The following is a 57,671-nucleotide window of genomic DNA, read 5'->3' on the forward strand; positions in this document are numbered from 1 at the left end:
CGCTTACACAACTTTTTTGTTACCTGAAATTCGTAGTCTCCCCCACGCCTTCTGTGTTCCCGTTGCCAGCGTCAACGACACCACGCAAGCTTGCAGGATGCAGGTTATTGCCCATAATTTTGCATGGGCAGACGGGTGATGGGATAGCGCAATGTTACTTGAAGGCAAAATTGCTGTCATTTTCGGTGGTAGCGGCGCAATTGGCAGCGCGGTTGCGCATGTTATGGCACGTGAAGGGGCACAGGTGTACCTTGGCGCACGCCACCAGGTTCGTCTGGAGAGGGTGGCAGGCGAAATCTGCGCCGCAGGTGGAACAGCCGGGACATTTACCATTGACGTGCTCGACGAACAGTCCACCCTCACGCGTACGGCGCAACTGGCCCAACAGCTCGGCGGCATTGACATCGTGGTAAACGCAACCGGCTTTATTCACAATCAGGGAAAAGGAATTGCAGAATTATCTCTGGCCGAATTTATGCAGGGTATAAGCCCATTTCTTTCTGCACAATTCACGATATCCAAAGCGGTTATTCCCCACATGGGGGGTGAACGAGCAGGAACAATCCTCACGGTCGTCGCCCCCGCAGGCTCTATGGCGGTGCCGGGCCACTCCGGTCACATTGTCGGCTGCGCAGGTACAGAAGCGTTCACCAGAGCGCTGGCCAGTGAAGTCAGCCCCAGAAATATTCGCGCCATCTGCGTGCGTTGCCATGCGATTGCCGACGCGGTGCAGGCAGGCTCTTATACCCGCGAAGTGTTTATGCCAAAGGCGCAAGCGATGGGATTATCCGTAGAGGAGTGGGTAGCGGGCGCGGCGCACAGCACGATGCTCAAACGGCTGCCAACGCTTTCACAAGTGGCTGAGACAATGGCATTTCTCGCATCGGATCACGCAAGCGCCATGACCGCAACGGTAGTCAACATGACAGCAGGCGCAACGCTCGACGGATGAGGCAACAGAAGTCGCTTCAGCTCTCCCCGGCGATTCGCTTTACCATCATCAAAATGTCTTCTCGCGCGAGCGGCGTTGCGTCGGTCACGAAATGCAGAGTCATCCCTTCTAAGAATGCGTCCAGCGCGCGGGCGGTGACCGGATCAAACCACTGCTCCAGCGTGCGTTGACTGCGCTGCATCCAGTTCTGCATCACCTGTTTTAAGGCTGGCTTACGGCTGGCAAACGCATACAACTGGTACATCAGCTCCATGTTGTCCGGCGTTGTGACCTGCGAGCCGTAAATCATGTCGGTAATCGCATTGCAGGCGCCCTGCGCATCATTAACGTCATCAAAAAAGGCCTGGTATTGCTGCGACATGCTTTCGGTGAAACCGCTAAATGCCTCCATGAGCAGTTCATCGATGCCTGAAAAATAGTAGGTCATTGATCCCAGCGGCACCTCCGCAAGGGTGGCGATTTTGCGATGCGTCACGGCATGAAGACCATGCGTCACTATCGCTTCCAGCGTGGCCTGAACGATTTTTTCTCGCCGGTTTGGATCGTTAGCACGTCGCACACTATTTCCTCTTATTCCATTTATGTACAAATGTACACAAAGTTGTTAGTGTTGTCTCCTCTCTTCTCTTTTTTGGTTTGAATTCATGACCGCCAGTTCATCACGCAGAGCATTAAAACACCGAACCTGGGCTCTGTTTATGTTCTTCTTCCTACCGGGATTACTGATGGCGTCCTGGGCGACGCGTACCCCCGCCATCCGGGACATCCTTTCTGTCTCAACGGCGGAAATGGGGGCGGTACTGTTTGGGCTTTCGATTGGATCGATGAGCGGTATTCTGTGTTCAGCCTGGCTGGTGAAGCGATTTGGTACCCGTAATGTTATTCAGATAACCATGTCATGCGCGGTCGTCGGCATGGCTATTCTCAGCATTGCATTGGGGTTGACCTCCCCGCTGCTCTTTGCGCTGGGTTTAGGTATCTTTGGCGCCAGTTTCGGTTCCGCAGAAGTCGCTATCAACGTCGAAGGCGCTGCGGTTGAACGCGAAATGAACAAGACCGTCCTGCCGATGATGCATGGCTTTTATAGCCTGGGCACACTGGCGGGAGCCGGTGTGGGTATGATGTTGACCGCATTTGGCGTACCGGCCACAACACATATTTTGCTGGCTGCCATGATAGCCATTGCGCCTATTTTTATCGCCATTCGGGAAATACCCGACGGCACCGGTAAAAACGCCGCAGATGGCGCCCACTCTGCTGATAAAGGAGTGCCCTTTTACCGGGATTTCCAGCTGTTGCTCATTGGCGTCGTGGTGCTGGCAATGGCATTTGCGGAAGGGTCCGCCAACGACTGGTTACCATTGCTGATGGTGGACGGGCACGGATTTAGCCCAACGTCCGGCTCTCTGATATACGCCGGTTTCACGTTAGGCATGACCGTGGGGCGTTTCACCGGCGGCTGGTTTATTGACAGATATAGCCGCGTGGCGGTGGTGCGCGCCAGCGCGCTAATGGGGGCGATCGGCATCGGTCTCATTATCTTTGTTGATAGCGCCTGGGTGGCTGGGGTCTCTGTGGTTCTCTGGGGGCTTGGCGCCTCGCTCGGCTTCCCATTGACGATCTCTGCTGCCAGCGATACCGGTCCCGATGCCCCGACGCGTGTCAGCGTGGTCGCCACAACAGGTTATCTCGCCTTCCTCGTTGGACCGCCCTTGCTGGGATATCTCGGCGAACATTATGGATTGCGTAGCGCCATGCTGGTCGTTCTGGCATTGGTGCTGCTGGCGGCGCTGGTTGCAAAAGCGGTCGCTAAACCAGAAACAAAAACGCACACTGCGATGGAGAATGGTTAATGGGTATCAAATTAATTGCAGTAGATATGGATGGCACTTTTCTGAGCGACCAAAAAACCTATAACCGTGAGCGGTTTATGGCGCAGTATCAGCAGATGAAAGAGAAAGGGATCCGTTTTGTGGTCGCCAGCGGCAACCAGTATTACCAGCTCATCTCTTTCTTTCCTGACATCGCCCATGAAATCGCCTTCGTTGCGGAAAACGGCGGCTGGGTGGTGAGCGAGGGAAATGACGTGTTTAACGGTGAGTTACCTCGCGCTGATTTTCATGCCGTGGTTGACCATTTACTGACGCGCCCGGAGGTGGAAATCATTGCCTGCGGTAAAAACAGTGCGTACACCCTGAAGCAGTACGACGATGCCTTAAAAGAGATGGCGGAGATGTACTACCATCGTCTCGAATTCGTCGATAACTTTAGCAATATCAACGATATTTTCTTTAAGTTCGGTCTTAACATTTCCGACGAGCGAATTCCTGAACTGCAGGCCGAACTTCACGAGGCCATCGGCGATATCATGGTGCCAGTGCATACCGGTTACGGCAGTATCGATTTGATAATCCCTGGCGTACATAAAGCCAACGGTTTGCGTTTGCTTCAACAACGTTGGGGTATCAACGATGATGAAGTCGCCGTCTTCGGCGATGGCGGTAACGATATCGAAATGCTGCGCCAGGCCGGTTTTAGCTTCGCAATGGAGAATGCCAGAGAGGCCGTCGTCTTTGCCGCTAAGTACCGCGCTGGCTCAAACAACGAAGAAGGCGTGCTCGACGTTATTGAAAAGATACTCCGAAACGAAGCACCGTTCTCGCACTGATCGGCAAGCTCCCTGCTTTGTATGACCGAAGTTTCCTAACCACCAGCCTGCCGGATCCCCCCGACAGGCTGCTGATTATCCTTCTCGTGAAGCGCCTGGCTGTTTATCTTTCAGGAAGATAAACATCAGGAGCAGCCAGAAAATCCCGTTTGCCAGATTAAACAGACTAAACAGACCGTTTCCACCGCCCAGATAAGCATATTTACTCACCTCGATACCGACGGTAAAAATCAGCATTTGCAACATGCCCATCGCGGCAGACACCGTGCCTTTGCTCATGTCGCTGGCAAACAGGGTCAAACGCACCAACCCCGCGTTTGCCACGCCAATACCAAAGGCATAGATACTGAGGCCTGCTGTCATCCACAGATACGCGTGGGATGAGACGACCGTCGCCGCAGCAGCGAGGAGCAGCCCCAGCATAATCGGCCAGCCGCCCATGATAATTAATGAACGTACCGTCCGCCGTGCCGTCAGACGTGCCAGCACCAGATTCCCGGCAATCAGCGCGCCAAAAATAGGGACCTGTAACAGACCATATTCATAACTGCTGAGCTGCTCGCCGCTAATGATGATAATGGGGGACTGCGCAATCCATGCCAGCAGAGGCAGACTGACAAACCCCAGCGCCAGTGCGCCAGCAACAAAGCGCACGTTCTTTAGCACCAGCTTGTAATCCCGCCACAGCTCTTTCAGCGATAACTTTTCGCCTATTCGGGTTGCCGTTTCCGGCATTGCGCGCTGTAAACCGACAAAGGCGAATGCCGCCAGTGCGGCAAACAGAACGAACATACCTTCCCACGGCAGCACATGCACCCACGCGGCCCCGACGAGCGGCCCCAGCAAGGGCGCAATCAGCGCCACGTTAGCCATCAGCGCGGTAATTTTAATGCACACCGCCTCTTCAAAAGATTCCTGAATCGCGGCATATCCCACAGCGCCGATAAAACACAGGCTTATCCCCTGCAAGAAGCGCAGAAAGGTAAATTGCTCAATGTTTTGCGCCAATAGCGTGGCAAGGCACGTGACGATGAACCACACCACGCCTGCGAGCATCACCGGGCGACGGCCAATACGATCCGACAGTGGCCCTAACAGCCACTGCAAAAACATGCCGCCCGCAAGGTAGGCAGTCATTGATGTCGGCACCCAGTCAATTCCGGCCTGGTATTGTTCCACTACCGCCAGCATTCCGGGCTGGATCATATCGTTAGCGATATAGGTGGAGAATTCGTAGAGCACCAGACAGAGAGGGAAAAGCAATGCCTGACGACCCAGTCGGGTGCCAGAAGATAAACGGTTTTGCATGCAATCTCTTCACAAATGAAAAATCGCGCAAAGTGTAATGAAAGCGCGTCTGCGGATATAGCAAATTATGTCTGTTGGCAGCAAATAGCGCACATTTTTACAGAATGTCTGTTTAGCGTCTGTTTCCTTTAAGGTTAATTTAAGTTGCTGCCGCTATGATGCTGTCGAATCCCTGCTAATTTCCCTGAGATTTCTCATTTAAGACAATACCGCTTTACGGTTTTTAGCAGGACTTTTATTCTCAGCCAGGCACGGGTCATTTACATGGCTGTCCTTTAATTCATCTCATTGCGCTAAGTCTGAATGTTATGCTGGAAAATATTAATACTTCGCTGTTCTCTTTCATCAACGCCACCCCTGATTCCGCGCAGTGGATAATTGATCTCGCCATTTTCATTGCCAAAGATATGATCACTGTTGTGCCGCTGCTGGTGATGATCCTCTGGCTGTGGGGTCCGCGAAACCAGGTCTGCGCCCAACGCCAGTTAATCATAAAGATGGCGATCGCACTGATCGTCAGTCTGGCCGTCTCCTGGATTATGGGGCATCTGTTCCCTCACGACCGTCCGTTTGTCGACCATGTTGGCTATAACTTCCTGCATCACGCCGCCGATGACTCGTTTCCCAGCGATCACGGCACGGTGATTTTCACCGTTGCGCTGGCATTTTTGTTCTGGCACCGGATCTGGTCAGGCGCCATTTTGATGGTGCTGGCAGTGACAATCGCCTGGTCGCGCGTTTACCTCGGCGTACACTGGCCGCTGGACATGGTCGGCGGTTTACTGGTGGCGATGATCGGATGTCTGAGCGCACAGATGGTTTGGCAAAAATATGGCGCGTCGCTCTATCGCACCCTGCAAACGTGCTATCGCATTTGCTTTGCGCTTCCCATCCGAAAAGGCTGGGTGCGTGACTAATCTGCTAAAAAAAGAGTAGTATTAATCGCCCTGCACCGTGCAGGGTGATGATTTTACTCTCCAGGGGAACTATGGAAACACGACGCGACGAGCGTATTGGTCAATTGCTGCAAGCCTTAAAGCGCAGCGATAAATTACACCTAAAAGAAGCCGCGACCCTTCTGGGCGTATCTGAGATGACCATCCGTCGCGATCTGAACAATAAGAGCGCGCCCGTCGTATTACTGGGCGGCTATATTGTTCTGGAACCCCGTAGCGCCAGTCACTATTTACTCAGCGATCAGAAATCCCGTCTGGTCGAAGAAAAACGACGTGCGGCACAGCTGGCGGCAAGCCTGATACAACCGCACCAGACGCTGTTTTTCGACTGTGGCACCACCACGCCGTGGATCATTGAAGCCATTGATAATGAACTCCCCTTCACCGCCGTTTGCTATTCGCTGAATACCTTTCTGGCGTTGCAGGAAAAACCGTTGTGTCGCGCGATCCTGTGTGGCGGAGAATTCCACGCCAGCAATGCCATTTTTAAGCCGCTCAATTTTCAGGAAACCCTGAACAACCTGTGCCCGGATATCGCCTTCTATTCTGCCGCGGGCGTGCATATCAGCAAAGGCGTAACCTGTTTTAATCTGGAAGAATTACCGGTGAAACAGTGGGCGATGTCGATGGCGCAATACCATGTTCTGGTCGTGGATCACAGCAAATTTGGCAAAGTGCGACCCGCGCGAATGGGTGAATTAACCTGCTTTAATTCCATTATCAGCGACTGCCGTCCGGATGATGAACTGGTCGATTACGCAAAAGCGCAGCGCATTAAACTCATGTATTGAGAGAGTCTGTACCGGGTGGCGGCGCAAACGCCGCCCTCCGGCATCACGGGATTAGGCGAACCAGCTACCAAACCATTGATGGAATTTCATCATCACAAAATCCCACATCCGGCTAAAGAATCCCCCCTCTTCCACCGCTTCCATCACCATTAACGGGCGCTGCTCAATGGATTTCCCGTTAAGCTGAAAGTCGATGGTGCCCACAACCTGACCTTTCTTCAGCGGTGCCGTTAACTGCGGCTCCGTCAGGGTAAAGCTCGCTTTCAGATTTTTAAGCTGCCCACGCGGGATCGTCACCGAGCCGCCTTCACCCGCCCCCAGGTTCACTTCGCTCTTATCGCCAAACCAGACACGCTGGGTGACAAACGTAGCATCCGGTTTGATTGGCGTCACCGTTTCAAAAAAGCGGAAGCCCCAGGTCAGTAATTTCTCCGATTCGTTAAAGCGAATACGGTCAGTTTTCGTCCCCAACACCACGGAGATCAGGCGCATATCGCCCTGCGTTGCGGAAGCAACCAAATTGTACCCAGCCCCTGCCGTTGTCCCGGTTTTCATGCCGTCGACATTCAGATTCGTACTCCACAACAGGCGGTTACGGTTTGGCTGGCGGATTTTGTTAAACGTAAACTCTTTTTCTTTATGAATGGCGTACTCTTCAGGCACATCGTGGATCAAGGCTTTTCCCAGCAGTGCCATATCTCTGGCGGTACTGAACTGCCCTGGCGCATCCAGACCATGCACCGTCTGGAAGGTCGTATTGGTCAGGCCAAGTTTTTGCGCATAACCGTTCATTAACCCAATAAATGATTCCTGGCTGCCGGCAACATAATCGGCGAGAGCAATACAGGCATCATTACCTGACTGAATGATAATGCCTTTGTTAAGGTCGGAAACCGCCACCTGATCGCCAGGTTTAAGGAACATCACCGATGAGCCGCGCAGTGCCGGGTTTCCCGTAGCCCAGGCATCTTTCCCCACTGTCACCATATCCGTCAGCTTGATTTTTCCGGCCTTCAGCGCCTGCCCGACCACATAGCTGGTCATAATTTTAGTCAGACTGGCAGGGTCGAGTTTCTCATCCGCATTCCCTTCCGCCAGCACTTTTCCGCTGGCGTAATCCATCAGGATCCATGCCCGCGCATCAACGCTCGGCGGCGCGGTCGTCTGTTCGGCCGCCTGTAAAGTTGGAGCAAAAAGGAATAATAGTGCTGAGCCCGCAGCAAGGCTGCGAAGAGAAAAGGAGTATTGCTTCATAAATGCCACCCGAGTATCCATTCCAAAAAAAATCACGTCACATCACCGTGTTACAAGTTTGGTGAGTAATAACGCACTAACGAGCTTAAATAAACCGTAACCAGGTAAAGTTTTTAAAGTTTATGCAATAACGCCCCGCTACGCTGCATTCCACACGATTTTTTTGCAGGCTGTTGCGTAAATATTAGCTTTATTTCACCATGTACCGGGTCAGATGCCGATCGCAGCCCTAAGGCTGCCCAATCAAATTAAGGGGTTACTATGATTACGCTGTGGGGCAGGAACAACTCGACTAACGTAAAAAAAGTGCTATGGACGCTTGAAGAGCTGGAATTACCCTTTCAACACATTCTCGCCGGAGGTCAATTTGGCCTCAATCATGACGCTGAATATCTGGCGATGAATCCCAACGGTCTGGTGCCATTACTGCGTGATGATGAAGCCGGTCTTGTGCTGTGGGAATCCAATACCATTGTGCGTTATCTGGCTGCGCAATATGGGCTAAACCGGTTGTGGGTAGACTCTCCGGCACGCCGCGCGGAAGGTGAAAAATGGATGGATTGGGCAAACCAGACGTTGAGTCCGGTGCACCGCGTTATCCTGTTTGGGTTAGTCAGAACGCCAGTGGAACAACGTGATACGGCAGCCATCGACGCCAGCGCCAAAGTCTGCGATGGTCTGTTTGGCATGCTTGACGACGCGCTGGCAAGGCATCGCTGGTTCTCCGGCAACGAATTCGGCATTGCCGATATCGCCGTCGCGCCATTCATCTATAACCTGTTCAATGTCGGCCTGACCTGGACTGCGCGCCCGAACCTTGAGCGCTGGTATCAGCAACTCAGCGAACGTCCGGCATTCCGTAAAATCGTGATGATCCCGGTCAGCTAAGCTGCATCTGTCTACGGGTTAGTCTGTGAGCCGCAGGCTAACCCGGCGTCTGAGGGCATTACACGCTACGATCGCGGACTCACTCTGAGTAATTCCCCGTCGGACTCATCGGTTAATACATATAAAAAGCCGTCTGGCCCAATGCGAACATCGCGGATGCGTTGTCTGCGCTCCCCCAGGATACGCCCGTCTTCCGTTACCGTATTCCCGTTGACCGTCATGACAATCACATTCTGCTCTTTTAACGCCCCAATGAAGAGTTTTTGCTGCCACTGCGGGAACCGGTCGCTGTTATAAAAAGCCATTCCGCTGACTGCGGGTGAGTGCTTCCAGTAAAAAATCGGCTGCTCTGTCCCCGCCACAATCTCCCCTTTCGCTTCCGGGATTTTAAAACCGCTGTAGTTGATTCCCCAGGTTGCCAGCGGCCAGCCGTAGTTTTTGCCCTTTTCCGGAATATTAATTTCGTCCCCGCCACGGGGACCATGTTCATTCAGCCAGAGCGTATCGCTCCACGGGTTCATTGCCATCCCCTGCGGATTACGAATGCCGTACGCCCAGATCTCAGGGCGCGCCCCATCTTTGCTGACAAACGGGTTATCTGGCGGGATTTTTCCCTGATCGGTCAGACGTACCACTTTGCCCTGCAATTTATCCAGATCCTGTGCGGTAGGACGCTGATTATTTTCCCCTAAGCCAATAAACAGATGCCCTTTGCCATCAAACACCAGGCGTCCACCAAAATGGTTTCCGGTAGAGAGTTTGGGCATTTGGCGAAACACGGTCTGGAAGTTCTCAAGACGTTTCAGATCTTCGCTGAGTCGCCCATACCCCACCGCCGTGCCCGCATTATCGTTCAGATCGCTTTCCGAAAAACTGAGCCAGACGCGGCGTGACTGTGCAAAATCCGGCGCCAGCACCACATCCAGCAATCCCCCCTGCCCATGCGCCCACACTTTTGGGACTCCCGTCAGCGGATCGGAAAGCCCTTTTCCGGCTTGCCAGTGCCGCAGTTGCCCCCCTTTAAGGGTAATCAGCATGCCGCGATTGTCGGGTAAAAAGGCCAGCGACCAGGGGTGATCAAGTTTGGTTTGCAGTACTTCGACTCTGACTGCGGATGGTTCGGCATTGGCAAGAGTGGAGAACAGCAATAATGGGAATAACACGCGATGAGATCGACGCATAACGCCTCCTGTATGGCTCTGCGTTAAAGCGTAGTCAGTGAGAAGGCATGCAGAATTATTTTTACAAAAACGGATGATAAGGGGGAGTTGCCTCCCCCCAGCTTAGACCTGTGCCAGCATGGAATGCGTTTTCAGGCACTGGATGCTGAGCGTCAAATTCGTCAGACAGTTTTCAAGTTTCTCTGCGTTGACGGAAATGAAAGTCGGACAATCATGATGTCCGCTCATAAGACAGACAGCAGCGGCAGCTAATGCACCTTCAGCAAGATGCAACGCCTGCCATTCTTTACTATCCAGATGAAGTTTCTGCAGTCGTGATTTATCGTGCAATTCGCGATTCAGTTCAAAAAAGTTATCACGCAGACGATCACTTTCGCTGACTGACATGTAGCCTTTCGCTTTCCTCAACTGTAGATACGCGGCGAGATCAATTCGCGCGTTGACCAGCTTGTTAAGTAGAGCGGTTCTCAGTCTGCCAACGACCATACCTTGTTCCTCCTCTTTCCAGTCATAGTGCAACTTAATAGTATGGTCATTTTTTGAACGCGATGATGCTTAAGATCAATAATTCACCATAAATTAACAAAATTTACATTGTATCTATAACCTTCATCTTGCCTGCGCGTAATGCCCGGTGAGATTGCGATACAATTTTTGCCCAGATCTCTGTAGAATCCCTGCCCTGACCATTCCAATAACTGAACAATTTTTAAGCTATGAGCAAAGTAACCCACCAGCCGAAAATCGGCTTCGTTTCCCTTGGCTGCCCGAAAAACCTCGTCGATTCGGAGCGAATCCTGACTGAACTGCGTACCGAAGGCTATGACGTGGTGCCAAGCTACGACGACGCCGATATGGTTATCGTCAATACCTGCGGCTTTATCGACAGCGCCGTGCAAGAATCACTGGAAGCGATTGGTGAAGCGCTGAACGAAAACGGCAAGGTGATTGTCACTGGCTGTCTGGGTGCGAAAGAAGATCAGATCCGCGAAGTACACCCGAAAGTACTGGAGATCACCGGACCTCATAGCTACGAGCAAGTGCTGGAACATGTTCACCACTATGTGCCCAAACCAAAACACAATCCGTTCCTGAGCCTTGTACCGGAACAGGGCGTCAAATTGACCCCGCGTCATTATGCTTATCTGAAAATTTCTGAAGGCTGCAACCATCGCTGCACGTTCTGCATCATTCCGTCTATGCGTGGCGATCTGGTAAGCCGCCCGATTGGCGAGGTGCTGAGCGAAGCGAAGCGTCTGGTCGATGCGGGCGTCAAAGAAATTTTGGTTATCTCCCAGGACACCTCCGCATACGGTGTAGATGTGAAGCACCGCACCGGTTTCCACAACGGCGCGCCGGTCAAAACCAGCATGGTTGATCTGTGTGAAGAGCTTTCAAAACTGGGGATCTGGACGCGTCTGCACTATGTCTACCCATACCCACACGTGGATGACGTTATCCCGCTGATGGCGGAAGGCAAAATCCTGCCTTACCTCGATATCCCGCTGCAGCACGCCAGTCCACGTATTCTCAAACTGATGAAGCGCCCGGGATCTGTGGACCGCCAGCTTGCACGCATCAAACAGTGGCGTGAGATCTGCCCGGAGCTGACCCTGCGTTCAACCTTTATCGTTGGCTTCCCTGGCGAAACGGAAGAAGACTTCCAGATGCTGCTCGACTTCCTGAAAGAAGCACGTCTGGACAGGGTGGGTTGCTTTAAATACAGCCCGGTTGAAGGTGCTGGTGCCAACGAACTGCCGGATCAGGTGCCGGAAGAGGTAAAAGAAGAGCGCTGGAACCGCTTTATGCAGCTGCAACAGCAAATTTCTGCTGAACGCTTGCAGGAAAAAGTGGGCCGCGAAATTATGGTCATCGTGGATGAAGTCGACGAAGAAGGCGCAATTGGCCGCAGCATGGCCGATGCCCCGGAAATCGACGGCGCGGTCTACCTGAACGGTGAAACAAACGTGAAACCAGGCGATATCGTGCGCGTGAAAGTAGAGAACGCCGACGAATACGATCTGTGGGGTAGCCGCGTTTAACTCTTTGCGCCGCCTTTAGTGCGGCGTGTATTGAGGATAAGCGGGTTCACCGTTCCCGGGAAAAGCCAGGTTTTTATGCCTGGCTTTTTCATACAGGGATGAAAAAGCCCGCACAGAGCAGGCTTCAGTCGTAAAGCAAGTACTATGTAATCACTGTTTGTCAGACAGAACCAGACCTAACTGATGTGACATGTGTAGCTCATTTCGCTCCACAATTTCTTCAACGACCTTCCCTTCATTGTTAAAGCGAAAGTACGTCAGGCTTGTCCAGGTCACATCCTTGCCCTCTACGTTAAACCCTTTCCAGGTGTTTGAACCTCTGGCTACATGTGTTAGCGCTACGACGACCTGGTCGCCATCAACAATCTCTTTCTGAAACGTCGTCACAATACTGTCGTACAGATCCGTGACATTTTCGCGTAGTCCCTTTTTAAAGACTTCCAGACCGACTAAAGGAGCAGGACAATCCGGGCGGTGGATCACCACATCTTCTGAGAAAAACTCACTGACACGCTCCACATCTTTCCCATCAACACAGTATTTAAAATACGCTTTCACTACTTCGATATTCGTCATCATTAACCTCCGTTATTTTAAGTAGCTATGGCAGGGAAACACGCTACGGCAGAATGTCTGGCAAAGGCAATTAATGAATGTTATTGAATATAAAACAAACTGCTTACCCCAGAATTATGCCCTTAAATCGCCACACCTTAGGCCGATATCTCAAAGACAATGATCGAGATAATTAGCTCGTCCGCTTCTCGCGGTGAGTTCAACGGGTCGATGCAACGCTATCCTTAATCAAGGGGGTCGTTGCCATGAAACGAAGAACCCGGAATAATTACACGCCAGAACAGAAAGTGATTATCTGGGACAGATATAAGCAACGCGCTTCGTGACAACATCGTCGTCGAACGGGTTCAGCACTGAGGATTCCGACATGACCACTTTTCATCAACTGACTGCCACCAGCCTGCGTGGCCAGATCATCTCTATGGCCGACTACGCGGGTAAACTGGTTCTGGTGGTGAATACCGCCAGCCATTGTGGCTTCACGCCACAATACGCGGGTCTTGAAGCGCTCTACAAGAAGTACGCTGACCAGGGGTTGGTCGTGCTTGGTTTCCCCTGCAACCAGTTCGGTAAACAGGAACCCGGTGGCGCCGACGAAATCGCTCAGACCTGTCACATCAACTACGGTGTGAGCTTCCCGATGTTCGAGAAAGTGGAGGTCAACGGCGTCGCTGCGCACCCGGTGTTTCGTTACCTGAAAGAAGAATTGCCCGGTGTGCTGGGTGGGCGGATCAAGTGGAACTTCACTAAGTTCCTGATCGGACGCGACGGCAAACCGATCAAGCGTTTTGCCCCGTTCACCACCCCGGAGAAAATGGAAGCCGCAATCCTTGCTGCGCTTAAAATTTAAGATTTCCGCAGCGGCCTCTATTGCTGAATATCATTGTATTCGGTTAATGCCTGGCCCCTGCCATATGCCGCCCCTCTATTTTCAACTGCTTGCGCCACACCCGATTATGTAACGTCAGGGCTATTGACCGGTAAAAAACTGACGAATTCATCCACATGACATTCAGACAGAAGAATGTCATCCCTAAAACAGAGGTTATCTGCGGGGTGTAATTATTAACAGCGACGAATAAGAATGAAAACCAGGCAGAGATAAAATAAACAATGGCTATGACTCCTGTCAGAGCAATAACGACAAGGTGTAATTTATATCCAGCCAAAGAACCGCGCGCAGTCAGTAACATAGTGGTCATAATAACCACACAATAAACGGCAGCCGCAAAGAAAACGCCCATCAACACTTTATATTCAGGGAGTCCTAACCAGCGAAACAGCAGCATACCGACAGAAACCTGTGACATGGCATAGCAAAAAATGGCAAGTATCATACTGATGGCTAAAGGAATGCCTGTCATATGAATTCCAACAGGCACGCCAAACCGGTTTTTTAACCGCTCCTTTAACAACTCCAGGCGTTGCGGATCGTTTACCATCATGTTCTTTGTAATGACAGTACTTAATGCAAGGCTCTTTTTAATATATTTCATCATTGCCGGATCAATAAATTCCTGTAATTGAGAACGACTGAATTATACCAAAAATATACTTTCCTGATTGCGCAACATTCTGAGGATTCCTGATGGTACCTGAGACGGCACTACCGACAAATGCAGAGGAGCTTGCAACAGCATTCATCAACTCACGTTGTAAAAGTAACTGCAATGCTTCCTGAACCGCCACAGATAATCCAGACTCTATTAATCCATTCCTACATCAAGTAGAACGCCCGTTTTCCCTCATAAAAGCCTATTCCTGGACTGCTGGCAGTTTAGTGCCTGACTCAAGAGTGCAAATTGTCAGCATGAACTGAAATCCGCGCTACACTCAAACGTTGAAATAAAATCCCGGCTATCTGACACGGAAAGGCATGAGATATGCCTGCTCATGATTTATCTAAAATAGACACGGCAAAAGTGACGCTTTCAGTTGATGAAGAGGGCCATCGTGTAATTGAAAATTGTCCTGCCAGCGATGTAGAGTTTGCTTTCTATCAATGCGTAGCCAATTCATTCGATAAGGTGAAGATTACCTCTTCGCGACAATTACCTGCCGACCTAAGCAGCAGAAATGAAGTCCCTTACTCAGTTGAGAGGGAGACCGTTGCTAATGATGACGCATTATCAATATTGGTACGCTTACATCGCTATTCCCCGACCCATGATAGATTTATCGTCCTCTCACAAGGTCAGAATCAGCGCTTGAATTAATATGGGGAGTTGACCAGAAAATGATTACTGTACGAAAGGCCCATCTGGATGATGCAGCATTATTAAGTCAAATGGGTTATTCCAGCTACACTCACCACTTTGCCCACCTGTGGCATGAGCACAATGAATTGCAGGATTTTCTCTTTCAGGAGTACTCTCTGCCCGCATTACAGGCGGAACTACAAAGTAATGTCAGTTGCTGGTTTATTGCAGAAGATACTGATCCGGTCGGATTCGCCAAAGTGTCCTGGCACTGCCCCGTGGATGAAAACGGCCCGGCAGGTACACTGCTGCATAAACTCTATTTGCTACCTGGTGAAACCGGTAAGGGCTACGGTGAGGCCCTGTTTGCGGAAATAGTGCGTATGGCGCAATGCCGTGGTGAAACGTTTTTCTGGCTGGAAGTTTTAGATGCTAACCCGCAGGCGTACCGCTTTTATAGCCGCCAGGGGTTAACACCTATCAAAGAGACGATTTTCAGCACCCCCTCTCAGCAAAGCACTTTGCATATACTGGGTAAACGCATTTAAGGAAATGACCTGTCGTTATCCGACAGACACGCCTACCCCTTAATCTTCGGATCCAACGCGTCGCGCAGGCCATCACCCAGCAGGTTAAACGCCAGCACCGTCAGGAAGATCGCCACGGCAGGGAAAATCGCCACGTGCGGCGCAATCACCATATCTGCCCGCGCTTCATTGAGCATTGCCCCCCATTCCGGCGTTGGCGGCTGCGCGCCCAGCCCGAGAAAAGACAAACTGGCCGCCGAGATAATCGAGGTGCCGATACGCATGGTAAAAAAGACCACAATCGACGAGACCGTTCCCGGCAGAATATGGTTGAAAAGAATAGTGGCATCACTGGCACCAATGCTGCGCGCCGACTCAATAAACGTTTGCTGTTTTAACACCAGGGTATTCGCCCGCACCAGACGGGCGAACGCAGGAATGGAGAAGATAGCCACAGCGATAATCACATTGGCAATGCCGCTGCCCAGCACCGCTACCACCGCAATCGCCAGCAGGATGCCCGGAAAAGCGAACAGCACATCGCAGATACGCATGATTATTCGGTCCCACCAGCCTTCATAGTAGCCCGCCAGTAAACCAAAGACCGTGCCTATCGCCGCGCCAATAAACACCGCAAAAACCCCTGCCGCCAGGGAGATTTGCGCCCCAACCAGCACGCGGCTGAAAATATCTCTGCCAAGCGAATCGACGCCAAACCAGTGCAGCATGGAAGGACCATCATTAAGGCGGTCGTAATCGAAGTAATTTTCCGCATCAAACGGCGTTAACCCACGGGCAAAGATTGCCACCAGGATCAGCAACAGCACGAAAATACCGGCGATCATGGCCAGATGCTGACGACGAAAGCGCCGCCAGAACTCATGCCACGGGGTGCGTACCCGATCCGGTTTCACCAGAGGCATGGCATTTAAAATCGCCTGACGGCGCCAGTTGAACAATCGCATCCTTACTTGTACCTGATAGCCGGATTAATGGCGGCGTAGAGAACATCCACCACTAAATTGATAAGAATAAATTCCAGAGAAAACAGCAGGATCTCAGCCTGAATCACCGGATAGTCGCGCATTTCCACCGAGTCCACCAGCAGGCGGCCAAGCCCCGGCCAGTTAAACACTTTCTCGACAACAATGGAGCCGCCGAGCAAAAAGCCAAACTGTAGCCCCATCATGGTGACGACCGGGATCATGGCGTTACGCAGACCGTGTTTTAACACAACCCAGGTTTCGCTCACCCCCTTCGCCCGGGCGGTACGCATGTAATCTTCACTGAGCACATCGACAAACGACGCGCGAGTGAAGCGAGCCATCACCGAGGCCACCGCAGCGCCCAGCGTGACAGACGGCAAAATATAGTGCAGCCAGGTGTCTGCGCCGACCGTTGGCAGCCAGCCCAATTTGACGGAAAAAATCTGTATTAGCAGCATACCAAGCGCAAACGCCGGAAAAGAGATCCCCATGACCGCCAACGTCATGCTCACTCGATCTGGCCAACGGTTACGCCAGACAGCAGCAATGATCCCGGCCGTCATCCCAAACATGACAGCCCAAACCATACTGGTGACAGTCAGCCAAAACGTCGGCATAAAGCGGCTGGCAATCTCTTCTGAGACCGGGCGGCGGGAAACCATCGACGTTCCAAAGTCACCCTGGATAACGTGGGTGATGTAATGCCAGAACTGAACATGCAGCGGTTGATCAAGACCAAGCTGCTGGCGCACCAGTTCAATCACCTGCGCATCGGCCTCCGGTCCGGCGATTAGCCGTGCCGGATCGCCGGGTAACAGATGGACAAATAAAAACACCAGCACTGCAACAATCAACAGGGTTGGAATTAACCCCAGCAGACGCTTGAGAACATAACTAAACATCAGACTCCCTGCGTCTGCCCCTGGACGTCAGGGGCAGAATAGATGGCTTACTTCAAATCCGCATCTTCAAAACTGAAACCCGTGTCCGGCATAATCCAGAATCCGGTCAAATTTTTACTGTGTGCCGAAACCAGTTTTTCGACGACCAGAGGCACCCACGGAGACTCTTTCCAGATGATATCCTGCGCCTCTTTGTACAGGCGCGCTTTCTCCGTCGGATCGTTGGTTTTCAACGCGTCCGCCAGAAAGCTATCCACCTGCTTGTTACTGTAGAACGCGGTATTAAACAGCGTTGGCGGCCAGTTTTGCGAAGCGAACAGCGGCGATAATGCCCAATCAGCTTCCCCCGTAGAAGCGCTCCAGCCGGTATAGAACAGTTTCACCCCGCTCTCTTTCTGCCCTTTGCCTTCCACTTCCGCCGCACGCTGCCCGGCATCCATCGCCGTCACCTGCGCTTTAATGCCGACCTGCGCCAGTTGTTGCTGAGTAAACTGCAGCACTTTTTGCGCGGTACTGTGATTATGCGACGACCACAGCGTGGTGCTAAAACCATTCGGATAACCCGCTTCTTTTAACAGCTCGCGCGCTTTTGCCGGATCGTACGGCCACGGCGTGTAGCTTTGCGCAAATGCAATCGCCGGTGGCAGTACGCCGGTGGCAGGCGTCGCATAACCGGCAAATGCCACTTTCACCAGCGCCTGGCGATTAATGGCATAGTTGAGCGCTTCACGCACTTTGACATTATCAAACGGTTTCTGGGTGACGTTTATGCTGATGTAACGCTGCATAATAGAGGGACTGGCGACCAACTCCAGGTTTTTGTTTTTTTCAAGCAATGCGGCTTGCTCGTAAGGAATTGGGAAGGCGAATTGTGCCTCGCCCGTTTGCAGCATGGCCGAGCGTGTATTGTTGTCCGCCACCGGTCGCCAGGTGATGCTGTCTAATTTCGGTAACCCTTGCTGCCAGTAACCGGCGAATTTCTTCACTTTGACGAAATCAGTCTGGTTCCAGGTATCAAACTCATACGGACCCGTCCCGACTGGATGAAATCCAATCTCTTTACCGTATTTTTCCAACGCCTTCGGGGAAATCATCGCCGTCGCCGGATGCGCCAGAATATTGATGAATGCAGAAAACGGTTGTTTCAGCGTGATGTTCACCGTTGTGGGATCTACCACGTCCGTTTTGGCGATGATCTTGTACAGGTTGTAACGTTTAAGACGGCTTTCCGGGTTACTTGCCCGGTCCAGATTGACCTTTACCGCCGTCGCAGTAAAGTCGGTGCCGTCCTGAAACTTGACCCCCTGACGCAGTTTCACGGTGTAGATCAAACCGTCGTCGGACACGGTATAGCTTTTTGCCAGCACGTTTTTAAGTTTCATATCCTTATCAAGGCCAAACAGTCCCTGATAAAACGACTTCGCCACCGCCTGCGATAAGGTGTCATTCGCGTCATACGGATCGAGTGTCGTAAAGTTGGAGCCTACCGCCACCACCACATCTTTCGCAGCAAATGCAGGCGATGCCGTCAACGCCGACGCAACGCCTGCTGCAACCAGCCAATTCCGGGCAACAAATTTAGTCATATTATTCTCCTGAAACCCTGTGTGTCCGAATGTTATAAACGCGAAAGCGCATTTTCCGGCTGCGGACGCGCAACGTAATGACCCGGCCCAACCAACTGCAATGACACGGGTGTAATGTGTTCCCCTCGCTTGCGAATATTGCTGGGAATATCATCGGATAACAGCACACGCTGCGGCCGATGCCGGGAAGGATCGGCCACCGGGACGGCCGCCATCAACTTACGGGTATACGGATGTTGCGGGTTTTCAAACAGGGCGCGGCGAGGACCGATTTCCACGATTTGCCCCTGGTACATCACCGCCACACGATGGCTGATTCGCTCAACCACCGCCATATCGTGGGAGATAAACAGCCAGGCAATCCCCATATCCCGCTGAAGATCAAGCAACAGATTGATTATCTGTCCACGAATAGACACATCCAGCGCGGAGACGGGTTCATCGGCAATGATCACCTTGGGATTGAGCGCCAGCGCGCGGGCAATGCAGATTCGCTGACGCTGACCACCGGAGAACTCGTGCGGATACCGCCAGGCATGCTCCGGGCGCAAACCGACACGTTCAAGCAGCCAGGCCACTCGTGACGCCGCCGCATCACCCTGTAGCACGCCATGAACGCTCAGCGGCTCCATAATGGAGTATCCCACCGTCTGGCGAGGATCAAGCGAGGCGTAAGGATCCTGAAAGATAAACTGAATATCCCGACGGAGCGCCTGCAATTTGCCCGCAGGAAGGATGTCAATACGCTGACCGTTGAAGGTAATCTCTCCGCGTTGCGATTCCACCAGTCGTAATAACGCGCGTCCGGTCGTGGATTTGCCGCAGCCGGATTCCCCCACCAGCGAAAGCGTTTCGCCCGGCCAGAGATCAAAACTGACGTTCTCTACGGCATGGACTTCCTGAGTCACCCGGTTAAAGATGCCGCTGCGCAATGGAAAACGCGTCACCAGATTACGCACCTGCAAAATAGGCTCACCGGCGACGACCGTATCCTGTTCTGTCTGCAGTTCACGCTGTTGTGGGTCGCCGGGTGAAATGAGCGGAAAACGACGCGGAAGCGCATGTCCGCTCATCGCCCCCAGTTGCGGTACTGCCGCCAGCAATGCCTGGGTATACGGGTGCTGCGGGGCATGAAAAATCTGCTCAACGCTGCCGGTTTCCACGGCCTCGCCCTGATACATCACCAGAACCCGATCGGCGACGTCAGCCACCACCCCCATATCATGGGTGATAAAAATCACCCCCATCGACATCTCCTGCTGTAACACTTTGATCAATTGCAGGATCTGCGCCTGAATTGTGACGTCCAGGGCCGTCGTCGGTTCATCCGCAATCAACACCGCCGGACGACACGACAGCGCCATTGCGATCATCACGCGCTGGCGCATACCACCGGAAAGCTGGTGCGGATAACGGGATAAAATGGCTTTTGCTTCGGGGATACGCACCTGATCGAGCATCCGCTTTGCTTCCGCCATCGCCTCTTCGCGACTGGCACCCTGATGCAAACGGATCGATTCGGCGATTTGCTCTCCCACGGTAAACACCGGGTTGAGCGAGGTCATCGGTTCCTGAAAAATCATGGCAATATCCGCGCCACGCACACGCTGCATCTGAGAAGCGTTTTGCTCGCCCAGCTCAATTACCTGACGATTACGCCGGCGCAGGAGCATTTCATCACACTGAATCTCTCCCCCGTCCTGCTCAATCAGACGCATCAACGACAGCGCAGTAACCGATTTTCCCGATCCCGACTCGCCGACAATCGCCAGCGTCTCTCCACGCTTGAGGCGAAACGAAAGATTGCTCACCGCGTTAACGCGTTGCTGCTCTTGTGAAAACGCAATATTCAGATTGCTGACGGCCAGTACATCGCTGGCGTCCAGTTCGTCACTGTGTGGCAACGGTATCCCCTTTTTCCCGGTAGATCCCCGTGGTTGGCGTATCCCCGGCATATCCCCAGGCACGATACATACCTTCGCAGTTAAACGGCAGGGCGACATTTCCTTCATGATCGATAGCGATTAATCCACCGCGACCACCCAGCGCCGGTAATTTTTCCATCACGACGCGCTCACAGGCGTCGGCAAGACTCAGCCCGCCGTAATCCATCAACGCGGCGATATCGTAGGCCGCCAGCGTGCGGATAAACACCTCGCCGGTTCCCGTACAAGAGACCGCGACGCTGGCATTATTGGCATAGCACCCTGCGCCCACCAATGGGCTATCGCCGACGCGGCCAGGCAGTTTATTGGTCATGCCGCCGGTTGAAGTCGCCGCCGCCAGATTGCCGTCTTGATCCAGTGCGACGGCACCGACAGTGCCCATTTTATTCATCTCATCCAACGGCGCGCCGCTGTGGTCGAGCGCGGTTTTACCTGCGGCGCGAGCCGCCAGCAACTGTTCGTGGCGCTCGGGAGTCGAAAAAATATCGGGTGAAACGCGCGCCATCCCCTGCGAAAAAGCAAAATTTTCTGCCCCCTCGCCCACCATCATGACGTGCGGGCTATGCTCCATCACCAATCTGGCGGCGAGCACCGGATTACGCAACTGGCTCACCCCGGCAACAGCACCGGCTTTCAGCGTGTTGCCATCCATGACACAGGCATCCAGTTCGTGGGTTTCATCGCGGGTAAACACCGCGCCAATACCGGCATTAAATAAGGGACACTCTTCCAGCAAACGCACTGCTTCTGTCACCACGTCGAGCGCGCTTTCCCCCGCTTCGAGCATCCTTTGCCCTGCTTCAACAATGTCCGACAACGCCCGGATGTAGCGCTGTTCTTGCTGTTGGCTCAATTGCGCGCGGGAGATGGCGCCTGCGCCGCCGTGTATCGCAATGACTGCTTTGCCCATTTTTGTCGTCCATTAACGGTGGCACATACTTTTGCTATAAATATCAGAATTATTACGAATTCTTCATTCAATTTTTGAATATAGAAAGATGCAAGCAGCATGTAAAGGTTACGACCGGGGTGGCATACAGTCTGCCTGCATTTTCTGACATAATAGCCGGATTCGAATTTGCCACGCAGGAGTATTTCCATGGAATTTACCGCAGGATTAATGCCGCTTGAATCGGCACTCACGCAAATGTTATCGCGCATTACCCCGCTTACCGCCGTCGAAACGCTACCGCTGGTGCAGTGTTTTGGTCGCATTTTGGCAAACGACGTTGTCTCTCCCCTGGATGTGCCGGGGTTTGATAACTCCGCGATGGACGGCTACGCGGTACGCTTAGGCGATCTGGCCTCCGGTAAACCGCTTCCTGTGGCCGGAAAAGCCTTTGCCGGGCAGCCTTTTCAGGGTGAATGGCCGACGGGGACGTGCATCCGCATTATGACTGGCGCCCCTGTCCCGGCAGGCTGTGAAGCGGTAGTGATGCAGGAACAAACGGAACAAACTGACGAAGGTGTCCGCTTTACTGCGGACGTTCGCGGCGGACAAAACATTCGCCATCGCGGAGAAGATATTAACGCGGGCGCCGTTGTGTTTGCAGCGGGAACACGCCTGACCACCGCAGAGCTGCCGGTGCTGGCTTCGCTGGGCATCCCCGATGTCCCGGTGGTCCGTAAAGTGCGTGTGGCGCTGTTCTCGACAGGCGATGAACTGCAACTGCCAGGCCAGCCGCTGGGCGACGGGCAAATTTATGATACTAACCGCTTAGCGGTACATCTGATGCTGGAACAGCTCGGTTGCGACGTTATCAACTTAGGCATTATCCGCGACGATCCGCATGCGTTACGCACCGCTTTTGTGGAAGCTGACAGCCAGGCGGATGTGGTGATTAGCTCCGGTGGCGTCTCTGTGGGCGAAGCGGACTACACCAAAACGATTCTGGAAGAGTTGGGCGAAATTACGTTCTGGAAGCTGGCCATTAAGCCCGGTAAACCCTTTGCGTTTGGCAAGCTCAACAACAGCTGGTTCTGCGGTCTGCCGGGCAACCCGGTCTCCGCCGCGCTGACGTTTTATCAGCTCGTTCAGCCACTGCTGGCCAAACTCAGCGGCAACACCGCCTGTGGACTGCCTGCACGCCAGCGGGTACGCACCGCTTCTCGCCTGAAGAAAACCCCAGGGCGTCTTGATTTTCAGCGTGGCGTACTACAGCGCACAGCCGACGGTGAACTGGAAGTCACTACCACCGGACATCAGGGCTCGCATATTTTCAGCTCATTTAGCCTGGGGAACTGCTTTATTGTGCTGGAGCGCGATCGTGGCAATGTGGAAGCGGGCGAATGGGTGGAAGTCGAGCCGTTTAACGCGCTGTTTGGAGGTCTGTAATGGCTGAGCTCAGCGACCAGGAGATGATGCGCTACAACCGGCAAATCATTCTGCGTGGCTTCGATTTTGACGGGCAAGAAGCCTTAAAAGCGGCACGCGTGCTGGTGGTAGGGCTGGGTGGACTGGGATGCGCGGCTACGCAATATCTGGCAAGCGCGGGGGTAGGTAATCTGACACTGCTCGATTTTGATACGGTGTCGGTTTCCAATTTGCAGCGTCAGACGCTGCACAGTGACGCGACGGTCGGGCAAGCCAAAGTTGAATCCGCCCGTGACGCGCTGATGCGTATCAATCCGCATATCATCATCTCCCCGATTAACGCTCTGCTGGAGGATGAAGCCCTTCATACGCTGATCGCTGAGCATGACCTGGTGCTGGATTGTACCGATAACGTAGCGGTGCGTAACCAGCTCAACGCAGGATGCTTCGCCGCAAAAGTGCCGCTGGTTTCCGGCGCGGCTATCCGCATGGAAGGCCAAATTACCGTCTTCACCTGGCAGGACGGTGAACCTTGCTATCGTTGCCTGAGTCGTTTGTTCGGCGAGAATGCGCTGACTTGCGTGGAGGCGGGCGTCATGGCGCCGCTGATCGGCGTGATTGGCTCGTTGCAGGCCATGGAGGCGATTAAATTACTGGCGCAGTACGGAAAACCCGCTTCCGGCAAAATCGTCATGTACGACGCCATGACCTGCCAGTTCCGCGAAATGAAGTTAATGCGTAATCCAGGCTGTGAGGTGTGCGGGAAGTAACCCCGTCAGGGTGGGCATGGAGCCCACCCGGTATCAGAACTTACAGAGATGTCCGCCCAAAGGCGCACTGCCAGTCGTGCTCAAATTTCTTCACCGCCGCATCCACTGCCGGAGAGCTGATCAACAGCTGGGCAACATCCAGTGGGAGCGTAATGGATTCACATCCTACCAGCAGGCAATCCAGCGCCTGACGCGGCGTTTTAAAGCTGGCCGCCAGAACTTTAGCGTGCGGCGCATGCATGTGCAGCAGTTGCTGGAGTTCATTGACCGTCTGAATGCCATCACCGCCCTGCGCATCGAGACGGTTCACGTACGGCGCAACGTAATCCGCCCCAGCCAGCGCCGCCAGCAGCCCTTGCGCAGCACTGTAAACCGCCGTACCCAGCGTTGGGATACCTTCAGATTTCAGCAATTTAATGGCGGCCAGACCTTCTGAGGTGACAGGGATCTTCACCACGATGTCAGGAATAATCGCCCGCAGTTGGCGCGCATCGCCGACCATTCCTTCTGCCGTGGTTGCCATCACCTGGGCAAACAAACGTCCTTTCCCGCCCATCGCTTCATACAGCTCAGGCAACAGCACATCCAGCGACTTTTTACCTGCGGCAACAATGCTGGGGTTAGTGGTTACACCCGCCAGCGGAAAAACGCGCGCCAGGGCTGCTACGGCATCGACATCAGAAGTGTCCAGATAGAGTTCCATAATCATTCCTCAAACTGTGAGATTTAGCATGGATTAACGATAGCACGGCAAAACCTCTCGGTTAGTTGACTTGCGTCAATATAACTTTCATTCGAAAGTAATTTAATCTTTATACGAAACAAGAGGGCCGATTTATGATTTTCAACATTCAGCGCTATTCCACTCACGATGGCCCAGGTATACGAACCGTGGTGTTCCTCAAAGGCTGCTCCCTGAGCTGTCGTTGGTGCCAGAACCCGGAGAGCCGCGCACGTACGCAGGATCTTTTATACGATGCGCGTTTGTGCCTGGAAGGCTGCGACCTCTGCGCTCAGGCCGCGCCAGGTGTGTGCGAACGTACGCTGAATGGCCTGCTGATCCACCGTGAGAAACTGACCGACGCTCATATGAATGCACTCACCCACTGCTGCCCGACGCAAGCGTTAACCGTGTGCGGCGAGATGAAAAGCGTGGAAGAGATCATGGCCACCGTGGTGCGCGATAAACCCTTTTACGATCGCAGCGGCGGTGGAATTACCCTCTCCGGCGGCGAACCGTTTATGCAGCCAGAACTGGCGGCCGCGCTCTTCAAAGCCAGCCACGACGCAGGCATTCATACTGCCGTTGAAACCTGCCTGCATGTGCCCTGGAAATACATCGAGCCCTCGTTACCGAATATCGACCTGTTTCTGGCAGACCTGAAGCATGTTGCCGACGCCCCGTTCAAACAATGGACCGATGGCAACGCCGCACGGGTGCTGGAAAATCTGAAAAAAGTAGCCGCCGCAGGGAAAAAAATCATTATTCGCGTGCCGCTGATTCAGGGTTTTAATGCCGATGAAGAAGCAATAAAAGCCATTACCGATTTTGCCGCCGACGAACTGCACGTCGGTGAAATCCATTTTCTGCCCTACCACACGCTGGGCATCAACAAATACAACTTACTCAGTCAACCCTACAACGCCCCAGACAAACCGCTTGATGCGCCTGCGCTGCTAGACTTTGCTCAACAGTACGCCTGCACGAAAGGTTTGACCGCGACTTTACGAGGATAATTCCCATGACCACACTGAAACTGGATACACTCAGCGACCGCATCAAGGCACACAAAACCGCGCTTATCCATATTGTGAAACCGCCGGTATGTACCGAGCGCGCCCAGCATTACACCGAGATGTACCAGCAGCATTTGAATAAACCTATTCCGGTCCGTCGTGCTCTGGCGTTGGCTCATCATCTGGCGAAACGTACCATCTGGATCAAACACGACGAGCTGATCATCGGCAACCAGGCAAGTGAAGTCCGCGCTGCGCCTATCTTCCCGGAATATACCGTCTCGTGGATTGAAAAAGAGATCGATGACCTCGCCGATCGTCCGGGCGCCGGTTTTGCGGTCAGCGAAGAGAACAAACGCGTGCTGCATGAAGTTTGCCCGTGGTGGCGTGGTCAGACTGTTCAGGAACGCTGCTACGGTATGTTTACCGATGAGCAAAAAGGTCTGCTGGAAACGGGGATCATCAAAGCGGAAGGCAACATGACCTCCGGCGATGCGCATCTGGCGGTCAACTTCCCGCTGGTGCTGGAAAAAGGTCTCGACGGTCTGCGTCACAAAGTCGACGAGCGTCGTTCCCGCATTAATCTCACCTGCCTGGAAGATCTCCACGGCGATCAGTTCCTGAAAGCGATTGATATCGTCCTCGATGCGGTGAGCCTGCACATCGAGCGTTTTGCCGACCTGGCACGCGAAATGGCGGCCACCGAAACGCGCGAAAGCCGCCGCGACGAACTGCTGGCCATGGCGGAAAACTGCGATGTGATCGCCCACGAACCGCCAAAAACCTTCTGGCAGGCGCTGCAACTGTGCTACTTCATCCAGCTTATTCTGCAAATTGAGTCTAACGGCCACTCCGTCTCGTTCGGTCGTATGGACCAATACCTCTACCCGTACTACCGTCGCGACGTCGAGCTGAACCAGACGCTGGATCGCGAACACGCCATTGAGCTGCTGCACAGCTGCTGGCTGAAACTGTTGGAAGTGAACAAAATCCGTTCCGGTTCCCACTCCAAAGCGTCTGCCGGTAGCCCGCTGTATCAAAACGTGACCATTGGCGGTCAGAATCTGGTTAACGACCAGCCGATGGATGCGGTTAACCCGCTCTCCTACGCCATTTTAGAATCCTGCGGTCGTCTGCGCTCAACACAGCCAAACCTCAGCGTGCGCTACCACGCAGGGATGAGCAATGACTTCCTCGACGCCTGCGTACAGGTGATTCGCTGCGGCTTTGGGATGCCGGCCTTTAACAACGACGAAATCGTCATTCCGGAATTTATTAAACTCGGCATCGACCCGCAGGATGCCTACGACTACGCGGCTATCGGCTGCATCGAAACCGCCGTTGGCGGCAAGTGGGGTTATCGCTGCACCGGGATGAGTTTTATTAACTTTGCGCGTGTGATGCTGGCGGCGCTGGAAGGCGGTCGTGACGCCACCAGCGGGAAAGTCTTCCTGCCGCAGGAAAAAGCGCTCTCTGCCGGTAACTTCAATAATTTCGACGAAGTGATGGAGGCCTGGGATACCCAGATTCGCTACTACACCCGTAAATCGATCGAAATTGAGTATGTGGTCGATACCATGCTGGAAGAGAACGTACATGACATTCTCTGCTCAGCGCTGGTCGATGACTGCATCGAACGCGCGAAAAGTATCAAGCAAGGCGGCGCGAAGTATGACTGGGTTTCAGGTCTGCAGGTGGGGATCGCCAACCTCGGCAACAGCCTGGCCGCCGTGAAAAAACTGGTCTTTGACCAGGGTGCGATTGGTCAGCAGCAGCTGGCGGCAGCACTGGCTGACGATTTTGAGGGATTAACTCACGAACAGTTGCGCCAGCGTCTGATCAACGGCGCGCCGAAGTACGGTAACGATGATGATAGTGTCGATACCCTGCTGGCCCGCGCTTACCAGACCTATATTGACGAACTGAAACAGTACCATAATCCGCGTTACGGTCGTGGCCCGACGGGTGGCAACTACTATGCCGGCACGTCGTCTATCTCCGCAAACGTCCCCTTTGGCGCTGCGACAATGGCAACACCGGATGGCCGCAAAGCCCATACGCCGCTGGCAGAAGGCGCGAGCCCATCTTCTGGTACTGACCACCTCGGCCCCACGGCGGTGATTGGCTCCGTCGGCAAACTGCCGACCGGCTCCATTCTCGGCGGTGTGCTGCTCAACCAGAAGTTGAATCCAGCCACCCTGGAAAATGAGTCCGACAAGCAGAAGCTGATGATCCTGCTGCGCACCTTCTTTGAAGAGCACAAAGGCTGGCATATTCAGTACAACATCGTGTCACGTGAAACCTTGCTGGAAGCGAAAAAGCACCCGGACCAGTATCGCGACCTGGTCGTGCGCGTCGCAGGCTATTCCGCCTTCTTCACCGCGCTCTCTCCGGATGCTCAGGACGATATCATCGCCCGTACCGAGCATATGCTGTAACCTTCATGCCCGGTGGCGCTACGCTTACCGGGCCTACCCGTTTCTCCCCCCTGGCCGGGTAAGGTGCAACCGCAACCCGGTGCTTTCACTTTCATTCGAAATTAAATTTGTGCTTCAGGTCACATTGTTATTAGAATGTTGCTGGTCGCAGTAATATTCTGGAGAGCAATGTATGACCGTAAAAGTTATCGTCACCGATATGGACGGGACTTTTCTCGACGACGCCAAGCAGTACGATCATGCGCGTTTTATGGCGCAGTATCAGGAACTGAAAAAACGCGATATTGAATTTGTCGTCGCCAGCGGCAATCAGTATTACCAGCTCATCTCCTTCTTCCCCGAACTCAAAGATGAAATCTCTTTTGTCGCCGAAAACGGCGCGCTGGTTTTTGAGCATGGCAGGCAACTGTTTCACGGCGAATTGACCCGACACGAATCGCGCATCGTGATCGGCGAATTATTAAAAGATAAGCAACTCAATTTCGTCGCCTGTGGTTTGCAAAGCGCTTACATCAGCGAAAATGCCCCTGACGCCTTTGTATCGCTGATGTCAAAGCACTATCACCGCCTGAAACCGGTGAAGGATTTTCACGACATCGACGACGTACTGTTTAAATTCTCATTGAACTTAGCGGATCAGCAGATCCCCCAGGTGATCGACTCACTGCATACCGCGCTGGATGGCATTATGAAACCGGTCACCAGCGGATTCGGTTTTATTGACCTGATCATTCCAGGCCTGCATAAAGCCAACGGCATTAGCCGCCTGTTAAAACGCTGGAATCTGTCACCGCAAAATGTGGTCGCCATCGGTGACAGCGGTAACGATGCGGAAATGTTGAAAATGGCGCGCTACTCGTTCGCCATGAAGAATGCCGCAGACAGCATCAAAGCCCTCTCCCGCTTTGCCACTGACGATAATAATCACCAGGGCGCGTTGAACGTCATTCAGGCCGTGCTGGATAACACCGCCCCATTCAATGAGTGAATCAGAAATCTGAAGCGGGTGCTTTAATGCCAATTCGTTGAGGAATGAGGGAGAACCTTTGACTCTGGTGAAGGGTTCTCCTTAATTCCTGAACGCCCCTTTAGAGCATTGCGCTCCAGTTTTTACTCCTCTCTTTGCATTCTTTTCACACTGTCGAAAATTTCAACTTGCATTAACTTATTTTTAACTTAAAGTATCACTTGTAAGTTATATTTCTTTCGAATGAAAGTTTATGTGAGGTGTTTATGGCTCTTACCTTTACAAGCGATACGTTACCCGCCGACCACAAATCCGCTATCCGGCAGATGAAGAAAGCGCTGCGAGCACAACTCGGTGATGTTCAGCAGATTTTTGACAAACTCAGTGATGTGATTGCATCCCGCGTGGCGGACATTAATGCGCGTAAAGCACGCGGCGAAACTGTCTGGCCTGAACTCACTTACGCTGACATTCAGGCAGGCCGCATCACAGAGGCGCAACGAGAAGAGATTAAACAACACGGCTGCGTGGTCATTAAGCGTCATTTCCCACGCGAACAGGCGCTGGACTGGGATCAGTCGATGCTCGACTACCTGGATCGCAACCATTTTGACGAGGTGTATAAAGGCCCCGGCGATAACTTTTTCGGTACCCTGTCTGCCTCCCGACCGGAAATTTATCCGATCTACTGGTCACAGGCGCAAATGCAGGCGCGTCAAAGCGAGGAGATGGCTAACGCCCAGTCGTTCCTCAACCGTTTGTGGACCTTTGAACGCGACGGCAAGCAGTGGTTTAACCCGGATGTGAGCGTTATCTACCCGGATCGTATTCGCCGCCGTCCGCCGGGAACCACCTCAAAAGGTCTCGGCGCACACACTGACTCTGGCGCCCTGGAACGCTGGCTGCTCCCTGCGTATCAGCAGGTCTTCGCCGATGTGTTTGGTGGCAATATTGATCAGTACGATCCGTGGAACGCAGCGCACCGTACCGAAGTGGAAGAGTACACCGTGGATAACACCACCAAATGTTCGGTGTTCCGTACTTTCCAGGGCTGGACCGCGCTTTCCGATATGTTGCCCGGCCAGGGATTGATGCACGTGGTGCCGATCCCGGAAGCGATGGCGTATGTCCTGTTGCGCCCTCTGCTGGATGATGTTCCGGAAGATGAACTGTGTGGCGTCGCGCCGGGCAGAGTATTGCCCATTTCTGAACAATGGCACCCGCTGTTAATTGAAGCGTTAACCAGCATTCCGCAACTGGAAGCCGGTGACTCGGTCTGGTGGCATTGCGACGTCATTCACTCCGTGGCCCCCGTTGAAAACCAGCAAGGCTGGGGTAACGTGATGTACATCCCCGCCGCGCCGATGTGCGAAAAAAATCTGGCTTACGCGCATAAAGTTAAAGCAGCCCTGGAGAAAGGCGCCTCGCCGGGCGACTTCCCCCGTGAAGATTATGAAACCAACTGGGAAGGACGCTTTACGCTCAATGATTTGAATATTCACGGTAAGCGTGCGCTGGGTATGGCTTAATCGTCATACAGCCCTTCTCTCTCTACGGCGGTGCGTCGTTTTCCCTGACGTATCCGCCGGACAGATTCGCGTATTGCCAGAGAGCCATTGAGCAACAGCGTCCCAACCGGCGCATCGGGGCGCATCAACCGTTGCTGGAGCATATGCACGGCCTCAATTGCCAACGCATCGCGCGGGACATGAACGGCGGTTAAGAGCACATCCTGAATCGTTGCCAGATTAAATCCGTCGATACTCATGACCGAGACATCCTGCGGCACACGCAATCCCTGCTTTTGCAGCGCGCTGATTGTTCCTGCAGCCATAAAATCACCGCCCACCAGAAACGCCGTCGGCAGCGCTTTGGCTGACGTTTGCTTTAACCATTCGCTCACCTGCAGTTCCGTTTCTTTCGCACTGAAACTGGGCACCACCAGCAAATCGCGTTGATCATTAAACGTCAGATTATGCGACTGCCAGGCATCGCGAACGCCCGCCAGCCGAAGCTCCATCGTGTAACGACGAAGACAAAACACGTTCATGATTTCCCGGTGGCCCATTTCAAACAGATATTCAGCCGCCAGCTCACCAATTGCGCGATGGTCGGGCGCAACTGCAGGTAAACGCATTCGTCTGTCACGACAGTTGATCAGCATGCAGGGTTTCCCGACATCCACCACCAGATCATGAATATGCGGATCATCGATACCCAGCAACATCACCGCCTGCGTTTCCGGCTCATTAATGCGCGTCAGAAAAAGCTGGGCATCGCTGTCCAGTTCTTCCAGCGCGCAGTACCGTAGTCTGACCTCATGGGAAGCCAGACCTTTACTTAAACTTTGAAGAACCCGGTAGTAAAAGATGTCGGACCGCTCATCAAACGCCCGCTGCGGCGCAAATACCAGCAGGTTATTGAGCAGCAGCCGCCCCGCCGCCATACCGTCCATCACCCCCAGTTCCCGCGCGCAGGCCAGCACTTTATTGCGTGCCTTTTCACTGGTGTTGGCCTTCCCGGCGAGCACCCGGGAAACGGTGCTGATGGAGAGCTGCGTACGGGCGGCAATTTCGGTGATTTTGAGCCTTTTATCCATTTTGTGATCTTGCTCCATCAGGCAAATGAAAAAATTTTCACAACCCTCAGATTAAGCTGTAACGGGTGTCCGGTGCATCATGACAAATAAAAGACAATCGTTATGAGAAAGTTTGCACAAAATCCGCTATTAGCCGCCCATTTTCTCCCTTAAGGTGAATTTGTTACACAACTCCCATACTAGTTGTACGTCAGCTTTAGACCATAAAACAGATAAGTATCAAACTGATAAAAATCTGTATGACAACTGGAATGAATTTTCCCTGTATCGTCCGTCTTGTGGAGAAAGAAATGAGTCAGGACATTAACAACACAGTTACGGCAAGCAAAACCCGCCGTGTCATGAAAAACTTGCGCTGGTATATGTTGGTGCTGTTTTTACTTGGCGTCACGGTTAACTACATCACGCGAAACTCGTTAGGTATTTTGGCCCCGGAGCTCAAAGACAGTCTGGGTATTACCACCGAACAATACTCCTGGATCGTCGGCGCCTTCCAGCTCGCTTACACCCTTTTCCAGCCCCTGTGCGGCTGGCTGATTGATGTGATCGGCCTGAAGCTCGGCTTTATGATCTGCGCTTGTTTGTGGGCCATTGCCTGTATCGCTCACGCTGGCGCCGGGAACTGGCTGCATCTGGCCATTCTGCGCTTCTTTATGGGCGGCGCAGAAGCCGCTGCCACCCCGGCCAACGCCAAAACCCTTGGCGAATGGTTCCCGAAAACCGAACGCCCGATTGCCGCTGGCTGGGCTGGCGTGGGTTTCTCAATTGGCGCGATGTTAGCGCCGCCAATTATCTACTTTGCCCACGCCTCTTTTGGCTGGCAGGGTGCATTTATGTTCACCGGCGTGCTGGCGCTGCTGTGGGTGATTCTGTGGTGGGTGTTCTACCATAACCCGGAAAAGCACCCGAATCTCGGCAAAGATGAACTGGCCTGGATCAAGCAAGACAACGAGCCCGCGCCCGTAAAACAGCCCTTCTTCACCGCGCTGAAAGGCGTCGCGAAAAACAAACGTTTTTATGGTATTGCCATCCCGGCATTTATGGCAGAACCGGCATGGGCAGTGTTCAGTTTCTGGATGCCGCTCTACTTCGCCAAAGAATACAATATGGATCTCAAGCAGATCGCCTTGTTTGCCTGGTTGCCGTTTCTCGCCGCCGATCTCGGCAGCGTAGCAAGTGGCTATCTGACCAGACTCTATACCCGCCTGTTCGGCTGCTCACGCGTTAACTCAACCATTGCCAGTTCCGTCACAGGTGCGTTCCTGATGATTTCGCTCGCCGTCGTTGCGATCACCCGGGATCCCATTATCGCGGTGATCCTGATGTCCATCGGCGGTTTCGGACATCAGATCATCTCCTGCATGCTGAGCGCACTGGTCGTGGAGTCGTTTGATAAAGGTCAGATGGCGACCGTCAACGGCATGCGCGGTTCGGCGGCGTGGATCGCCAGTTTCCTGTTCTCCCTTTTGATTGGTGTTACCGCTGACAAAATCGGCTTTAACCCACTCTTCATCGCCATGGGTTTCTTCGACCTGATTGGCGCTATTTTCCTGGTGGCATTTATTGCTGAACGTCGCGCCAAGCGCGCTTGATAGTGGATGTATTGCATATGAAAACCCTGAAGAACTGGACCGTTGATAAACAATCAGCGCATCATCTGGAGCTGCTGGTGGATAACCAGCACCGCGTATGCCTGTACGTACTGGAAGAGAATCTGTTCCGCGTACTCATTAAACGTAAAGGCGAGCTGGCGCTGGACAGAACCTGGAGCATCGCACCTAAACACGATGTGCCCTGGGAGGGGCGCTCTCGCGATGACCTCAGCGGTTTTAGCTGTCCGGCGTGGACCCTGGAGCAGCGAGACGAGACAGTGACGATCAGCACTGAACAACTGCGCGTCACCGTCCACCAGCCGCTGTGGCTGGAGTGGCATTATCGCGATGAGGCGGGCGACTGGCAGCCGCTGGCGAGCGATCGCAGCACCAGCGCCTATCTGCTGAACGCCCACGGTGACGGCGTGGCGCACTACCTGAGCCGTCGTAAAGATGAGCGTTTTTACGGGCTGGGTGAGAAAGCCGGTAATTTGCAGCGCAACGGTAAACGCTATGAGATGCGCAATCTGGACGCGATGGGCTATAACGCCGTCAGTACCGATCCGCTGTACAAGCATATTCCCTTTACCATTACCCGCCGCGATGATGTGAGCTACGGTCTTTTTTATGACAACCTGAGCAGCTGCTGGCTGGATTTGGGTAATGAAATTGACAACTACCACACCGCATATCGCCGCTGGCAGGCGGAGGCCGGTGATATTGATTACTACATCTTTACCGGCAAACGGGTGCTGGACGTCACGAAAGCCTTTGTGCGCCTGACAGGAAAAACGCTGTTCGGGCCGAAGTGGAGCCTGGGGTACAGCGGCTCAACCATGCATTACACCGACGCGCCGGATGCGCAAAACCAGCTGATGAACTTTATTCGCCTGTGCGAAGAGCACGCGATTCCGTGCGATTCATTCCAGCTCTCTTCCGGCTATACCTCGATCAACGGCAAGCGCTACGTCTTCAACTGGAACTACGACAAAGTGCCACAGCCGAAAGTGATGTCCAGCGCGTTCCATGACGCAGGGCTGAAACTGGCAGCCAACATCAAGCCGTGCTTGTTGCAGGATCACCCGCGCTATAACGAAGTGGCGGAAAAAGGTCTGTTCATTCGCGATTCTGAAACCGACGCCCCGGAACGCTCCAGCTTCTGGGACGATGAAGGATCTAATCTCGATTTTACCAACCCACAAACGATTCAATGGTGGCAGGATGGCGTGACCACCCAGTTGCTGGAGATGGGCATCGACTCCACCTGGAACGACAACAACGAGTTTGAAGTGTGGGACGGCGAAGCCCGCTGTCACGGCTTTGGTCATGAAATCGCCATTAAACACATTCGCCCGGTGATGCCGCTCCTAATGATGCGCGCCTCTCTGGAAGCCCAGCAGCGTTTTGCCCCGGAAAAACGGCCGTATCTGATCTCGCGCTCCGGCTGCGCCGGGATGCAGCGCTACGTTCAGACCTGGAGCGGTGACAACCGCACCAACTGGGACACGCTGCGCTATAACACGCGAATGGGGCTGGGGATGAGCCTTTCCGGCCTGTTTAATGTGGGTCACGACGTGGGCGGGTTCTCCGGCGACAAACCGGATGCCGAACTGTTTGTACGCTGGGTCCAGAATGGCGTGATGCACCCACGCTTTACCATTCACTCCTGGAATGATGACCATACGGTTAATGAACCGTGGATGTACCCGGGCGTGACCCCTGCCATTCGCAGTGCGATTGAGCTGCGATATCGCTTACTCCCGTATTTTTATACCCTGCTCTGGCAAGCCCATGCCGACGATGAGCCGATGTTGCGCCCAACGTTCCTCGACCATGAGCATGACGCGCAAACCTTCGAAGAGTGTGACGATTTCCTGCTCGGTCGCGATATTTTAGTCGCAAGCGTAGTGGAAGAAGGCCAGCGCCAGCGTCGCGTCTGGTTACCGGATAACGCAACCGGCTGGTACGATTTTTACACTCACGAGTGGTTCTCCGGAGGCCAGTGGATCACCCGCGATGCCCCACTGGAAAAACTGCCGTTGCTGGTTCGGGCAGGCGCCGGTTTACCGCTGAGCGAACGCATTACCCACGTCAGCGCAGAACAAGACACCACGCGCGAGCTGAAACTCTTCCCCGTGAAGGGCACGGGCACGACGACCGGTATGCTGTTTGAGGATGATGGCGAGAGCTGGAATTATCAGCAAGGCAATGCGCTGTGGCTCGGATGGGAGATGCGTTGCTGCGCCAGCGCGATCCATGTGAGCTTCACCCGTAAAGGCCACTATCAGCCCGCATGGCGCACACTGGCCGTTACGCTGGCGGGCAACGATCCACGCACGTTGTATATCGATGGCAAAGCCGTTTCACAGGATGATGCGCATTTTTGTCTCTCCGCCTCCACATTGCAGTGACATCAACGGTGAGTCCCACTTTGTGCGGTTCTTACCTGTCAACAGAGACGCCCACGACGGGCGTCTCTGGGAGAGTCGGACATCAATGGACCCCTTCACGGAGTTTTTATGAACAAGACTATCTTAGCTGTCGTTGTCTCGCTTGCGGCCTTCACCGCCCATTCAGCCTTTGCCGCCGAAGGTTTCAAACCCAATTATGATGAAAACAAAACAGGTTCATGGTCGCTGCCGCAGACCATTCCGGCGGACACAAAGGATGCCAGACACGTATGGGAAACAACGCGGCGTAGTGAAATTTTAAATCTGTTTCATGACAACGTGTACGGCAAAACTTTCACGTTTAAGCATGTGAAAGTCATCAACACATCGGCAAAGCATCCCTTAACGCTTTCGAAAGGCTATTGGCAGACGGTGGATTTATCGCTGGATGGTCGGCCTGCGCATTTGCTGATGTATATGCCTGATTCCGCCAAACCCGTCCCCGTATTCGTCGGGTATAACTTCTGCGGCAACCACGCGGTGACGTTCAATCCGGCACTGCCGGTTTCCACCCAATGGGCGAATCCACTGGTCTGCGGTAGCAAAGTCGACCCTACGCTGGCTACAACGCTGCACAATACCTTCACTCCCGCCTCGCGCGGCGTGCGCGCTTATCGCTGGCCATTCGATGATATCGTGTCGCAAGGCTTTGGTGTCGCGACCCTGTATTATGGTGATGTCGTCGCCGATAACCCTGCGGATTTTCAACGCTTTATTCAAGCAAGCCGTCCCGGCGAAGCAGTGGGCGATTATTCCGCGATTGGCGTCTGGGCTGGCGGTTTAAGCGCCGTCGCGGATTATCTGCAGACCCGTAACGATGTCGACCGCGACCGTCTGGCGGTCATCGGCCATTCACGGTTAGGCAAAACAGCGCTCTGGGCGGGTGCCAATGATGCGCGTTTTCGCTACGTCATCGCCAACGATGCCGGTGAAGGCGGCGCGGCGCTGGCACGGCGCAACTATGGCGAAACGCTGGCATCAATCACTACCGATTTTCCGCACTGGTTCTCGGCCAAATACGCAAGCTATGCCAATAACATTAATGCGTTACCCGTAGACCAGCATATGTTGATCTCCCTGATCGCCCCCCGTCCGGTGTATGTCGCCAGCGCGAAAGAGGATCAATGGTCGGATCCCAAAGGCGAATTTTTATCTGTTGTGGCCGCCAAAAGCGTCTATCAACTTTATACCGATGATATTTTTACGACCGATCAACAGCCAAAAACAGGACAGCCGTTGCACAGTCGTCTGAACTATCACTACCGGGAAGGGGTTCACGATATTTATCATTATGACTGGCAGCAGTATCTGGAGGTCGGTAAGAAATATTTGCAGGAAGACGCGTCGGTGTCGAAGCGTTAAGTAAGTGTTTGTCACCTTCCCCTGACCACAGCCGGGGGAAGGTCTCAGGAAAATGCCCAACGTTGCATTGGGCATTACTCGGGCAGTCTGATTATTCGACGCCTTTGCTACGCAGGTAATCTTCGTAGTTACCGGTGAAGTCGACAACGCGTTCCGGCGTAATTTCGATCACGCGGGTTGCCAGCGAGCTAACGAATTCGCGGTCGTGAGAAACAAAGATCAGCGTGCCCTGATACATCTCCAGCGCCATGTTCAGCGATTCGATAGATTCCATATCCAGGTGGTTGGTTGGTTCATCCATCACCAGAATATTTGGTTTCTGCATCATCAACTTACCGAATAACATGCGCCCTTTTTCACCACCGGAGAGCACTTTAGCAGGCTTTTTGATATCGTCCTGGCTGAACAGCAGACGACCAAGGAAGCTACGAACAACCTGCTCGTCATCGCCTTCCTGCTTCCACTGACTCATCCATTCAAAAACGGTCAGATCGTTTTCGAACTCATATTCGTGATCCTGCGCGTAGTAGCCAATTTGCGCATTCTCAGACCATTTAACGGTGCCATTATCCGGCGCAATGTCGCCTACCAGCGCTTTCAGCATGGTAGATTTACCCACGCCGTTCGCCCCCAGGATGGCCACCTTCTCGCCCACTTCCAGCAGCAAATTGAAGTTTTTAAACAGCGGGCCATTCTCAAAGCCTTTGGTCAGCGCTTCCACTTCCAGCGCGTTACGGAACAGTTTCTTGTCCTGTTCGAAACGGATGAACGGGTTCTGACGGCTGGAGGCCTTCACTTCGTCGAGCTTGATTTTATCAATCTGACGCGCACGTGAAGTTGCCTGACGCGATTTAGAGGCGTTGGCGCTAAAGCGGCTGACAAACGATTGCAGGTCGGCAATCTGCGCTTTCTTCTTGGCGTTATCGGCCAGCAGACGTTCGCGCGCCTGAGTTGCCGCCGTCATGTACTCGTCATAGTTACCGGGATAAACACGCAGTTCTCCGTAGTCGAGATCCGCCATGTGCGTACAGACCATGTTCAGGAAGTGACGGTCGTGCGAGATGATGATCATGGTGCTGTCACGATCGTTCAGCGTCTGCTCCAGCCAACGAATGGTGTCGATGTCCAGGTTGTTGGTCGGTTCATCGAGCAGCAGGATGTCCGGGTTTGAGAACAGGGCCTGCGCCAGCAGTACACGCAGCTTCCAGCCGGGAGCGACTTCGCTCATCGGGCCGTAATGCTGTTCTACCGGAATGCCCACGCCAAGCAGCAGTTCGCCAGCGCGGGACTCAGCAGAATAACCGTCCATTTCGCCGTATTTCACTTCCAGATCGGCCACTTTATAACCGTCTTCTTCGCTCATTTCCGGCAGCGCGTAGATGCGGTCGCGTTCTTGTTTCACTTCCCACAGTTCAGCGTGGCCCATGATCACCGTATCCAGTACGGTGAACTCTTCGAACGCAAACTGATCCTGACGTAGCTTACCAATACGCTCATTGGGATCGAGGGAGACGTTACCCAGCGTCGGCTCAAGGTCGCCGCCGAGGATCTTCATAAAGGTGGATTTACCGCTACCGTTCGCGCCAATCAGGCCGTAACGGTTGCCGCCGCCAAATTTGACGGAAATATTTTCAAACAGCGGCTTACTGCCGAACTGCATGGTGACGTTGCTGGAAACTAACACTGGCGTATCCTGAGAAAAATATGTGACAAACCGCATATTATGCCACAAGTCTTAAATAAGATCGCGTATTGTCAGGAGGGTGGGCGCAAAACGGAAGGTCAGATCAAGGGAAAAATGTGATTTCGTACACATCTGATTTCCCTGTGAACCAGAATGCACATATAATGCGCTCCCAACACTACAGAACTCTCAACCCAATAGCCTGCCTGGCAATGAATCTCGCATAAATGAACATGAATATGAAATTGACAACGTTTTTCGCGGCGGCACTCGCTGTTGTTGGCTTTTGCAGCACTGCTTCAGCCGTTACATATCCACTACCGACAGACGGTAGCCGGGTGATTGGTCAAAACCAGGTCATCACGGTCCCGGAAGGCAATACTCAGCCGCTGGAATATTTTGCTGCCCAGTACCAGATGGGGCTTTCCAACATGCTGGAAGCGAACCCTGGCGTGGATACCTTCCTGCCGAAAGGCGGTACAGTGCTGAACATTCCGCAGCAGTTGATCCTGCCGGATACCGTGCATGAAGGTATGGTCATCAACAGCGCTGAAATGCGTCTGTACTACTACCCGAAAGGCACCAACACCGTTATCGTGCTGCCGATTGGTATTGGCCAGTTAGGTAAAGATACCCCGATCAACTGGACCACCAAAGTAGAACGCAAAAAAGCAGGCCCGACCTGGACGCCGACGGCAAAAATGCACGCCGAATACCGTGCTGCGGGTGAGCCGCTGCCCGCAGTCGTGCCTGCCGGTCCGGATAACCCGATGGGTCTGTACGCCCTGTATATTGGCCGCCTGTATGCCATCCACGGGACTAACGCCAACTTTGGTATCGGTTTACGCGTGAGCCACGGTTGTGTGCGTCTGCGTAACGAAGACATCAAATTCCTGTTTGAGAATGTCCCGGTCGGTACGCGCGTTCAGTTCATTGATGAACCTGTGAAAGCCACCACCGAGCCAGACGGCAGCCGCTACATTGAGGTGCATAACCCGCTGTCGACCACTGAAGCTCAGTTTGAAGGCGGCGAGATTGTGCCGATTACGCTGAACAAGAGCGTACAAAGCGTCACCAACCAGCCGGATGTCGATAAGGCGGTGGTTGATCAAGCTATCCAGAACCGTTCTGGTATGCCGGTTCGTCTGAACTAAGCATCAAAAAATGCCGGATGGCGGCTTTCGCCTTATCCGGCCTACTTAACCTGTAGGCCCGATAAGCGCTAGCGCCATCGGGCACAATCCTCACATCAACAGCAACAATCCATACCCTACCAACGCCGCCCATACCAACATCGGTAACGAATACAGATGGAAACGCCACCAGATGCGTCGGTCGTTTGCCATGCGTAATGCAATCAGATTTGCCAACGAGCCCGGTAACAGGCCAAAACCACCGACATTGACAGCCCATGCCAGCAGCAGTGTAGGCGGTACATAGTTCAACAGTAAAATCGTCGTGGGCACGTTGCTGATAAATTGCGACAGTCCGATAGCCGTCAGCCAAAGTCCCGGCCCGGAAAGGGTGCCGATATGGACTGAAATCGCCTGCAACGCGGGCAGCTGAGTTAGTAAATGGACGTCGATAAACATCGCCATGAACACCAGCAACAACGTCCAGTCCACGCTGAACACGACGCGGCGCGCCAGCATCAGAAATCCTGCCGCCACAATCACCAGCCCCCACAGCTCCTGCTTCAGTTCCAGCGCGCTCAGAAAGACGATGTACAGCCCGAGACAGCTCCACACCAGGTGCGGCTGCCAGTCTGGCGAGCGCGTCCCGGTATGGTATTGCAGCGCTTTCGCCGGAAAACAGAACCAGCACAGCGCCAGTAAGGTCAGCATCATTGCGACAGCAAGCGGTAGCATCTGCCAGGTAAAGGCGGTAAATGAGAGGCCAGAACGCCCCCACAGTAGAATATTTTGCGGGTTGCCAATGGGAGTGAGCAGTGAACCGGCATTCACCGCCAGCGCTTCAAAAATGATCAGCCGATTGACCGGAATCGCACACAGTTTTTTGAGGGTAATGGTGAGAGGGACCACGATAAATAACGCCACATCGTTGGTCAGAAACGTCGACAGTCCTGCGGCCGCCAGCACCATAAACATCGCCAGACGGCGCTCGGTCGCAAACCGGCGGGTCATTCTGCGCCCCAGGACGTCAAAGTAGCCGCTCAGTTCCACCCCTTTTGTCAGCAGCATTAAACCACTGAGGGTAATAATGGTATGCCAGTCAATGGCAGCGAACCAACGACGAGGGGCAAACGGTACACAAAAACTTAAGCCAATCCCGATAATCAACAACAACTGAAAAAAACGATCGCGCCTGAGCGCGCGCAAAAAGGGAAGACTCATTCAGATGTGGTTCCGTTCTTTTGTGTAAACAGCCGAAAAGCCTCCAGCGTTTCCTGACTCACGTGATGCTCCATTCCCTCTGCATCACGACGTGCAATGTCCGCACTTATGCCAAGCACCAGCAGAAAATTTTCAACGATCTGATGTCGCTCACGGGTCTCTTGCGCCAGTTTCTCCCCTTCCGGGGTCAGGAACACCCCACGCCAGGGGATCATTTCAATCAGCCCGACGGTCGCCAGACGCTTAAGCATTTTGGCGACGGTGGGTTGCGAAACACCGAGTCGGGCCGCCATATCGACCTGACGCGCCTCACCGACCTCGATGATTAAGTCGGAAATCAGCTCAATATAGTCATCAATCAATTCACGACGGTGCGCTTCCCGGACCTGGCGAAACCCCTCGACATGTTCCTCGACATTCACTAATTGCGTCACTTTTTTTGTTGTTGGCGTACCTGCGCGACGACTCATTCTGCTTCCCCATGACTGTGACGCGTTGACTGTATCTAATGTAAGAGAAGCCATTGTAAACCAGAGTTGTCCTGGCACAAAAAATTAACGTTTTAGCAATAGCTATATAATATAGCCTGTGCTATATCTGTATGTAATACAGTCATCCCTCAAGGATTGATGGGATCGATAAGTCAGGAGGTTTATATGAACGAATTCAAGAGGTGCATGCGCGTGTTTAGTCACTCTCCCTTTAAGGTACGGTTAATGCTGATCTCAATGCTGTGCGATATGATCAACGGCAAACCAGAGCAGGATAAGCCCTCCTCACACTAGTGCGGCGTCGCGGTACGCCGCATCATTTTCGTCCCTCCACCACAGATCATTTTCTCGGCTCAGCGCAAATACCCCTTCTTTTTGTCTGATTTTCTACTTCCTTCGCAAAACATTTTCGTTGTAGTAGTTGACCAAAACATAAGTAGGTTCTATCTTCTTGCATCCCTGCATATATTGCGGCACGCAGATACCCTCTTCACGCACTCTCAGGCAGGCATTAACCCTTTGCGCCAGGGTAAGCACATGGCGTTTTTGTAATAGTGGCATATGAATTTAACCCTCAAAGACTCGCTTATTGCCCGCAGCCGGGTCATTAACCCGTGGACGGCCTTTTACTTTTTACAATCTTTGCTGATTAACCTCGCACTGGGTTACCCTCTTAGCGTGCTCTATAGCGCGGCCTTTACCTGTATATTGCTGCTGCTGTGGCGTAGCGCGCCGCGTACGCAAAAGGTATTGATCGGCGTGTGTTCACTGATCGCCGCCATGTATTTCCCGTTCGGTCAGGCATACGGTTCGCCCAACTTTAATACCTTGCTGGCGATGCATTCGACCAACATGGAAGAGTCGACCGAGATCCTGACGATCTTCCCGTGGTACAACTACCTGGTGGCTGTCTTCATTTTTGCGCTGGGCGTGATTGCCATTCGCCGCAAAAAAGAGACCGAAAAGAAACCCTGGAATACGCTCAACAGCCTGTGCCTGCTGTTTAGCATCATTACGTTCTTTGTTACCCCCGTAGAAAACCTGGCATGGGGCGGCGTCTTTAAACTGAAAGATACGGGTTACCCGGTATTCCGCTTCGTCAAAGACGTTATCGTCAATAACAATGAGGTGATTGACGAACAGGCGCGAATGGCGAAACTGGCCGGGATGAAGGACACCTGGACGGTGACGGCGGTCAAACCCAAATACCATACCTATGTGGTGGTGATTGGCGAAAGTGCGCGCCGGGACGCGTTGGGCGCGTTTGGCGGTCACTGGGATAACACCCCTTTTGCCAGCACGGTCAACGGTAATATTTTTATGGATTACGTTGCGGCAAGCGGATCTACACAAAAATCCCTTGGCCTGACGCTAAACCGTGTGGTGGACAATCAACCGCAGTATCAGGATAACTTTGTGACGCTGGCCAACCGCGCCGGTTTCCAGACATGGTGGTTCTCAAACCAAGGGCAAATAGGCGAGTACGACACGGCCATCGCCAGTATTGCGAAGCGTGCTGACGAAGTGCACTTCCTGAAAGACGGTAACTTTGAAGCGAACAAAAATGCGCGTGACGAAGCGCTGTTAAAAATGACCGCCCAGGTACTCGAAACCGAGCATACGCAGCCACAGCTTATTGTCCTGCATTTAATGGGATCTCATCCCCAGGCCTGCGATCGTACGCAAGGTAAATACACGGAATTCGTGCAGTCAAAAGAGACGTCCTGTTATCTCTACACCATGACGCAAACCGACGACCTGCTGCGCCAGCTGTACGAGCAGTTGCGCAATAGCGGTAACAGTTTCTCGATGGTCTATTTCTCCGATCACGGTCTGGCGTTTAAAGAGCGTGGAAAAGAGGTGCAATATCTGGCGCATGATGATCAGTTCCAGCAGAACTTCCAGGTGCCGTTTATGGTTTTATCCAGCGATGATAAAGCGCACCGCAAAATCAAAGCGCGTCGTTCCGCTAATGACTTCCTGGGCTTTTTCGCACAATGGACCGGGATCAGCGCAAAAGAGATAAGCCTCAAATACCGCTTCCTCTCCGAACAAAAAGCGGGGCCTATTTTCATCACCAACTTCAAGTTACAGAAGGTGGATTACAACCATCTGGGCACTGACATCTTCGACACCAAATCGTAATAACCGAACGGGGAGATGCCATATCGCCCCGCCTCTTTCGCCATTTTCAGGCAAAAAAAATCCGCCCCGAGAGGCGGATTTTTCATATCACCGTCGTGATTAGAAGCGGTAACCAACACCCGCGATCCAGGTGCCAACATCAACGCTACGAATACGGCTCTGCTCGTAGGAGAAGTCCAGAGCAACGTTTTCGATCGGGTTGAACTGAACACCGGCACCGTAGGAGAAACCGTAATCACTGGTGTCGTGTTTGTCAGTCGGTAAATTCGTTTCCTGGAATTTACCGTAGCCAACACCAACTACACCGTAGATGCTTGCCCAGTCGTTCAGACGGTAAGCCGGACCAGCGGTGAGGCCGTAATACTGGGTTTTGTTGTAATCGCCTGCACTGTTAGTACGACTTTTTTCGGTGTAGGTGAAGGAACCAATTACGCCCAGCGGGTTGTTGTCCTGCTCGTAACGATACTTCAGGTTAAAACCGCCCATTTTGTTAGCCTGGCCCTGAGCATCGCTCTGAGCGTAACCACCAGTAACGGTAGAAGTAGCAGCTACAGCAGTACCTGCGGAAATAGCCAGAACAGCGGCCAGTGCTGAAAGACATGCAATTTTTTTCATAACCACCTCAAATGTGCTTCAAGTAAATCCTAAGTTTTAAATATATCAAAAATTGATGAGAAACTCTTTGCGATTCACGATGTCTAACGAAGCCTTTCATGTAACAAAACATTTCCAATGCCCGCTATCTCTTTCAAATAACATCGTTTTTCCGAATAATCACACCATTATTACGCGCAAAACATGGCACATTCATCCAGATAAATCCTAATCACACAGCTTATTAATCCATCAACCGACGCCCATTTTACGGATTTTCTGGAATTTTTTTTCAACGAATACTCAACCGCCAGAGGGTTATTTCCTTTACACTCCCCTTTTACTTTTCTACACATTTATTGACAGGAGAAAGGATGCCGGGGTCGTCACGAAAAACGCAAGTCTGGTTACCCATCTTGGTTTTACTTATTGCCATGTCCTCGATTCAAAGCGGGGCTTCACTGGCGAAAACACTGTTCCCTCTCGTTGGCGCGCCGGGCGTTACAGCGCTGCGCCTTGCATTGGGTACATTAATCCTTATCGCGTTCTTTAAACCCTGGCGTCTGCGTTTTGCAAAAGAACAACGTCTTCCCCTGGTGTTTTATGGGCTGTCGCTGGGGGGAATGAACTACCTCTTTTATCTTTCGATCCAGACGGTGCCGCTGGGTATCGCCGTTGCCCTGGAATTCACCGGCCCCCTTGCGGTGGCCCTGTTTTCTTCACGACGTCCTGTTGATTTTATTTGGGTGGCGCTGGCTGTTCTCGGACTGTGGTTTCTGTTGCCGCTGGGGCAGGACGTCTCTCATGTAGATCTCACCGGCGCGTTACTGGCGCTTGGGGCCGGAATCTGCTGGGCGGTCTATATTCTCACCGGACACCGCGCGGGAGAGGAGCACGGTCCCGCCACCGTCGCGGTAGGTTCACTCATTGCCGCTATGGTTTTTGTCCCACTTGGCGCCATCCAGGCGGGTGATGCCCTGTGGCACTGGTCGATTATCCCATTAGGTCTGGCTGTGGCTGTCCTTTCCACAGCACTGCCCTACTCGCTGGAGATGATTGCGCTGACACGCCTGCCCACACGCACATTTGGCACGCTGATGAGTATGGAGCCTGCCCTGGCCGCCGTTTCCGGGATGATCTTCCTCGGGGAGACGCTGACGCTGGTACAGACGCTGGCCTTATGTGCCATCATTGCGGCATCAATGGGCTCAACGCTCACCCTGCGGCGTGAAACTCAAATTAAGCAGGTCGATATTAATTAACTTCGCCGTTCTGCATGATGTGTATCATCATGCAGAATATTCCCCCTTGCAGAACCGTCTGATATCCTTTTATTTTTGACGTTCTCATTGGCATATTTCTTCTCATTTTCACCCCCTGATTTAAATAAGCAACAAACGCGCAACAAAACAGCCATCTATTTAATTTTTATCTGTTTTTATATTTCATACCCTCCGCACTATTAATGTAATAGGCACAACCAAAAAAGCAGACGTTAAATCGACTGCTATACTTAGTTTCGTTAATTACCCGGGAAACAAAACATCAAGAGGATATGAGATTATGAGTACCGCTAAATTAGTAAAAACGAAAGCGTCTAATCTGCTTTATACCCGTAACGATGTCTCTGACAGCGATAAGAAAGCGACAATTGAGCTGTTGAATCGTCAGGTGATCCAGTTTATTGACCTGTCTTTGATTACCAAACAGGCTCACTGGAACATGCGCGGTGCCAATTTCATTGCCGTACATGAAATGCTGGATGGCTTCCGTACCGCATTGACCGATCACCTGGACACGATGGCTGAACGCGCAGTGCAACTGGGTGGCGTAGCATTAGGCACAACGCAAGTCATTAATAGCAAGACGCCGCTGAAAAGCTACCCGCTGGATATCCATACCGTACAGGATCACCTGAAAGAGCTGGCCGATCGCTATGCGATTGTCGCTAACGATGTGCGTAAAGCCATCAGCGAAGCGAAAGATGAAGACACCGCTGATATCTTCACCGCCGCCTCTCGCGATCTCGACAAATTCCTGTGGTTCATTGAATCCAACATCGAATAAGCACGTCATAAGTACTTCCTCTGATAACCCTCGCTCTGGCGGGGGTTTTGCACTTTTATGGTGCACCAATGGCGATCCCCCCTCTATTAAAGTGAATTAATTGTAATAATCACTTCACACAATCGTTAATGAAAGATTGTTTTAGCAACAATTTTTACGCTAAATAGTCGTACCGTTTGCACCAGGACAATTCTGCACTAATTCAGTGCCCCAAAACGGTGCGAAGCGTCGACTTTGCCATGCTTATTGTGCAACGACATAAAATACATGCTTGTTAAAACAATGAGTTACAAAGTTGGCATGTTTTTTTCATTACATTGTCTGTTCTCGCAGGGGATCGCCCCGTGGATATAAAAGGAAATGCTATGAAGTCTGTATTAAAAGTTTCACTGGCAGCACTTACCCTGGCTTTTGCGGTGTCCTCTCACGCCGCGGATAAGAAACTCGTTGTCGCAACCGACACGGCCTTCGTTCCGTTTGAATTCAAACAGGGCGACAAATACGTTGGCTTTGATGTGGATCTGTGGGCTGCTGTGGCGAAAGAACTGAAGCTGGATTATGAACTGAAACCGATGGATTTCAGCGGCATCATCCCTGCGCTGCAAACCAAAAACATCGATCTGGCGCTGGCGGGCATCACCATTACAGAAGAACGTAAAAAAGCGATCGACTTCTCTGATGGCTACTACAAAAGTGGTCTGTTAGTGATGGTAAAAGCGAACAACAACGACGTCAAAAGTGTAAAAGATCTGGATGGCAAAGTCGTTGCCGTGAAGAGCGGAACCGGTTCTGTTGATTACGCGAAAGCCAACATCAAAACCAAAGATCTGCGCCAGTTCCCGAACATTGATAACGCGTATATGGAGCTGGGCACCAATCGCGCAGATGCCGTTCTGCATGATACGCCGAACATCCTGTATTTCATCAAAACCGCAGGCAATGGCCAGTTCAAAGCGGTCGGTGAGTCCCTCGAAGCACAGCAGTACGGTGTCGCCTTCCCGAAAGGCAGCGATGAACTGCGCGAGAAAGTGAACGGCGCGCTGAAAACGCTGCGCGAAAACGGCACCTATAACGAAATCTACAAAAAATGGTTCGGTACTGAACCTAAATAAAACAGCCTGAATATCGGCTCGTCGTGCCCGGTGGCGCTCATGCTTACCGGGCCTACGTTTTAGCCCCTGTCCGCATCGGCAGCATGGGCATTTGAATAAATTCACCACGGTAACAGGAACGACATATGCAGTTTGACTGGAGTGCCATCTGGCCCGCCATTCCGCTTCTCATTGAAGGCGCCAAAATGACCTTGTGGATCTCGGTCCTCGGTCTGGCCGGCGGTTTGGTTATCGGGCTGGCAGCAGGGTTTGCGCGCACCTTTGGCGGTTGGATTGCCAACCACGTCGCGCTGGTCTTTATTGAAGTGATCCGCGGTACGCCGATTGTCGTGCAGGTAATGTTTATCTACTTCGCATTGCCAATGGCGTTTAACGATCTGCGGATTGACCCGTTCAGCGCCGCCGTCGTCACCATCATGATCAACTCAGGTGCCTACATCGCCGAGATTACGCGTGGGGCCGTGCTCTCAATCCATAAAGGTTTCAGCGAAGCCGGGCTGGCGCTTGGGCTCTCTCGCACAGAAACCATTCGTCATGTCATTTTACCACTTGCGCTGCGCCGTATGCTGCCGCCGCTGGGTAACCAGTGGATCATCAGCATTAAAGATACCTCACTGTTCATTGTGATCGGCGTGGCTGAACTCACCCGTCAGGGCCAGGAGATCATTGCCGGTAATTTCCGCGCACTGGAAATCTGGAGCGCCGTTGCGGTGTTCTACCTGATCATTACGCTGGTACTGAGCTTTATTCTGCGTCGTCTGGAAAGAAGGATGAAAATCCTGTGATTGAATTTAAAAACGTCTCTAAGCATTTTGGTCCAACCCAGGTGCTGCATAATATCGATCTGAACATTAAGCAGGGCGAAGTGGTGGTCATTATCGGGCCATCAGGTTCCGGTAAATCCACCCTGCTGCGCTGCATTAATAAACTCGAAGAGATTACCTCCGGCGATCTGATCGTCGATGGTCTGAAAGTGAACGATCCGAAGGTGGACGAGCGTTTAATCCGCCAGGAAGCCGGGATGGTGTTTCAGCAGTTCTATCTCTTCCCGCATCTGACAGCGCTGGAAAACGTCATGTTTGGTCCACAACGCGTGCGCGGAGCTTCCAAAGCAGAGGCTGAAAAACTGGCCAAAGAGCTGCTGGCGAAAGTCGGGCTGGCAGAACGTGCGCATCACTACCCTTCAGAGCTTTCCGGCGGCCAGCAACAGCGCGTGGCGATCGCCCGTGCGCTGGCGGTGAAACCTAAAATGATGCTGTTTGATGAGCCTACCTCCGCACTGGATCCTGAACTGCGCCACGAAGTGCTGAAAGTGATGCAGGATCTGGCGGAAGAAGGCATGACGATGGTGATCGTAACGCACGAAATCGGCTTCGCCGAGAAAGTGGCCTCGCGTCTGATCTTTATCGACAAAGGCCGCATTGCGGAGGACGGCAACCCGCAAACCCTGATTGAAAATCCACCCAGTCAGCGTTTACAGGAATTTTTACAGCACGTCTCCTGATCACCGCTCTGACCTCCCTTCAGAAAGAAGGGAGGTTTCCCTGCGAATTGTCCCATTTCAAATCCTGCCTCCCCCATCCTCTATACTTATCCTTTTGTTGTACTTTCTCACTGGAGGAGTCATGCGGTGGATCCTGTTCATCCTCTTCATTCTACTGGGCGCTCCCGCCCATGCAGTATCAATACCCGGCGTAACGACGGTCGCCCCGTCGCAACCAGGCGCGGCACCCACGGCAGAGCCGGATGTCGAACAAAAGAAAGCGGCCTATGCGGCGCTCGCGGACGTGCTGGAAAACGAGACGTCCCGTAAAGAACTGATTGCGCAGTTACGCAGTGTCGCGAAGACGCCACCGGCTGAACCGGTGCCTAAAATCACGCCTCCCACGCTTGCTGAAGAAAAAACCGTGCTGGAGAATGTGACTGACATCAGTCGTCAATACGGCGATGCCCTCTCCGGGAAGTTTGCCCAACTCTATCGCAATATTACCGACTCCCCGCACAAGCCCTTCAATTCACACTCGTTTACCAATGCCCTGACCCATTTTTTAATGCTGGCGGCCGCTGTCTTCACGTTTTACTGGGTCATCCGTCTGTGCACGATGCCGCTGTATCGCAAAATGGGGCAATGGGCGCGTAACAAAAACCGCGATCGCAGTAACTGGCTACAGCTACCCGCAATGATTGTCGGCGCGTTTATTATCGACCTGCTCCTGCTGGCGCTGACGTTATTTGTCGGGCAGATACTGAGCGACAAAATGAACGCCGGTAGTCGGACCATCGCATTTCAACAGAGTCTGTTTCTCAATGCGTTTGCGCTGATTGAATTTTTCAAGGCCATCCTGCGTCTGATATTTTGCCCGGCCGTGCCAGAGCTGCGTCCGTTTACTCTTCAGGATGCCGGAGCGCGCTACTGGAACCGGCGTTTAAGTTCACTCAGCAGTCTGATTGGCTATGGGCTGATTGTCGCCGTCCCCATTATCTCCAACCAGGTGAATGTTCAGGTCGGGGCGATGGCCAACGTCATCATCATGCTGTGCATCACGCTATGGGCGCTGTATCTGATTTTCAAAAACAAGCGGGAGGTAACCCAGCATTTACTGGATCTGGCGGAACGTTCGCTGGCATTTTTTAGTCTGTTTATTCGCGCCTTTGCCCTGGTGTGGCACTGGCTGGCCAGCGCCTACTTCATCGTGCTGTTTTTCTTTTCGTTGTTTGATCCCGGCAATAGCCTGAAATTTATGATGGGCGCCACGGTGCGAAGTCTGATCATTGTCGGTGCCGCCGCGTTTATCTCAGGGGTGTTCTCTCGCTGGATAGCCAAAACCATCACCCTGTCTCCCGAAACGCAGCGAAACTACCCCGAACTGCAAAAACGGCTCAATAACTGGCTCTCGATGGCGCTGAAAGTGGCGCGATTCCTGACGGTCTGTATCGCCGCTATGTTACTGCTCAATGCCTGGGGCTTGTTCGACTTCTGGAACTGGCTGCATTACGGCGCTGGCGAAAAAACGGTGGATATCCTGATCCGCATTGCGCTGATTCTGTTTTTCTCTGCCATTGGCTGGACCGTACTGGCCAGCCTGATAGAAAACCGTCTGGCCTCCGATGTTCATGGGCGTCCACTGCCCAGCGCCCGCACACGTACGTTGCTCACGCTGTTTCGTAATGCGCTGGCGGTGATCATCAGTACCATCACCATCATGATTGTGCTCTCGGAAATCGGGGTCAATATCGCGCCGTTACTGGCAGGCGCCGGGGCGTTGGGGCTGGCGGTTTCATTCGGCTCGCAAACGCTGGTGAAAGATATTATTACCGGGATCTTTATCCAGTTTGAAAACGGCATGAACACCGGCGATTTGGTGACGATCGGGCCTTTAACCGGGACGGTAGAACGGATGTCTATTCGCTCAGTCGGCGTACGTCAGGATACCGGGGCTTATCATATTGTTCCGTGGTCATCGATTACCACCTTCGCTAACTTTGTACGCGGCATTGGTTCGGTCGTGGCGAATTATGATGTGGATCGTCATGAAGATGCCGACAAAGCGAACCAGGCGCTGAAAGACGCCGTCGCAGCGGTGATGGAAATAGAGGATGTGCGTGGTCTGATCATTGGCGAGCCGTCATTCTCCGGCATTGTGGGTTTAACCAATACCTCATTTACGTTGCGCGTCTCGTTTACTACATTGCCGCTGAAGCAGTGGACTGTCCGCTTCGCGCTCGACACGCAGGTCAAAAAACATTTTGACCTCGCCAATATCCGTACGCCGGTACAAACGTATCAGGTTCTACCGGCACCGACCGGGGGGACTGCGGCGGCAGAACCTCTGCCGCCTGACCAACCGACGCTATAGGCCGGTCAGCGTTTCTGCGTCATAAAGCGGCGACGCTGATCGTTATCCATAAAGGTCCAGGCAATAAAGCGACTCTGCTTTTGCCCCTGGGCCATCTCTTTTTTAACGACCTTGACCGCGCCAACATCCGTTAAAGCACGATACAGCGGGGGTAAATTCTCACCGCGCGAGACCAGCGTGGTAAACCACATCACCTGACGACCAAATGCCTGGCTCTCAGCGATCATCTTTTTGATGAACACCACTTCGCCGCCGTCACACCATAACTCCTGCTGCTGCCCGCCAAAATTCAGCGCATCGTCTTTATCCTGCCCGAGGTTTCGGCGTTTACGCTCGCTGCCGGCACGCGCAGAGGCGGCCGAATCATGGAACGGTGGGTTACACAGGGTGGCCTCAAACTGTTCATTTTTATGAATAATACCGTTGAAGATCGCCGCAGGATCTTTTTGTCGACGCAAACGGATCATTCGGGTTAGCCCCGGATTGCTTTTAATAATCGCCTGGGCGCTGGCGAGCGCCTCTTCACTGGTTTCGCTTCCGGTAAAACGCCAGCCATATTCATGCGCCCCAATCAGCGGGTAAATACAGTTCGCCCCCACGCCCACGTCCAGTACGCTCGCCGTGGTCGGAATGGTTCCCGTCGTCTCACCGAGCAGATCCGCCAGATGGTGAATATAATCCGCGCGCCCCGGTACCGGTGGACACAAAAAACCGTCAGGAATATCCCAGCTCGTCACGGCGTAGAAATGCGCTAACAGCGCTTTGTTCAACGCCTTTACCGCCAGCGGGTTGGCAAAATCAATGCTTTGTTCGCCGCCTGGCGTACGAACGAGGAATTGCGCCAGCTCTGGCGTGACCTGGCATAGTGTCGCGAGATCGTATCGACTGTGGTGACGGTTACGGGGGTGTAATCCCGGTTTCTGGGGGGACATGGCATTCTCCTTTTAACAGCGGCGTAAGATACCCGTATAACGCAACGCGGTAAACATGCTTAAGCGGCGAAAACCTTTGTGACCGCAGGCGGTTATCGACAAAACGCATAAATTTTACTGCCAGAGCCACCAAAATAAGCAAGATTTATGTCGTTGATTTGTCAATATACGTCAACATATATCGTTCAAAAAATAAGCAGATCTTCATCAATTTTTTGCGTTAATTGTCGTCCTCTGACGTCCTAAACTTATCAGGCACTACCTGTTGTTTCTCAGAGGAAGTCATCATGAAAAAATGCCTCACTTTACTTGCAGCCACCGTACTTACCGGCCTGACGTTTGCCTCATTTGCCGCACAGCCCATCACCAGTCCAGAAACCGGACAGCTAAGAGCGTCTGGTACCGTTTCTGCCTCAGGGGCGACTAACCTGAGCGATCTGGAAGATAAACTGGCTGAAAAAGCGCGTGAGCAAGGCGCGAAAGGGTTTGTGGTTAACTCCGCAGGCGGTAACAATCAGATGCACGGCACTGCAACCATCTACAAATGAAGCTGTTTCCTGCTCAACTGCATTCGTCCCGGATGCAGTTTTCCTTTTCTCCCCTGTCTTATCGCTTCTTCAATTTTTCGCTCAATTTGCAAACACCATGGGTGAATTTCCAGTTGAACGTCTACAACCTGTTTGATACTGACTACGTCTCTTCGATTAACAAGAGCGGATACCGTTATCATCCGGGTGAACCGAGAACCTTCCTGCTCACAGCCAATATGCATTTCTGATTGGTATCAAGTGGGGCCCCGGCCCCACTTTTCGGAGAATCGCACATGATGTATCACATTCCGGGCGTTTTAACGCCGCAAGGCGTCGCGCAATGTCGCCAACAACTCGAGCAGGCTGACTGGATCGATGGCCGGGCAACCGCTGGCGCTCAGGGCGCTCAGGTTAAAAATCACCAACAGGTTAATACTGATAGCAACTGTATATCGCTTTGCAGAAGGCGGTACTGTCAGCCGTCAACCAGAACGTCCTGTTTTTCTCTGCCGCCCTGCCGAAGACGCTCTCCATGCCGTTGTTTAACCGCTATCAGGATAATGAAACCTATGGTTTTCACGTTGATGGCGCAGTACGCAGCCATCCGGAAAACGGCTGGATGCGCACTGACCTTTCCGCCACCTTATTCCTGAGTTCACCGGAAAGCTATGACGGCGGGGAGCTGATCGTTAACGATACCTACGGGCAGCATGCGGTGAAGTTACCGGCCGGAGATTTGGTGCTGTATCCCTCCAGCAGTCTGCATTGCGTCACTCCCGTCACGCGGGGCGTTCGCGTTGCATCATTTATGTGGGTCCAGTCGATGATCCGCGATGATAAGAAACGCGCCATGCTGTTTGAGCTGGATAAAAATATCCAGTCGCTTAAAAGCCGCAACGGCGAAAGTGAGGAGATCCTCTCTTTGCTCAACCTCTAGCATAACCTGCTGCGTGAATGGTCTGAGATCTGAAAAGACGCCGTCTTGACGATGCGATGATTGTCCCCACATTCACTACAATTACCCTATGAAATGAATGTGGAGGTGGCGGCTTATGGCATCCGGATGGGCAAATGACGACGCGGTGAATGAACAGATCAACAATACTATTGAAGATGCTGTCGCGCGCGTGCGTGGGGAATTACCCCAGGGTGAAAGTCTGTATGAATGCGAAGAGTGTGGCGAAACAATCCCCGACGCCCGACGCAAAGCGGTTCCGGGCGTCAGATTATGCATTGCCTGCCAGCAGGAGAAAGATTCAATAAATGAAACTTTTTCAGGATATAATCGTAGAGGATCGAAAGACAGCCAGTTACGTTGACTTATCTTTACTGAAAACATCGCACGATGCGTATTCCTTTACGCTCACGGTTTTTGACGACCTGCGTAGCAAAATGTGCCGTCATCCTTCGCTCTGTAAACAGCAACAACAAGAACTGTAAATGCCTAATCTGAATTGATTAATAATCAATAAGTTATTTGTCATTCAGTATTTTTGATTGATGCCGTCAATTCTATTCGATTTTATCTCTCGCCAAAAAACGTGATACTTGTCACATCGACGGAACATCGTCTTACGAACAAAATAACCTGCGAGAGATTAACAATGAAAACGATCAAATATGCTGTTGCCGCTATCGCTCTGTCTGGACTGTCATTTGGCGTATTCGCTGCCGAACCGGTGACGGCCGCTCAGGCACAAAACATGAATAAAATCGGTGTGGTTTCTGCTGAAGGAGCCACCACTCTGGATGGACTGGAAGCGAAACTGGCTGAGAAAGCCGCTGCTGCTGGCGCAAGCAGCTATAGCATTACCTCCGCATACAGCAACAACAAAATGAGCGGTACTGCGGTTATCTACAAATAATTTTCTGTCTGTATGCCTACAGACGCCCTGCACCAACCCTCATAGACCTGTGTTACCCTTTGTTTGCCCGTCCGCCACTGGACGGGCTTTTTTTTGCCTGAATCCGTTAAAAACTCTGACCGACGCGCGCCAGACCTTCGGTCAGCGTTTCAACCTCGCCCGTTGCCACCAGACAGCAAGCCATCTGAATTTTTAACGAGTCGGGAACCGGTTCGCTTCCCGCCAGACAACGCTCAATCCAACGCGCCGTGGTTTCAGGATCTTTCGCGGCAGGGAGTGGGACCGGCTCTTCAGGCATCTCGCGTTGACGATCCTGGAGCACCTGCACTCCACGCTTATCGATCAAGCTAATTTGCGGGCAGCGTTGCGGATTGGCATACACTTCCCCCTCGGTGCCATGCATCAGCAAACTGCGACCGCCAATGTCACCAAAAAATTTCGCCACACGCGGGACGTATTCCGGATGCGAAACGCTGGCAAGACGTAAGGCCGCGTCTTCTGCAAACGGCGTCGCCAGCTTCGCCAGCGTGTGCGCACTGTTACGCACCCCCATTCGCCAGCGCATCGCCAGCTGTTTTTCCAGCGGCGGGCACAGTGTGCCGACAGGAATAAACACCGGCTGGTGCCCGTCGAGTTTTGCCTGCGCCTGACCGGCATGCAGGGTCGGCGTAATTCCCATCATTTCAAAAATGGTTTCGGTCAATACGCGGGTCGGATCTTCGCTCACCCCGTGAACCACCACCGGGAAGCCCAGTTTACGCAGCAGAATAGCCAGCAGCGGCGTCAGGTTTGCCTGCTTACGCGCGCCGTTATAACTGGGGATCACGATAGGCATGGGTTTTGCCACCGGCGGCGTCAGACGAAGAGTGTGCTTCTGCATCGCTTCATAGAAGCCCAGCATCTCGGCCACGCCCTCGCCTTTAATGCGCAGCGCAATCAGTACGCCGCCCATTTCCAGGTCAGGAACGTCACCGTTTAACATATGGGTATACAGACCGCGTGCGGTATCCTGGTCCAGGTCACGGGCATGATTTTTACCTCGCCCAACCTCTTTGATGATTTTGCGGTAATCCATCGAAAACTCCTTGCGGGGTGCGCACACCACATTAGCGCCGTCTGCGGCGAGTCGTTTTTGCTTTTGTTTTTACTATAACGTCTGGCACGACAGGTTGCTCTATTGGAAAAATGGGTAACGCATTCAGTAAACGCTTCCCGTAATTTTTGGTCAACAGACGCTTGTCGTAAATCACCACTTCCCCCCAGCAGCCGTGGCTACGGATTAATCGCCCCACCTGTTGGATCAAATTAAACGACGCACTGGGCAAACTCTGCACTTCAAAGGGATAACGATTCAGGCTTTTCAGCCACTCCCCTTCGGTGATGACCACCGGACTGTCGATAGGCGGGAAAGCAATTTTGTGAATATGAACCTGGGTGAGTAAGTCGCCTTTCAGATCCAACCCTTCCGCAAAGGATTGCAGACCCACCAACACGCTGCGTTCGCCATTTTCCACCCGCTTGCGATGCAACTCCACCAACCGGTATCGCGGCTGATCGCCCTGAACTAACAACAGCAGACGTAAGTCCGTGACATGCTCAAGAAACCGTTGCATCGCCCTGCCGCTGGCGAACAGTACCAGCATGCCGTGGTGCTTTTTGCTCTCAAGCGCCTGCCGAAAATAGGCCGCCATCTCCGCAATATGCTGCTCTTCGTTGTCTATTGACGGCTCATACTGCATCTGCGGTATGACGATTTTCCCCTGTTCAACATGGTTGAATGGCGAGTCGAGGGCCACGAAACGGTCGCCCGCTTTCTCCTTCAGTCCGCTCATCTCCTGCAAGCGAGAGAAACTGTTCAGCGACCGTAGCGTGGCTGATGTCACCACAATGTGCGGCACGCTACGCCAGAGCAGCCTTTCCAGCTGATCGCTAACGCGGATCCCGACGCAGTGAAACCAGACATGCATCTGCCCGTCGCGCACCTCGCGGGTGGTCCATTTGGATACCGGCGCACCGGACGCCTGCGCCAGCGACGCCAGACGCCACAGCTTGCTTTGCGCTTCGAACATGCCCAACGCGCGGTTCATCTGCAAAATCACCCGGTGCAGACGTACGATGTCGTGGGTCCCGGTTTTTTCGCTGAGATCGTTGAGAAACAGTTCCGCCAGCCCACGCAACATTTCGGTGAGTTTCGCCAGCCGCTGGCAAATTTCCATCACCTCTGCGGGCAATTCGCCCATGGCGAAGCGATGCTCCGCCTCCTGGGTGGCGGGCATGTAAAGATTCAGAATCGCGTTCAGCGAGGCAATCAGTTCGTACAACTCTTCGCAGTGCGCGTTCAGACGCTCGGGGTTAGCCAGCGGCGGCGCGGTTTTTGGCCGAAATTGTTCCAGACAGGTCGCAACCAGTTTGGTAAACAGATCGAGTTGCAGGCGATACCAGGGCGCCGTGATTTCAGCACTCATTTCCAGCGCATCGCGCGCAACATCGGGCAGATGATGCCCTTCATCCAGCACCAGCAGCAGATTTTTCGGGTCCGGTAAGACCGCTTCGCTCTCCATTGCCGCCATCACCAGCGCATGGTTTGCCACCACCACTTCGGCTTCCTGAATCTCACGGCGCGCCACAAAGAACGGACATTCGCGGTAATAGTGGCAGTTACGGTTGAGGCAACTGGCTTTGTCGGTGCTCAGACGCTGCCACAATGAATCATCAATGGCGATATCGGTATGATCGCGTAAACCATCCCACTTGTAGCTGTCCAAATCGCCCTTCAGCCGGGCACAGCGCTTTTGCTCTTCCTGAGTGTTCGGTGTGAGTTCGTCGTCAAGAAACGCCAGCAGATCCTGTTGGTTAGGTTCGGTGCTGGCCAACGCCGCCAGATTGCGCGGGCACACATATCGCCCGCGTCCAAATGCGGCGGTAAAACGGAGATCAGGGATAATTTTTCGCAGCAGGGGAAGGTCTTTGCTGTAAATCTGATCCTGCAAGGCGACGTTGGCGGTACTCACCACCAGCGTTTTTTGTTCTTCGCGGGCGATAGCGATACC

General features: G+C 52.9%; 52 protein-coding genes and 2 pseudogenes (1 of these 54 running past the window's edge). 33 read left to right on the forward strand and 21 right to left on the reverse strand.

The features are described 5' to 3' along the window. Window positions 1-151 precede the first annotated feature (151 nt). Complete coding sequence (locus NNO04_RS05350) at window positions 152-952, forward strand: SDR family NAD(P)-dependent oxidoreductase (protein ID WP_271443796.1); 801 nt, start codon at window positions 152-154, stop codon at window positions 950-952. Window positions 953-968: 16 nt separating this feature from the next. Here the strand turns inward: NNO04_RS05350 and NNO04_RS05355 are convergent, their stop codons facing one another. After that, window positions 969-1,511 carry a TetR/AcrR family transcriptional regulator gene (locus NNO04_RS05355; RefSeq protein WP_271443797.1) on the reverse strand — a complete coding sequence of 181 codons (543 nt, stop codon included), beginning with the start codon at window positions 1,509-1,511 and terminating at the stop codon, window positions 969-971. A gap of 85 nt (window positions 1,512-1,596) precedes the next feature. Between NNO04_RS05355 and NNO04_RS05360 the strand changes: the two genes are divergently transcribed. Together NNO04_RS05360 and NNO04_RS05365 are read left to right on the forward strand one after the other, a co-directional pair. Then, a complete protein-coding gene (locus tag NNO04_RS05360) occupies window positions 1,597-2,805 on the forward strand; it encodes an MFS transporter (RefSeq protein ID WP_271443798.1) in 1,209 nt (402 codons plus the stop codon). After that, complete coding sequence (locus tag NNO04_RS05365) at window positions 2,805-3,620, forward strand: Cof-type HAD-IIB family hydrolase (protein WP_271443799.1); 816 nt, start codon at window positions 2,805-2,807, stop codon at window positions 3,618-3,620. Before NNO04_RS05360 ends, NNO04_RS05365 begins: the two co-directional genes overlap by 1 nt. A gap of 75 nt (window positions 3,621-3,695) precedes the next feature. Here the strand turns inward: NNO04_RS05365 and NNO04_RS05370 are convergent, their stop codons facing one another. Next, the gene (locus NNO04_RS05370) at window positions 3,696-4,928 is read right to left on the reverse strand and encodes an MFS transporter (protein WP_271443800.1); all 1,233 of its coding nucleotides are present in this window, start codon (window positions 4,926-4,928) and stop codon (window positions 3,696-3,698) included. A 308-nt stretch (window positions 4,929-5,236) separates the two neighbouring features. Between NNO04_RS05370 and ybjG the strand changes: the two genes are divergently transcribed. Then, window positions 5,237-5,845, forward strand: coding sequence for an undecaprenyl-diphosphate phosphatase (ybjG, locus tag NNO04_RS05375; protein ID WP_271443801.1), 609 nt, complete (start codon window positions 5,237-5,239; stop codon window positions 5,843-5,845). Between the two features lie 71 nt (window positions 5,846-5,916). Continuing rightward, a complete protein-coding gene (deoR, locus tag NNO04_RS05380; protein WP_271443802.1) occupies window positions 5,917-6,675 on the forward strand; it encodes a DNA-binding transcriptional repressor DeoR in 759 nt (252 codons plus the stop codon). 51 nt (window positions 6,676-6,726) lie between these two features. Here deoR and dacC read toward each other — a convergent pair whose 3' ends face one another. Continuing rightward, complete coding sequence (gene dacC / locus NNO04_RS05385) at window positions 6,727-7,929, reverse strand: serine-type D-Ala-D-Ala carboxypeptidase (protein ID WP_271443803.1); 1,203 nt, start codon at window positions 7,927-7,929, stop codon at window positions 6,727-6,729. 261 nt (window positions 7,930-8,190) lie between these two features. On the opposite strand from dacC, the gene NNO04_RS05390 reads away from it, so the two are divergent. Beyond that, window positions 8,191-8,817, forward strand: a complete 627-nt coding sequence (locus tag NNO04_RS05390) for a glutathione S-transferase family protein (protein WP_271443804.1) — start codon at window positions 8,191-8,193, stop codon at window positions 8,815-8,817. A gap of 65 nt (window positions 8,818-8,882) precedes the next feature. On the opposite strand, the gene NNO04_RS05395 is transcribed toward NNO04_RS05390, so the two are convergent. Together NNO04_RS05395 and bssR are read right to left on the reverse strand one after the other, a co-directional pair. Continuing rightward, a complete protein-coding gene (locus NNO04_RS05395; RefSeq protein ID WP_271443805.1) occupies window positions 8,883-9,998 on the reverse strand; it encodes a PQQ-dependent sugar dehydrogenase in 1,116 nt (371 codons plus the stop codon). A 102-nt stretch (window positions 9,999-10,100) separates the two neighbouring features. Continuing rightward, the gene (gene bssR / locus NNO04_RS05400) at window positions 10,101-10,484 is read right to left on the reverse strand and encodes a biofilm formation regulator BssR (RefSeq protein WP_271443806.1); all 384 of its coding nucleotides are present in this window, start codon (window positions 10,482-10,484) and stop codon (window positions 10,101-10,103) included. A gap of 230 nt (window positions 10,485-10,714) precedes the next feature. Between bssR and rimO the strand changes: the two genes are divergently transcribed. Then, complete coding sequence (gene rimO / locus NNO04_RS05405) at window positions 10,715-12,040, forward strand: 30S ribosomal protein S12 methylthiotransferase RimO (RefSeq protein ID WP_271443807.1); 1,326 nt, start codon at window positions 10,715-10,717, stop codon at window positions 12,038-12,040. A gap of 150 nt (window positions 12,041-12,190) precedes the next feature. Here rimO and NNO04_RS05410 read toward each other — a convergent pair whose 3' ends face one another. Further along, window positions 12,191-12,619 carry an ester cyclase gene (locus NNO04_RS05410; protein ID WP_271443808.1) on the reverse strand — a complete coding sequence of 143 codons (429 nt, stop codon included), beginning with the start codon at window positions 12,617-12,619 and terminating at the stop codon, window positions 12,191-12,193. 364 nt (window positions 12,620-12,983) lie between these two features. On the opposite strand from NNO04_RS05410, the gene NNO04_RS05415 reads away from it, so the two are divergent. Then, a complete protein-coding gene (locus NNO04_RS05415; RefSeq protein WP_271443809.1) occupies window positions 12,984-13,466 on the forward strand; it encodes a glutathione peroxidase in 483 nt (160 codons plus the stop codon). A 43-nt stretch (window positions 13,467-13,509) separates the two neighbouring features. On the opposite strand, the gene NNO04_RS05420 is transcribed toward NNO04_RS05415, so the two are convergent. Continuing rightward, on the reverse strand, window positions 13,510-14,115 hold the full coding sequence (locus NNO04_RS05420) for a hypothetical protein (protein ID WP_271443810.1): 606 nt from the start codon (window positions 14,113-14,115) through the stop codon (window positions 13,510-13,512). Window positions 14,116-14,499: 384 nt separating this feature from the next. Here NNO04_RS05420 and NNO04_RS05425 point away from each other — a divergent pair, with 384 nt between their 5' ends. Then, complete coding sequence (locus NNO04_RS05425; RefSeq protein WP_271443811.1) at window positions 14,500-14,832, forward strand: hypothetical protein; 333 nt, start codon at window positions 14,500-14,502, stop codon at window positions 14,830-14,832. Window positions 14,833-14,852: 20 nt separating this feature from the next. Further along, window positions 14,853-15,362 (forward strand): GNAT family N-acetyltransferase, encoded by a 510-nt coding sequence (locus NNO04_RS05430; RefSeq protein WP_271443812.1) that lies wholly within the window; start codon window positions 14,853-14,855, stop codon window positions 15,360-15,362. Window positions 15,363-15,394: 32 nt separating this feature from the next. Here the strand turns inward: NNO04_RS05430 and gsiD are convergent, their stop codons facing one another. The 5 genes from gsiD to iaaA are packed head-to-tail and all read right to left on the reverse strand — an operon-like array spanning window position 15,395 to window position 21,671. Then, a complete protein-coding gene (gsiD, locus tag NNO04_RS05435; RefSeq protein WP_271443813.1) occupies window positions 15,395-16,306 on the reverse strand; it encodes a glutathione ABC transporter permease GsiD in 912 nt (303 codons plus the stop codon). 2 nt (window positions 16,307-16,308) lie between these two features. Continuing rightward, window positions 16,309-17,229, reverse strand: a complete 921-nt coding sequence (gene gsiC, locus NNO04_RS05440; RefSeq protein WP_271443814.1) for a glutathione ABC transporter permease GsiC — start codon at window positions 17,227-17,229, stop codon at window positions 16,309-16,311. A gap of 47 nt (window positions 17,230-17,276) precedes the next feature. Next, window positions 17,277-18,815: a glutathione ABC transporter substrate-binding protein GsiB gene (gene gsiB / locus NNO04_RS05445; RefSeq protein ID WP_271443815.1), complete on the reverse strand. Its 1,539-nt coding sequence runs from the start codon at window positions 18,813-18,815 to the stop codon at window positions 17,277-17,279. A gap of 32 nt (window positions 18,816-18,847) precedes the next feature. Beyond that, on the reverse strand, window positions 18,848-20,719 hold the full coding sequence (gsiA, locus tag NNO04_RS05450; protein WP_271443816.1) for a glutathione ABC transporter ATP-binding protein GsiA: 1,872 nt from the start codon (window positions 20,717-20,719) through the stop codon (window positions 18,848-18,850). Next, window positions 20,706-21,671 (reverse strand): beta-aspartyl-peptidase, encoded by a 966-nt coding sequence (iaaA, locus tag NNO04_RS05455; RefSeq protein WP_271443817.1) that lies wholly within the window; start codon window positions 21,669-21,671, stop codon window positions 20,706-20,708. Before iaaA ends, gsiA begins: the two co-directional genes overlap by 14 nt. 189 nt (window positions 21,672-21,860) lie before the next feature. Between iaaA and moeA the strand changes: the two genes are divergently transcribed. Continuing rightward, entirely contained in the window at window positions 21,861-23,096 is a 1,236-nt protein-coding gene (moeA, locus tag NNO04_RS05460) for a molybdopterin molybdotransferase MoeA (RefSeq protein WP_271443818.1), read from the forward strand. Then, window positions 23,096-23,845, forward strand: coding sequence for a molybdopterin-synthase adenylyltransferase MoeB (moeB, locus tag NNO04_RS05465; protein ID WP_271443819.1), 750 nt, complete (start codon window positions 23,096-23,098; stop codon window positions 23,843-23,845). Before moeA ends, moeB begins: the two co-directional genes overlap by 1 nt. A 40-nt stretch (window positions 23,846-23,885) precedes the next feature. Here moeB and fsa read toward each other — a convergent pair whose 3' ends face one another. After that, window positions 23,886-24,548: a fructose-6-phosphate aldolase gene (fsa, locus tag NNO04_RS05470; protein WP_271443820.1), complete on the reverse strand. Its 663-nt coding sequence runs from the start codon at window positions 24,546-24,548 to the stop codon at window positions 23,886-23,888. A gap of 134 nt (window positions 24,549-24,682) precedes the next feature. Here fsa and NNO04_RS05475 point away from each other — a divergent pair, with 134 nt between their 5' ends. The 4 genes from NNO04_RS05475 to NNO04_RS05490 all read left to right on the forward strand — a co-directional run bounded on the left by NNO04_RS05475 (window position 24,683) and on the right by NNO04_RS05490 (window position 30,516). After that, on the forward strand, window positions 24,683-25,582 hold the full coding sequence (locus NNO04_RS05475) for a glycyl-radical enzyme activating protein (RefSeq protein ID WP_271443821.1): 900 nt from the start codon (window positions 24,683-24,685) through the stop codon (window positions 25,580-25,582). Between the two features lie 5 nt (window positions 25,583-25,587). Beyond that, on the forward strand, window positions 25,588-28,020 hold the full coding sequence (locus tag NNO04_RS05480; RefSeq protein ID WP_271443822.1) for a glycyl radical protein: 2,433 nt from the start codon (window positions 25,588-25,590) through the stop codon (window positions 28,018-28,020). 172 nt (window positions 28,021-28,192) lie between these two features. Next, window positions 28,193-29,008: a Cof-type HAD-IIB family hydrolase gene (locus NNO04_RS05485; protein WP_271443823.1), complete on the forward strand. Its 816-nt coding sequence runs from the start codon at window positions 28,193-28,195 to the stop codon at window positions 29,006-29,008. Window positions 29,009-29,253: 245 nt separating this feature from the next. Then, the gene (locus tag NNO04_RS05490) at window positions 29,254-30,516 is read left to right on the forward strand and encodes a DUF1479 domain-containing protein (RefSeq protein WP_271443824.1); all 1,263 of its coding nucleotides are present in this window, start codon (window positions 29,254-29,256) and stop codon (window positions 30,514-30,516) included. Here NNO04_RS05490 and NNO04_RS05495 read toward each other — a convergent pair. Further along, complete coding sequence (locus NNO04_RS05495) at window positions 30,513-31,586, reverse strand: LacI family DNA-binding transcriptional regulator (RefSeq protein WP_271443825.1); 1,074 nt, start codon at window positions 31,584-31,586, stop codon at window positions 30,513-30,515. The two genes, NNO04_RS05490 and NNO04_RS05495, sit on opposite strands and share 4 nt — an antisense overlap. 290 nt (window positions 31,587-31,876) lie before the next feature. Between NNO04_RS05495 and NNO04_RS05500 the strand changes: the two genes are divergently transcribed. The 3 genes from NNO04_RS05500 to NNO04_RS05510 all read left to right on the forward strand — a co-directional run bounded on the left by NNO04_RS05500 (window position 31,877) and on the right by NNO04_RS05510 (window position 36,990). Beyond that, the gene (locus tag NNO04_RS05500; RefSeq protein ID WP_271443826.1) at window positions 31,877-33,178 is read left to right on the forward strand and encodes an MFS transporter; all 1,302 of its coding nucleotides are present in this window, start codon (window positions 31,877-31,879) and stop codon (window positions 33,176-33,178) included. A gap of 17 nt (window positions 33,179-33,195) precedes the next feature. Next, complete coding sequence (locus NNO04_RS05505; protein ID WP_271443827.1) at window positions 33,196-35,589, forward strand: glycoside hydrolase family 31 protein; 2,394 nt, start codon at window positions 33,196-33,198, stop codon at window positions 35,587-35,589. A gap of 108 nt (window positions 35,590-35,697) precedes the next feature. Then, window positions 35,698-36,990, forward strand: coding sequence for a glucuronyl esterase domain-containing protein (locus tag NNO04_RS05510; protein WP_271443828.1), 1,293 nt, complete (start codon window positions 35,698-35,700; stop codon window positions 36,988-36,990). A gap of 91 nt (window positions 36,991-37,081) precedes the next feature. Here the strand turns inward: NNO04_RS05510 and NNO04_RS05515 are convergent, their stop codons facing one another. Then, window positions 37,082-38,674, reverse strand: coding sequence for an ABC-F family ATPase (locus NNO04_RS05515; RefSeq protein WP_271443829.1), 1,593 nt, complete (start codon window positions 38,672-38,674; stop codon window positions 37,082-37,084). 233 nt (window positions 38,675-38,907) lie between these two features. On the opposite strand from NNO04_RS05515, the gene ldtB reads away from it, so the two are divergent. Next, window positions 38,908-39,828 carry a L,D-transpeptidase gene (ldtB, locus tag NNO04_RS05520; RefSeq protein ID WP_192611676.1) on the forward strand — a complete coding sequence of 307 codons (921 nt, stop codon included), beginning with the start codon at window positions 38,908-38,910 and terminating at the stop codon, window positions 39,826-39,828. Between the two features lie 90 nt (window positions 39,829-39,918). Here ldtB and NNO04_RS05525 read toward each other — a convergent pair whose 3' ends face one another. Both NNO04_RS05525 and mntR read right to left on the reverse strand, forming a co-directional pair. After that, on the reverse strand, window positions 39,919-41,028 hold the full coding sequence (locus tag NNO04_RS05525) for an anion transporter (RefSeq protein WP_271443830.1): 1,110 nt from the start codon (window positions 41,026-41,028) through the stop codon (window positions 39,919-39,921). Then, complete coding sequence (gene mntR / locus NNO04_RS05530; protein WP_271443831.1) at window positions 41,025-41,498, reverse strand: manganese-binding transcriptional regulator MntR; 474 nt, start codon at window positions 41,496-41,498, stop codon at window positions 41,025-41,027. Before mntR ends, NNO04_RS05525 begins: the two co-directional genes overlap by 4 nt. Before the next feature lie 186 nt (window positions 41,499-41,684). Between mntR and mntS the strand changes: the two genes are divergently transcribed. Continuing rightward, entirely contained in the window at window positions 41,685-41,813 is a 129-nt protein-coding gene (gene mntS, locus NNO04_RS05535) for a manganase accumulation protein MntS (RefSeq protein ID WP_162383744.1), read from the forward strand. Between the two features lie 267 nt (window positions 41,814-42,080). Next, window positions 42,081-43,664: a phosphoethanolamine transferase gene (locus NNO04_RS05540; RefSeq protein WP_271443832.1), complete on the forward strand. Its 1,584-nt coding sequence runs from the start codon at window positions 42,081-42,083 to the stop codon at window positions 43,662-43,664. A gap of 99 nt (window positions 43,665-43,763) precedes the next feature. Here the strand turns inward: NNO04_RS05540 and ompX are convergent, their stop codons facing one another. Then, window positions 43,764-44,279: an outer membrane protein OmpX gene (gene ompX, locus NNO04_RS05545; RefSeq protein WP_192611671.1), complete on the reverse strand. Its 516-nt coding sequence runs from the start codon at window positions 44,277-44,279 to the stop codon at window positions 43,764-43,766. A 353-nt stretch (window positions 44,280-44,632) separates the two neighbouring features. On the opposite strand from ompX, the gene rhtA reads away from it, so the two are divergent. From rhtA to ybiO, 6 genes are all read left to right on the forward strand, one after another. Further along, window positions 44,633-45,520, forward strand: coding sequence for a threonine/homoserine exporter RhtA (gene rhtA / locus NNO04_RS05550; protein WP_271443833.1), 888 nt, complete (start codon window positions 44,633-44,635; stop codon window positions 45,518-45,520). 301 nt (window positions 45,521-45,821) lie between these two features. Further along, window positions 45,822-46,325 carry a DNA starvation/stationary phase protection protein Dps gene (gene dps / locus NNO04_RS05555; RefSeq protein WP_162383360.1) on the forward strand — a complete coding sequence of 168 codons (504 nt, stop codon included), beginning with the start codon at window positions 45,822-45,824 and terminating at the stop codon, window positions 46,323-46,325. A 365-nt stretch (window positions 46,326-46,690) separates the two neighbouring features. Further along, window positions 46,691-47,437, forward strand: coding sequence for a glutamine ABC transporter substrate-binding protein GlnH (gene glnH, locus NNO04_RS05560; protein ID WP_162383361.1), 747 nt, complete (start codon window positions 46,691-46,693; stop codon window positions 47,435-47,437). 125 nt (window positions 47,438-47,562) lie between these two features. After that, entirely contained in the window at window positions 47,563-48,222 is a 660-nt protein-coding gene (gene glnP, locus NNO04_RS05565) for a glutamine ABC transporter permease GlnP (RefSeq protein ID WP_043015695.1), read from the forward strand. Beyond that, entirely contained in the window at window positions 48,219-48,941 is a 723-nt protein-coding gene (gene glnQ, locus NNO04_RS05570) for a glutamine ABC transporter ATP-binding protein GlnQ (protein WP_271443834.1), read from the forward strand. Before glnP ends, glnQ begins: the two co-directional genes overlap by 4 nt. A gap of 121 nt (window positions 48,942-49,062) precedes the next feature. Continuing rightward, entirely contained in the window at window positions 49,063-51,294 is a 2,232-nt protein-coding gene (gene ybiO, locus NNO04_RS05575; protein ID WP_271443835.1) for a mechanosensitive channel protein, read from the forward strand. Between the two features lie 5 nt (window positions 51,295-51,299). Here ybiO and rlmF read toward each other — a convergent pair whose 3' ends face one another. Continuing rightward, entirely contained in the window at window positions 51,300-52,226 is a 927-nt protein-coding gene (gene rlmF / locus NNO04_RS05580; protein WP_271443836.1) for a 23S rRNA (adenine(1618)-N(6))-methyltransferase RlmF, read from the reverse strand. 287 nt (window positions 52,227-52,513) lie between these two features. Between rlmF and mcbA the strand changes: the two genes are divergently transcribed. The 5 genes and pseudogenes from mcbA to ybiJ all read left to right on the forward strand — a co-directional run bounded on the left by mcbA (window position 52,514) and on the right by ybiJ (window position 54,621). Further along, window positions 52,514-52,774, forward strand: coding sequence for a DUF1471 family periplasmic protein McbA (gene mcbA, locus NNO04_RS05585; protein WP_271443837.1), 261 nt, complete (start codon window positions 52,514-52,516; stop codon window positions 52,772-52,774). 101 nt (window positions 52,775-52,875) lie between these two features. After that, window positions 52,876-53,004 (forward strand): annotated as a pseudogene (locus tag NNO04_RS05590) (hypothetical protein); the annotation flags it as partial. A gap of 45 nt (window positions 53,005-53,049) precedes the next feature. Continuing rightward, a pseudogene (ybiX, locus tag NNO04_RS05595) lies at window positions 53,050-53,693 on the forward strand (PKHD-type hydroxylase YbiX). Between the two features lie 115 nt (window positions 53,694-53,808). Continuing rightward, window positions 53,809-54,075 carry a DksA/TraR family C4-type zinc finger protein gene (locus tag NNO04_RS05600; RefSeq protein WP_271443838.1) on the forward strand — a complete coding sequence of 89 codons (267 nt, stop codon included), beginning with the start codon at window positions 53,809-53,811 and terminating at the stop codon, window positions 54,073-54,075. A 285-nt stretch (window positions 54,076-54,360) separates the two neighbouring features. Then, complete coding sequence (gene ybiJ / locus NNO04_RS05605) at window positions 54,361-54,621, forward strand: DUF1471 family protein YbiJ (RefSeq protein ID WP_162383370.1); 261 nt, start codon at window positions 54,361-54,363, stop codon at window positions 54,619-54,621. Window positions 54,622-54,727: 106 nt separating this feature from the next. Here the strand turns inward: ybiJ and ybiB are convergent, their stop codons facing one another. Then, window positions 54,728-55,696 carry a DNA-binding protein YbiB gene (ybiB, locus tag NNO04_RS05610; protein ID WP_271443839.1) on the reverse strand — a complete coding sequence of 323 codons (969 nt, stop codon included), beginning with the start codon at window positions 55,694-55,696 and terminating at the stop codon, window positions 54,728-54,730. 31 nt (window positions 55,697-55,727) lie between these two features. Beyond that, a protein-coding gene (dinG, locus tag NNO04_RS05615; RefSeq protein ID WP_271443840.1) for an ATP-dependent DNA helicase DinG crosses the window boundary here: on the reverse strand, window positions 55,728-57,671 show its 3' portion. 201 nt of this gene lie beyond the right edge of the window; the window shows 1,944 of its 2,145 coding nt (coding positions 202-2,145); its start codon lies beyond the right edge, outside the window; it ends in the stop codon at window positions 55,728-55,730.

The sequence above is a fragment of the Citrobacter sp. Awk 4 genome (assembly GCF_028069725.1).
Lineage (GTDB): Bacteria > Pseudomonadota > Gammaproteobacteria > Enterobacterales > Enterobacteriaceae > Citrobacter_D.

Excerpts from the sequence above, each read along its gene's own strand:
- NNO04_RS05350 (WP_271443796.1), top strand. The coding sequence starts at position 152 with ATGTTACTTGAAGGCAAAATTGCTGTCATTTTCGGTGGTAGCGGCGCA.
- NNO04_RS05360 (WP_271443798.1), top strand. The coding sequence starts at position 1,597 with ATGACCGCCAGTTCATCACGCAGAGCATTAAAACACCGAACCTGGGCT.
- NNO04_RS05365 (WP_271443799.1), top strand. The coding sequence starts at position 2,805 with ATGGGTATCAAATTAATTGCAGTAGATATGGATGGCACTTTTCTGAGC.
- NNO04_RS05370 (WP_271443800.1), bottom strand. The coding sequence starts at position 4,928 with ATGCAAAACCGTTTATCTTCTGGCACCCGACTGGGTCGTCAGGCATTG.
- ybjG (WP_271443801.1), top strand. The coding sequence starts at position 5,237 with ATGCTGGAAAATATTAATACTTCGCTGTTCTCTTTCATCAACGCCACC.
- deoR (WP_271443802.1), top strand. The coding sequence starts at position 5,917 with ATGGAAACACGACGCGACGAGCGTATTGGTCAATTGCTGCAAGCCTTA.
- dacC (WP_271443803.1), bottom strand. The coding sequence starts at position 7,929 with ATGAAGCAATACTCCTTTTCTCTTCGCAGCCTTGCTGCGGGCTCAGCA.
- NNO04_RS05390 (WP_271443804.1), top strand. The coding sequence starts at position 8,191 with ATGATTACGCTGTGGGGCAGGAACAACTCGACTAACGTAAAAAAAGTG.
- NNO04_RS05395 (WP_271443805.1), bottom strand. The coding sequence starts at position 9,998 with ATGCGTCGATCTCATCGCGTGTTATTCCCATTATTGCTGTTCTCCACT.
- bssR (WP_271443806.1), bottom strand. The coding sequence starts at position 10,484 with ATGGTCGTTGGCAGACTGAGAACCGCTCTACTTAACAAGCTGGTCAAC.
- rimO (WP_271443807.1), top strand. The coding sequence starts at position 10,715 with ATGAGCAAAGTAACCCACCAGCCGAAAATCGGCTTCGTTTCCCTTGGC.
- NNO04_RS05410 (WP_271443808.1), bottom strand. The coding sequence starts at position 12,619 with ATGATGACGAATATCGAAGTAGTGAAAGCGTATTTTAAATACTGTGTT.
- NNO04_RS05415 (WP_271443809.1), top strand. The coding sequence starts at position 12,984 with ATGACCACTTTTCATCAACTGACTGCCACCAGCCTGCGTGGCCAGATC.
- NNO04_RS05420 (WP_271443810.1), bottom strand. The coding sequence starts at position 14,115 with ATGATGAAATATATTAAAAAGAGCCTTGCATTAAGTACTGTCATTACA.
- NNO04_RS05425 (WP_271443811.1), top strand. The coding sequence starts at position 14,500 with ATGCCTGCTCATGATTTATCTAAAATAGACACGGCAAAAGTGACGCTT.
- NNO04_RS05430 (WP_271443812.1), top strand. The coding sequence starts at position 14,853 with ATGATTACTGTACGAAAGGCCCATCTGGATGATGCAGCATTATTAAGT.
- gsiD (WP_271443813.1), bottom strand. The coding sequence starts at position 16,306 with ATGCGATTGTTCAACTGGCGCCGTCAGGCGATTTTAAATGCCATGCCT.
- gsiC (WP_271443814.1), bottom strand. The coding sequence starts at position 17,229 with ATGTTTAGTTATGTTCTCAAGCGTCTGCTGGGGTTAATTCCAACCCTG.
- gsiB (WP_271443815.1), bottom strand. The coding sequence starts at position 18,815 with ATGACTAAATTTGTTGCCCGGAATTGGCTGGTTGCAGCAGGCGTTGCG.
- iaaA (WP_271443817.1), bottom strand. The coding sequence starts at position 21,671 with ATGGGCAAAGCAGTCATTGCGATACACGGCGGCGCAGGCGCCATCTCC.
- moeA (WP_271443818.1), top strand. The coding sequence starts at position 21,861 with ATGGAATTTACCGCAGGATTAATGCCGCTTGAATCGGCACTCACGCAA.
- moeB (WP_271443819.1), top strand. The coding sequence starts at position 23,096 with ATGGCTGAGCTCAGCGACCAGGAGATGATGCGCTACAACCGGCAAATC.
- fsa (WP_271443820.1), bottom strand. The coding sequence starts at position 24,548 with ATGGAACTCTATCTGGACACTTCTGATGTCGATGCCGTAGCAGCCCTG.
- NNO04_RS05475 (WP_271443821.1), top strand. The coding sequence starts at position 24,683 with ATGATTTTCAACATTCAGCGCTATTCCACTCACGATGGCCCAGGTATA.
- NNO04_RS05480 (WP_271443822.1), top strand. The coding sequence starts at position 25,588 with ATGACCACACTGAAACTGGATACACTCAGCGACCGCATCAAGGCACAC.
- NNO04_RS05485 (WP_271443823.1), top strand. The coding sequence starts at position 28,193 with ATGACCGTAAAAGTTATCGTCACCGATATGGACGGGACTTTTCTCGAC.
- NNO04_RS05490 (WP_271443824.1), top strand. The coding sequence starts at position 29,254 with ATGGCTCTTACCTTTACAAGCGATACGTTACCCGCCGACCACAAATCC.
- NNO04_RS05495 (WP_271443825.1), bottom strand. The coding sequence starts at position 31,586 with ATGGATAAAAGGCTCAAAATCACCGAAATTGCCGCCCGTACGCAGCTC.
- NNO04_RS05500 (WP_271443826.1), top strand. The coding sequence starts at position 31,877 with ATGAGTCAGGACATTAACAACACAGTTACGGCAAGCAAAACCCGCCGT.
- NNO04_RS05505 (WP_271443827.1), top strand. The coding sequence starts at position 33,196 with ATGAAAACCCTGAAGAACTGGACCGTTGATAAACAATCAGCGCATCAT.
- NNO04_RS05510 (WP_271443828.1), top strand. The coding sequence starts at position 35,698 with ATGAACAAGACTATCTTAGCTGTCGTTGTCTCGCTTGCGGCCTTCACC.
- ldtB (WP_192611676.1), top strand. The coding sequence starts at position 38,908 with ATGAATATGAAATTGACAACGTTTTTCGCGGCGGCACTCGCTGTTGTT.
- NNO04_RS05525 (WP_271443830.1), bottom strand. The coding sequence starts at position 41,028 with ATGAGTCTTCCCTTTTTGCGCGCGCTCAGGCGCGATCGTTTTTTTCAG.
- mntR (WP_271443831.1), bottom strand. The coding sequence starts at position 41,498 with ATGAGTCGTCGCGCAGGTACGCCAACAACAAAAAAAGTGACGCAATTA.
- mntS (WP_162383744.1), top strand. The coding sequence starts at position 41,685 with ATGAACGAATTCAAGAGGTGCATGCGCGTGTTTAGTCACTCTCCCTTT.
- NNO04_RS05540 (WP_271443832.1), top strand. The coding sequence starts at position 42,081 with ATGAATTTAACCCTCAAAGACTCGCTTATTGCCCGCAGCCGGGTCATT.
- ompX (WP_192611671.1), bottom strand. The coding sequence starts at position 44,279 with ATGAAAAAAATTGCATGTCTTTCAGCACTGGCCGCTGTTCTGGCTATT.
- rhtA (WP_271443833.1), top strand. The coding sequence starts at position 44,633 with ATGCCGGGGTCGTCACGAAAAACGCAAGTCTGGTTACCCATCTTGGTT.
- dps (WP_162383360.1), top strand. The coding sequence starts at position 45,822 with ATGAGTACCGCTAAATTAGTAAAAACGAAAGCGTCTAATCTGCTTTAT.
- glnH (WP_162383361.1), top strand. The coding sequence starts at position 46,691 with ATGAAGTCTGTATTAAAAGTTTCACTGGCAGCACTTACCCTGGCTTTT.
- glnP (WP_043015695.1), top strand. The coding sequence starts at position 47,563 with ATGCAGTTTGACTGGAGTGCCATCTGGCCCGCCATTCCGCTTCTCATT.
- ybiO (WP_271443835.1), top strand. The coding sequence starts at position 49,063 with ATGCGGTGGATCCTGTTCATCCTCTTCATTCTACTGGGCGCTCCCGCC.
- rlmF (WP_271443836.1), bottom strand. The coding sequence starts at position 52,226 with ATGTCCCCCCAGAAACCGGGATTACACCCCCGTAACCGTCACCACAGT.
- mcbA (WP_271443837.1), top strand. The coding sequence starts at position 52,514 with ATGAAAAAATGCCTCACTTTACTTGCAGCCACCGTACTTACCGGCCTG.
- NNO04_RS05600 (WP_271443838.1), top strand. The coding sequence starts at position 53,809 with ATGGCATCCGGATGGGCAAATGACGACGCGGTGAATGAACAGATCAAC.
- ybiJ (WP_162383370.1), top strand. The coding sequence starts at position 54,361 with ATGAAAACGATCAAATATGCTGTTGCCGCTATCGCTCTGTCTGGACTG.
- ybiB (WP_271443839.1), bottom strand. The coding sequence starts at position 55,696 with ATGGATTACCGCAAAATCATCAAAGAGGTTGGGCGAGGTAAAAATCAT.